Consider the following 57192-nt stretch of genomic DNA (forward strand, 5'->3'; position numbering starts at 1 on the left):
TTCAGCAATTCACAAAAAAGATGGTTACTCGTATGGATTTTCAAACTATTTTGACCAAGAAAGAATCATCCGTCAGAATCATTCGTCAGAATATTGAACGCGTTTTCTCGTTATGAATCAAGAGTTCTGGTTTCTGAGTATTGGTCTGAAGCCCCCGAATTTATTCGTGGAAAAAAAAGAAAGTTTTTCCATTCTTAAATCCCCCGGATTCCATCCGTGGGGATATTCTGAGTTCTGTGTTCTGTGTTCTGCATTCTTCTTAAGGCGATTGAAATCGCCTGCGCCTTACCCCCATGCATAAATGCAGGGGCTTCCACGGCGCGAGGAATTTGGTGAAAATAACCCGTTTTATGTTTATGGCGGAACGTGGAAAGCTCAGAAAAGGCATTGACCTAATAGATTTTTTGCAAAAGTCAATTATCTTTAAAACGCTCCCTGCTCAAGAGTTCTGGTTTCATGACTCTAATGCTCATAAATCTCAAGAGGTAGATGATCTGGGTCTTTAAAAAAAGTAAATTTCTTACCAGTAATTTCATCAATTCTAATATTTTCTACCTCGACTCCTTGCAATTTTAAATAACTAACACTTTGCTCTATATCATCAACTTCAAAAGCAAGATGTCTTAAACCACAAGCTTCTGGACTATTGACTCGTTGGGGAGGATTCGGAAAAGAAAATAACTCAATTTGGTGATTTTCCCCGACTTGCAAATCCAACTTATAAGAATTTCTCTGAGCGCGGTACGTCTCATTAATAATAGAAAAACCTAAAACCTCCACATAAAACTTTTTCGAGCGTTCGTAATCCGAACAAATAATCGCCACATGATGAATTCCAGTAGTTTTCATTCTCTTCTTTTCTCTTTTCTCTGCGTCCTCTGCGTTCTCTGCGGTTTATTTATAGCAATCCTCCACACATTTGTGTGAAAGTGCCTGCGCTAAGCCCATAAATTGACTACCTTTGAGCTCCCTGACTTCGCAAGAGTTGTCGGGGTTCTTGTTTTTCAAGAATCATTTAGGATTGGTATATCAATAAAACACTAATCACGAATCTAAAGGGCAGGCAAAAAGCCCGCCCGATAAATTAAGAATCCTGCAAAACAGTCTTGGAAACAATCCTGGTTTTCTTGCGATCGCTTTCGGATAAGTCTTCACCAGCTTGCAGCCGGGTTGCAGAAGTTTGCAACACCGTAGCTGCACTTTTATCTCCCATTTGCAAGGCAGTTTTGGCAGCAGTTTGTAGCATTGTTGCAGCACCAGCGCGATCGCCCTGTTGCAATTTTGCCTCTGCGAGCTGCGTTTGCCGATATTTGGCTAATGCTAAAATATGGTGCTGCACTTCGGGAGTAGGAGAAGATTGGTATATCCGGATGACATTTGCCTCCACTGGAATGCTTTCTGAAAGTAACCCTGTTTTATTTTGCGCTGGATCGTCGTAGCGGACTTGCAACTTAGCGATCGTTTGTCTACCTTCTGGTAACTGTCCCAAGTAGACATTTGCCAAAATCACCCGTTCCACATCCTTCATCAAATCGCCCAAGCGCACAGCAAAACGTCCATCAGCTTCTGGTTGCACTGGCAATTCAATTGTATCGGGGGCAACTTGAGCAATGGGTTTAAGTTCTGCTAGCCGCACATTGGGCATCAGGGAGAATAATAAATAAGCATTAGTCAATCCCACCGTTTGAATGCGGTTGAAAAGGCGACTAAACTCATCTACTGCTTGTTCTGGTTGCGCAATGTAAGACAAAGTGCCACCACCACCATCGGCGATTTTTTCAAGCACATCCTGGTTCCAATTGTCGCCAAATCCTAAAGTGTTCAAAGTCAAATTATAACCAGCAGCCAATTGGGCAAATTTCAAACAGCGGTTATTGTCACCGTGTTCATTTTCACCATCAGTTAAGAGAAAAGCTTGAGAAATTGTTTCTTTTTTTCCCTTTGCCAGTTCCTCAATACCCAAGCGCAAACCTTCATCAATAGCAGTTCCACCATCAGCAGAAAGGCGGTTAATTTGCTGTTTAATCCGCTCAGGGTTTTCGATAATTTGATTGGGGACTAAAACCTTGGCACGATGGTCAAAAACGACAATGCTCAGGCGATCCCCAGGATTAAGCCTATCAACAAGACGGCTTGCCGCTTTTTTGACAGTTTCTAAAGGTCGCCCACCCATTGAACCACTGTGGTCGAGAATTAGGCATAAATTCAGTGGGACGTTGCGATCGCGATTTTCTGCACTTGCAGAAATGGAAATTGCCAACTGACGTTGACTGTTAGATTGATTGGCATCTAAGTTGCCATCATTGAGAGCAGGCTGCAAGCTAACCTTCATAACCCCCCAAGGTTCGTACACAAGCTATACATATTTATAAATAACTTCAAAGGACAGCATGACTACTTCGGAAAAGTTATCTAACAAGAACTTTAAATCAAGTTCATAATAAAAAGTGTATGGCAATGGCGAAAGGGGAATACTTTTTGTCGCCCTTGTACCGATACACCGCTACACCTTAGAGAGAAATCCACACCTCCCTTGCAAGCAAGCATCGCGCTAGGATGTACTAGAGTTAACGGCATCAATTTAGGCAACAGTTGCTATGGAAAATTCCATCACCAAGGCTGTGCAAGCACCTTACGGTGGCGACAGCTTCTACCGATCACCACCGCCAGATTTACCTTCTTTATTGTTAAAGGAACGTATTATATACCTGGGACTGCCCCTAGTTTCACCTGATGAGTATAAACAACAACTAGGTGTAGACGTAACAGAACTCATTATTGCTCAGCTTCTGTACCTACAATACGAAGACCCAGACAAGCCGATTTCTATCTACATCAACTCCACAGGCACTTCTTGGTACACTGGTGATGCCATCGGCTCTGAAACAGAAGCTTTTGCTATCTGTGACACCCTAAGTTACATCAAGCCGCCAGTGCATACCATCTGTCTTGGTAACGCTATGGGTACAGCGGCAATGATTCTGTCTTCGGGAACCAAAGGCTGTCGCGCCAGTTTACCGAATGCGTCGATTGTTCTGCACCAGGCAAAACGTGGTACTGGCTACGCTCAAGCGACAGACATTCAAATCCAAGCACAAGAAGTGCTGAAAAATAAGCAAATGATCTTGAGTATTCTCTCGCGAAATACTGGGCAGCCTGCGGAGAGAATTGCCAAAGATTTAGATCGCAAATTATACATGACACCGCAACAAGCCAAAGAATACGGCTTGATTGACCGGGTTTTAGAAAGTTCCAAAGAACTTCCTCAAGCATTGGCTGCTGCTGTTCCTCGTTAAATCTGTTAAATCTTTTTTTTCGCTAAGAGTAAAAGAAACCTATGCCGATTGGTATTCCTAGAGTCCCTTTCCGCTTCCCTGGAGATCCTTACACCCAGTGGATTAACCTTTACGAACGCCTTGCTCTGGAACGAATCATTTTCCTGAGTGGAGAAGTGAGCGACGGCATGGCGAATGCCATTATTGCCAGACTGCTCTACATGGATTCTGAAGACCCAACCAAGGATATCAGTATCTACATCAACTCACCAGGTGGTTCGGTGACAGCAGGTCTTGCCATCTATGACACAATGATGCACATCAAAGCAAATGTGATCACCATCTGTGTGGGGATGGCAGCTTCAATGGGTTCGTTCCTGCTGGCAGCTGGCACCAAAGGCAAACGTCTTGCCTTGCCTAATTCCCGAATTCTCATTCACCAACCTCTTGGCGGCGCTCAAGGGCAAGCAACCGATATTGAAATTGAAGCTAAGGAGATCCTGAGAATGCGGCAGCAACTCAATGAAATGCTAGCTGCTCGCACAGGTCAACCTATAGAAAAAATTCAAAAAGACACAGACCGCGATTACTGGATGTCTGCTCAAGAGGCAAAAGAATACGGTTTGATTGACCGTGTGATTGACGAACGCTCCTAGGAGGGATGAGGGAGATGAGGAGGATGAGGGGGATGAGGAGGATGAGGAGGATGAGGAGGATGAGGAGGATGAGGAGGATATGACTCCTGTTAGTTCCCTCACTCCCTCATCTCCCTTATCTCCCTTATCTCCCTCATCTCCCTTGTCTCCCTCACTCCCTCTCTCCCTCCCTCCCTCCCTCACTCCCTGCTGTTCAAAACTGTGAAGTATGAACTTTCAAGGCGAATTGAAGTCTTTATGATTTAGACTTCAGCCTTTAAACTTAAAGCTGATAGCCGATACTCGCGATCGCTGATAACTCAAGATGGATCTTGGAGATTGCTACCGTTTATTAGGTTTAAGGTCAGGAGCCTGTTTCGCTGACATCAAAGCGTCTTACCGTCGGCTGGCGCAACAATATCATCCTGATATCAACCCAGGTGACAGTAAAGCAAAAGAAAAGTTTATTGCCGTGACTGAAGCATACAAGGTGCTGTTGCAGGTGATACCACAACAAGAGACAGCAGTGGCTTCAAACTCGCCAGTCGTTGGACATCAGCCTACAAAAGTAACGCGCAAAGAAACAGCAACCAAGGAAAAACCAAAAGAAAAACCAAAGCCAAAGCCGCCTAGTTTTTCAGAGATAGAACAGCGGTTAAAGTGGAATACTTACGAACATTTACAGCAGTTTTTGAAAGAAAGACGCTTCCCCCAAGCAATATCCTTGGCGGAAGCATTAGCACAGCGTTTACCAGCAGATGCAGAAGTGCGTCAGTGGCAAGCTATTTCCTATCAAATTTGGGGACGAGCGCTGATTGCACAAAAGCAGCCTTTCAAAGCTAAAATTTATCTTAAAAAAGCCCTCAAAACAGACCCTCATAATAAGTCTTTGTGCGATGAGGTACAGCGCGATTTCCAAATGTTAGAACAGATGTTTTGAGGTGTGACTAATTTTTTTACTAAGACAAAGCGGGAGTGTGAAAGCCCCTGCCTTTTAAGGAGGGGATGAAACACGACACGGCAAGTTTTAACTTGCCATTCTTATCTTACACGAGCGTGTAAGATAGGGTTATGATAGTCGCATGGCAGAACTATCAATCACTTTAAAACTTCCTTTTTATCGACTTAACCAAGGCAAAGCTAGTGAGTTTGAGCGACTAACCGTGCTCAATACTCAAGTGGCAAACGACTTGCTTAAGATAGATAAGGCAGAACGTAGAAAGATAACTAGTTCTGCCTTTAAGCATGTCGAAATTGGTTCAGCTTGGATTAATCAAACCATTCGGAATACCAACGCTAAAACAAAGGTAAAGTACTTTAACCGAATGTGGTTAGAAGTAAATAACCAAAACTTTGAAATATCCAAGCAGGGCAATTTCTACAATGTTGCGTTCAATCTGCTACGAGGTAGAAAAGGACGTATTCCTCTGTCTATTCACCAAGCTTCACATGCCGAAGTCCTGGACAAGATCATTGCTTCTGGAGTCAAGCTAGGCTCACTCAAGTTATGCAAATCCAAGAAAGGTATTTGGTATGCGCTAATATCTGTATCGATGGAAGTTCCCGATGCAATATCAGTTGAACATTGGATTGGAGTAGATAGAGGACAGAACAATATTGCTGTTGCTGCGCTTCCAAAAAGTTTTGGCAAGTTTTGGAAAGGCGGACGAGTGAAGGGATTGAGACGACAGTTTCAACGTACTCGCCGCAAACTCCAAAGCGCCAAACAACTTAAAGAAGTGAAACGACTAGTGAAACGACTAGAGCAACGTGAAAGACGCATCATGACCCATATCAACCACGTCATTTCCAAACAACTTGTGCAGTTTGCGCAGGACTTTGGAATGGGATTGCGGTTCGAGGATTTGTCTTTTTGTCGTCAAACTATGAAGCAAAAGAAAAAGACAAAATCTGATGCTGGCCACAATCGTGATGCTTGGGCATTTTATCAGCTAGAGTTATTCACTCGCTACAAAGCGATTCGCTATGGCGTACCTGTTCAATCAGTTCCTGCTCCATACACTAGCAAATCAGATCACCGTAACGGCGTGATTGGTAAGCGCAATGGAGATTGGTTCAAAGGATTTGATGGGTATCATTGCAATGCTGATTGGAATGCTTCTCAGAATATTGGTCAATGGCACGGTTTTTCATGCCCTCTAGATCTTCAGAAAACAGTAGTTGCAATGGCTGCTGCCGATGTAGAGGGTGGGGTCAATGACAGTCCCCCTAACTAGTGAAGCGTCTAAGGCGACGGCTTTAGCCTCGTCTTAGACAACCGCTAGAATCCCCGTGCATTTATGCCGGGAAGTGTCAAATAAAATTCAGTTACTTATAGCTCAATATGGTTCAGTTAGCAGTGTTCAATTCTGTTGATCCCCCCAACCCCCCTTCCCAAGGGGGGCTTAATTCCCTCCTTAAAAAGGAGGGTTAGGGAGGATCGAGTCTTAACTGAACTGTATTGATTTCTAGCTAGGGAAAGTTTAGCCATACTTATTTCCCTAGTATTACTTTTTTTGTAGAAAATAAGCATGAGTTACTTTGAGTTGAACTAATTGTGGTTTAGTGAGGTAAACGCTGTAAAAACGTAGATCGAGGGTGCAATGTTCGGGATAAATATTACTTGGGGCTGCGTCTTAGCCATTGCGGTTAGTGGTGCGTATAGTTTCAGTGCACATTCCGCTCTTGCTCAAATTACACCAGATGGTACTTTACCAAATAATTCCGTCATCAATATAAATGGGAAGATCTTCGATATCACTGGCGGAACCCAAGCGGGACGCAACCTGTTCCACAGCTTTCAAGAGTTTTCCGTGCTTAGAGGTAACGAAGCTCACTTTAATAATGCAGTTGACATTCAAAACATCATTAGCCGTGTGACAGGTTCGTCTATTTCTAATATTGATGGTTTAATCCAAGTCGTAGGGAATGCCAACCTGTTTTTCATCAATCCCAATGGGATTATCTTTGGACCGAATGCTAGGTTAGACATTGGCGGTTCGTTTATTGCAAGTACTGCCAGCAGTATAAATTTTGCTGATGGAACTCAATTCAGTGCCAAACCATCACAAAACCCACCCCTGTTGACGATAACTGCACCCCTGGGACTGAATATGGGCAGCAATCCGGGAAAGATTACAGTCCAAGGATCAGGACACGAAATTGACTATGGCGATTTTGTCAAGGAAGGACCTCGTGACCAAGTTGACACGGCGGCTTTTCCGCCGGGATTGAAAGTAAAACCGGAAAAAACCTTAGCACTCGTAGGAGGGGAGGTCTCCCTTGAGGGTGGCGTACTCACATCACCAGCAGGACGTATTGAAATCGGCAGTTTTGACAGCAATCAGGTTGTGAATCTCGTCCCAGTACAAGAAGGTTGGAAGCTGGGTTATGAAGGCACTCCTAATTTTAGAGACATCCAGTTTTTTGATCAAGCGTTAGTGAATACCACAGGAAATGGCAGTGGTTCTATTGCGATCAGAGGTAGCAATATCAATTTCACCTCGGAATCAATTCTATTAGCTGATACGCTTGGTGATAAAAATGGGGGAGAAATTAGCATCTTCGGTAAGGAGATAGTTTTCGATCGATCCGCCATCGGCTCTAACACCTTCAGTTCGGGGAACGCTGGACAAATTAAACTAGATGCCACCAACATCAATTTTAAGAATAGGTCTAGTGCGAGCATTCAGACAGCGAACAGCGGTAACGCAGGAAACATCAACATCACTGCAAATTCTTTGGGGATTGAAGGCGAATCAGCGCTCGTTAGCATAACGACAGAAAATAGCAAAGGTAAAGCCGGAGACATCAACATTGAGGTCGCCGACCGTATGGAGAGCAAAAATACTGGTATAACTACTGACTCCAAGGGTACGGGTGATGCAGGAACAATAAACATCAGTGCAAATTCTTTGTCGAGTCAAATTTCAGGGATAAAAAGCACTGTGAGTAACACAGGTGAACCTGGAGAAATCAACTTGAATGTCACAGGCTCTTTAGAGTTACGGAGAACCGGTGTAGAGACTAACACCTCTGGAGCGAGTGACGCTGGAAAAATCAACATTAATGCCAACTCTTTGCTAATTGAAAATTCGCAAGTCAATAGCCGTACCGAGGAAAAGAGCACAGGTAATGCTGGAGAAATTAGTGTTACTGCTGAATCTTTGAAAATCATTAATCTTGACAACAACCCTGATCTTGTTGGAATTTCTGCAACTTCTAGAACGGGTAACGGTGGAAATATTAACCTAAACATAGGAAAGTTACTTTTGTTGCGTGGTAAGAGTTCTATCTCCACCACTGCGGGTGCTCCTGGTTCAGGTGGTAATGGCGGTAACATCACTATCAATGTTCGCAATGGCTCTATTGTCACAGTTCCAAATGAAAACAGCGACATTACCGCTAATACTTATGGTGGCAGTGGTGGCAAAATCACAATCAATTCTTCGGGTATTTTTGGCATCAAACAGCCTACTCAAGAAGAGTTGGAGCGCTTGAGTACCAATGGTATTACCGAAATCAACCCGGGCAATTCGCGAACGAATGATATCACAGCAATTTCCCAAACAGACCCAAGTTTCAATGGTCAAGTAACGATTAACACACCTGGTTTTGAGCCGAGCAAAGGATTCGTCGAACTCCCCACAGTGTTAGTTGATACGTTCAGCTTGATAGACACTAGTTGTGGTACCTTTGCAGGAAAAGAGGGTAGCGAATTCACCATTACCGGACGCGGCGGCTTACCTCCTTCTCCTTACGAACCCCTCAGCACTGATGTTGTGTGGTCTGATACTCGCTTAGCAGCTATTACCGCGCAACAGCAACGTTCAGAGACTACGACTCCTAAACCACTTTCTAAACAACCAAACAGTATGCCAATTGTACCTGCTACTGGTTGGGTGTTCGACGGCAAAGGGCACGTTACCCTCATCTCTCATACGTCAAGTAGCAGTAGTTCGGGGTCTACTCCTGCTGCGTGCCCCAAACAGTAAAATTCCTGAAGAACCCCACCCCGCAATCATCTGCGCTTAGGCTCCCTGCCCCTAATCCCCAGAGGGGACCCCGAGTTCCCCGCTCGCGGGGAGGGGATAAAGGGGTGGGGTGCAGTCAACGTGGGAATCATAACTAATTAGCCGAAGATGATATGAAACTGGTATTACTGGTGGGAGTACGTCAAATATCATCTACATTTATCATCAATTTGTATCTCGATGTCTGGAATTACTGTCACCGTTAAATTATTTGCTGCTTACCAAGAAGCTTATCGAGTTCCAGAACTCCTACTGGAATTTCCTCAGAATACACCAGTTAAAGAGGTGCGCGATCGCCTGCTGAGCGAACATCCCCAACTCGCTCAATTGCGCGATATTACCCGCTTTGGAGTGAATTTGCAATTTGTTGAACCAGATACCATCCTGCAAGACGGCGATGAGGTGGTGTTAATTCCGCCAGTTAGTGGTGGGTAAGACTCTTGTGGATTTTGGGTTTGAGATTTCATCCAAAATCTCAAACCCAAATTAACCAGTTTGCGGAAGTCCCCACCCTCAACGTACTCGTAGGGTGGGGTAGTGATCGCGTGAAAAATCGAAATCGTTTTCAACCAACATTCGGCTTTGCCGAATGAGGGCAGAAAACATTTAGTTTCGCTCAGACTTGTCCGGAACAGTCTTACTATGAATGTATATAATAGTAAGAGGTCGATATTTGGATTCATTTACATGAGGCGACAAGCAGTAAAAGTCAGATTGTACCCCACCGATGAACAGGTTCAAATACTTGCACAGCACTTTGGTTGTGCGCGTTAGTGGTGGAACTATGGGTTGAATAAATGCATTGAAACCTATAAGGCAACTGGCAAGGGCTTGTCTCAATCTGGGCTAAATTCGTTGTTGCCAGCACTCAAAAAAGATAAAGAAACAGAATGGCTAAAAGATTGCTATTCGCAGGTTTTGCAGTCTGTGAGTCTCAATCTTAGCCCGTGCTTATCAAAACTTTTTTGAGGGTAGAGCACAATATCCTAAATTCAAATCAAGACATCATCGTCAGTCAATCCAGTATCCTCAGAGTGTAAAACAAGTTGGTGAATGTTTGAAATTTCCCGGTTTTTTGGGGAAAGTAAGGGCAAAGATACACCGACAACTTGATGGAACTATCAAAACTGTCACTGTTAGTAAATGCCCATCGGGTAAATACTACGCTTCTGTGTTGATGGAATATGAGGGTGACTATCCTGCATCTAATACAGACGGCAAGGTTATAGGAATTGACTTAGGTGTAAAGGATTTTGCCATTACCTATGACGGTGAAAAGACTTCCAAATATTCAAACCCAAAAACAAGCGCCAAATATGAAAAGAAGTTAGCCAAAAAACAACGTATTGCTGCGCGAAAAGTAAAGGGCAGTAATCGTCGTAGAAAGGCAATGAGAACTGTAGCTAGGGTATACGAGCAAGTTAGCAATGTCCGCCAAGACTACTTACACAAGCTATCTCGAAAGATAGTTGATAACAACCAAGTCGTAGTAGTCGAGAACCTGAATGTCAAGGGCATGGTTCGTAACCCTTACGGGTTCGCCACTTCCTACAACGGGGGGAACCCCCGCAACGGAGTGGCTCACCACAAACTCGCTCATGCTATATCTGATACTGGATGGGGTACTTTCGTCAACTTCTTGTCCTACAAGCTAGAACGCAGTGGTGGGAAGTTGGTAGAAATAAACAGATGGTTCCCTAGTTCCAAGCTTTGCTCTAATTGTCATTACCAAATCAACGAGTTGCCGCTAGATATAAGAACTTGGATTTGTCCAAGTTGCGGTACTTATCATGATAGAGACGGCAATGCTGCCATGAACATTAGAGCCGAAGGTATCAGAATGCTTGCATTGAGCGCAGTCGAAATGCTGTCCTCCTCTGGGACGGGGGAGGCTAACGCCAATGGAGAGGAAGTAAGACCAATTCGCGGGCGCAAGCCTAAGATGAGGCATTCCTCCGTGAAGTTGGAAGCCCAGCCTATGTCTTCGACACGGCAAAGCCGAACAGGCAAAGCCAAGGCTGGGTAGTTCACTTAGCTTAATTCACCTTATACAGAACCTATCTATAGGAATAAAGTTATATGTCAAACATACCCGACAATTTTTGTCGGGTATGTTTGACGAGTATTTTTGCTCGTGTTACTATCAATCGACAGTTGACGGACATCCAGGGAAAGCTGACTTATGACACAGGCGACAACCACCAACACCCAAGCGACCACTGCCACGTTTAAATCCTTGAAATGTAAGGAATGTGGCGCAGAATATGAACTCAAGCCTCTTCATGTATGCGAGTTCTGCTTTGGTCCATTGGAAGTAACCTACGACTATAGCGCCCTGCGCTCCACCGTCACCCGTGAAACAATTCAGGCGGGACCAAACTCAATCTGGCGCTATCGTAAGTTTTTGCCTGTAACCAGCGAAAACCCGATTGATGTGGGAACTGGTATGACTCCGTTGGTGCGATCGCACCGCTTGGCACGTCGCCTGGGTTTAAAGAAGCTATATATCAAGAATGATGCCGTCAACATGCCCACCCTCAGCTTCAAAGATAGGGTGGTGTCCGTTGCTCTCACCCGCGCACGCGAGTTGGGTTTCACCACTGTTTCTTGCGCTAGCACGGGTAACTTAGCAAATTCTACCGCTGCTATTGCGGCACACGCTGGTTTAGATTGTTGCGTGTTCATTCCCGCTGATTTGGAAGCAGGAAAAATTTTGGGGAGCCTGATTTACAGTCCCACGCTCATGGCTGTCAAGGGTAACTACGACCAAGTCAACCGCTTGTGTTCGGAAGTTGCGAATACACATGGATGGGGTTTTGTCAATATCAACCTGCGTCCTTACTACTCAGAAGGTTCCAAGACACTAGGCTTTGAAGTCGCAGAACAACTGGGTTGGGAACTGCCTGACCACATTGTTGCACCTTTGGCATCTGGTTCGCTGTACACGAAAATTTACAAAGGCTTCCAAGAATTCGTAGAAGTTGGTTTGGTGGAAGGCAAGAAAGTCAAGTTCTCAGGCGCACAAGCGGAAGGGTGTTCACCGATCGCTCAAGCTTATAAGGAAGAACGCGACTTTATCAAACCAGTGAAACCGAATACAATTGCCAAGTCGCTGGCGATCGGCAACCCAGCAGATGCTGTTTATGCTTTAGACGTAGCCAAGAAAACTGATGGTCATATTGAATCAGTCACCGATAGCGAAATTATCGAAGCCATCAAGCTGCTGGCAGAAACAGAAGGCATCTTCACAGAAACTGCAGGTGGTACAACTGTCGCTGTGCTGAAGAAGTTGGCAGAAGCTGGTAAGATTAACCCAGATGAAACCACAGTGGTGTACATTACCGGAAATGGCTTGAAAACCCAAGAAGCCATACAAGGTTACATTGGCGAACCTCTGACGATTGAGGCAAAACTCGATAGCTTTGAACGAGCGCTAGAGCGTTCCCGGACACTCGATCGCCTAGAATGGCAGCAAGTCCTGGTTTAGTCATTAGTCATTGGTCATTGGTCATTAGTCATTAGAAAGAACAAATGACTGATGACACACAACCCTTAACTTCCAACTTACGACTCTCCAAATCTATGTCTGTAAAAGTTTTAGTTCCCACTGCTCTGCAAAAATTCACCAACAACCAAGCCACCCTAGAAGGTAAAGGCAGCACGATCACTGAACTGTTGGACTCTTTGGAGCAAAGCTGTCCTGGTATTAAGTCACGCTTGTGCGATGAAAGCGGACAGCTAAGACGGTTTTTGAATTTGTACGTTAATAGTGAAGATATCCGATTTTTGGACGGACCAGCTACACCATTGAAAGATGGTGATGAAGTGAGTATTGTACCGGCTGTAGCTGGAGGCTGAAGTAAGAGGATGAAGATGAGGAGGATGAGGAGGATGAGGAGGATGAGGAAGCAAATGAACAATGGCTGCTCTCTCTCATCTCCCCCTGCTCCCTCATCTCCCCCTGCTCCCTAAGGCAAGGCTTTAGTCGCTGGAAAAAGTGGTCGTTGTTTGGAGACAGGCCTGGCTGTGTCAAAATGAAAATGACAAAGACCTCCAGGTGATCTCTCATAGCAAGACAAAGGATAGACCTGAGCAATGGCAGAAGAAACAAATCACAATGAAGCTGGGGAAGTTGCTCCCAGTACTGTAGACCAGCAGGCTCCCAGTGTCGCTGAAGAACACGCTCCCAGTACAGACTCACCCGAAGCGACAGACATTCCTACAGCAAACGCGCCAGATCCCAAAGCCGCAAACCCAGAAACTAACCCTAATGCGGCAAAAACAACGACTGCAGCACCCAAGCGTGAGAAGCCAGCAGGAGCCGCTAAAGCAGCCGCAGGGGATAAAGCAGCCGCAGGGGATAAAGCAGCCGCTAAAGCAGGAGCAAAAAAAGAGAAAGCACCAGCGCTAGAAGATAAGCCATTTGCAGATTTTATCCAGCAAGATTACTTGCCAGCTGTACAAAAAGCGATCGCCTCTCAAGGGGTGCAAGATTTACAGCTGAATTTTGCCAAGCAGAAAATTTCCGTCATTGGTTTTAACACAAATGAGGAATGCTGGCAAATCGCGGGTAGTTGGCAGAATGGTTTGCGCCAGTTTAACCTGTATTTTACCGAAGAAGATATTCAAGGGAAAAAGGCTTTTTCCTGTTACGAAGGCAAAAAGCCCAGCACTCTTGAGTCATTCTTAATCGATGAGCGCAAAGTCACGCTTGATTTACTGGTTTATGGACTGGTGCAGCGCTTGAACGGGCAAAAGTGGCTGGGGAGAAATTAGTTTAGCTCGTGGAAATGGTAGATTACGGCTCCGGTAACGGGGTCGTTATCTATCCTCGCATATCCTGATTTCAGCAAGTCCTTGAGAACACTTTCAACTTCAGTAAAGCTTGCTCCCGTATCCATAACTGCTTGAGTGACGGTAAGTTGACCGCCCCTTTTATCCGCAGCTTTGAGCAATTCCATCATCAGTTTTTCCTGTGGAGATCGGTAAACTTGGGTAGCAACAGCAGCTTGATTCAAAGGCACACCCAAAGGCGATAAACCTGCTTTGAGTCTGAGTTTCATTTGGTGTTCATCAACCATATTAGGGATAATAAACAAGTCTACAAATTGCCCTATACCAAGCACACCACCAGTCAACAGCCAGAACAAACCCGTCCCTATTTTGCCATTGTATAAACGGTGCAGTCCGCCCAAGCCAACAAACCAGGCTGCACTCAAAATGTAGGAGACAAGAAGACGTTCTTGATTGTCTTTATTATTATTATTATTAATATTATTTCTGTTGTTTTCTGCATTCATCTCGTTTCGATCCCCTCTAATTCACTATTTCCTAAGTACAGTTTTCCTACTCTGTTTTTTTTGGATCAGGATAAGCAGCCAAAGTTTTCAGAATTCCTATACCACCGCGATTGCGCGGAGCGCACTGCCCCTTTGGGGCAATCGCTCTTATTCCTAAGATAACCAGCTTAGATAAATTTTACTGAGTGAAATGTTACATTAATTACATATATAATCATGCTGCTATATCTTTCTAGTATGATTGGTTTGCGCTTACCCCACCTCACCCAGTGGATTCATCCGACTGAGTGATTTACAGCTATTTTCAGTTAATTGAACCACAGATTTTCGTGGGGGCACGGCACAGAACAGCCCCTACAGAGTGGTTTATTTACTTGAAAAGCGCTGTAAGTTAGTAGCATGGCTTCTACTACAGGCTACACATCCTCAATTGCGGATTTCCCAAAAAATTGAAGTGTTGTTGCAACTCTTAACGTTTTCTCCGCCTGTACTCACCCTGTACCTTGGTAGACTGAACTATAACAAATAAAATACTGTCGTCTATTGTGCCTTGTGAGGGTATTACTGTTGACTATCGCAGGCACTCAAGATAATAAGACATTCATGGCAATCAAGACATGGTAGATTCCCTAAAAAAACCAGGCTTTGAAGAAATGCGGTCCGGGATTAAAGTCCCAGCCAAAGAAACCCTACTGACACCCCGATTTTACACAACCGACTTCGATGAGATGGCAAAGATGGACATCTCGCCAAACGAAGACGAGTTACAAGCCATTTTGGAAGAGTTTCGTGCAGACTACAACCGCCATCACTTTGTTCGGGATGCCGAGTTTGAACAATCCTGGGATCATCTTGACGGGGAAACTCGCCGATTGTTCGTGGAATTTCTAGAGCGTTCCTGTACGGCAGAGTTTTCCGGCTTTTTGCTGTACAAAGAACTCGGTCGCCGCTTGAAGGATAAAAGCCCCGTCTTGGCAGAATGCTTCACTCTCATGTCTCGGGATGAAGCGCGTCATGCTGGCTTCTTGAACAAAGCGTTGTCCGACTTCAATCTGGCGTTGGATTTAGGGTTTTTGACCAAGAGCCGCAAATACACGTTCTTTAAGCCGAAATTCATCTTTTACGCAACTTATCTTTCAGAAAAGATAGGTTATTGGCGCTATATCACAATTTATCGCCACCTAGAGGCACATCCAGAAGACCGGATTTATCCGATTTTCCGCTGGTTTGAAAACTGGTGTCAGGATGAAAACCGCCACGGGGATTTCTTTGATGCCATCATGAAATCTCAGCCGCAAATGTTAAATGATTGGAAGGCGCGGTTGTGGAGTCGGTTCTTCCTGCTGTCGGTGTTCGCGACGATGTACCTCAACGACGTCCAGCGCAAAGACTTTTATGCGTCAATTGGTTTAGATGCACGCGAATATGATGTTTACGTGATTGAAAAGACCAATGAAACCGCAGGGCGAGTGTTCCCAATTACACTGGATGTTCAGCATCCGGAGTTTTATAAGCGGTTGGAAGTTTGTGTTAACAATAACGAGAAGCTAACAGCAATAGCTAACTCAAAAACTCCCAAATTCCTGCAATTCTTCCAAAAACTCCCCTACTACATCTCTAATGCTTGGCAGCTGTTGCGGTTGTACTTCATCAAACCACTTGATGCTGCTGCTACCCAAGGCGCTGCTCGCTAGATTATAAGGCTTTTGCTAAAACTTAAGTGGTTCTGCACAATGCAGAGCCACTTTTTTTTTACAAACCGCGCAGGACACAAAGGAATGAGAGGGTTAATCAATAGTGATTGATTTCCTTACAATTGCTAACAATTGCTCATCTTTAAGTACAAGGATTAGCATTTTTATTGCTCCGGTCTTTGTCGCTCCTGAACGCTTGCAGTATTGCTCAAGAATTTCGTGGTACTCATCAGGAAGTCGAATGTCTAATCGTTTACTCATAGTAATTGTACGTCAAGTGCTGTACAATGTTAGTATGCTACTAGGATTTAAGACAGAACTCAAAATTAACAAAGCGCAACGCTTGATACTGGCAAAACACGCTGGTGTAGCGCGTCACGCTTGGAATCAGGCACTTGCCTTGTGTCAGCAGGTGTTAGCACATAACCGTGCCAATCCTAACGACAAGATTAAGTTTCCTTCCTCGATTGACTTACACAAGTGGTTGGTGGCTTCAATCAAGCCTGAGAACCCGTGGTATTACGAAGTTAGTAAATGCTCTCCTCAGTATGCATTACGGCATTTGAGCGATGCATTTAAATCTTTTTTTAAAAAAGTCAAGGGCTTCCCAAAGTTCAAAAAGAAAGGGAGAAACGACTCCTTCACTCTTGACGGCTCAATTCATGTTGACCACAAACGCATCAAAGTTCCAGTCATAGGATGGTTAAAAACTTTTGAGCGGCTACCACAAGGTGTAGAGCCTAAATCGGTGACAATTAGTGCAAGAGCGGATAGATGGTTTATCTCGTTTAAAATTGATGTTTCTGTTGAGCAAACACCAAAAGTTTACGATATTGTCGGCGTCGATCTAGGCATCAAAACGCTGGCGACATTGTCCACAGGCGTTGTATTTGACGGTGTTAAATCATATCGTCAAGCAGAGCATAGATTGAAACGATTGCAACGCAATCTCAGTCGCAAGGTCAAAGGTTCTTTTAACCGCAAGAAAGCAGCGTTACTACTAGCTAAAGCACATAGACGGGTTGCCAACATTCGCAAAGATGTTCTTCATAAACTCACTACCTATTTAAGCAAAAACCACGCAGTGGTAGGGATTGAGGACTTGAACGTGTCTGGGATGATGGCTAATCGTTGTTTGGCTAAGGCAATAGGTGATATGGGTTTTTATGAATTCCGCCGTCAGTTGGAATACAAGTGTCAGCTATACGGTAGCAAACTGGTTGTTATTGACCGATTTGCACCCAGCAGTAAAACCTGTTCTTGCTGTGCCAACGTGAAAAATTCGCTTAGTCTTTCACAGCGAGTCTACCACTGTCATTCATGTGGTTTTGAAATTGACCGCGATTTGAACGCGGCAATAAACATATCGAAATACGCGGCGAGTTCCGTCGTGTCTGCCTGTGGACGAGGTGCTGCCGACAGTCTCGGTTGAAACAGGAAGTTTTTGCTCTTCAAATGTTAGTAAAAATGGAACGGCAGTTATCAGCTTTATGCTTTGGAGTGGGTATGAGTTTAGTTTTGATGGCTGCTCCTGGTTTGTGTGATACGCCTTCAAAAGACGCCCAGGATTTGAATTTAAGCCCGGAAATCATTAAGGGTAGTCCGGTTTTGCAACGTTGGCGGCGTCAAGTGCCAAATGTGTTAGAAGACATTAAGAATGATCCCAGCTTTCCCACCAAGGTACGGCTAGGCTATTCTTACTTTTCTTCTGAGCAAGTATTTGGAGTAAATGTGGGTGTCGAGGATGTATTTATTGGTCGTACTGGTTTAACGCTAAGTGGTGAGTATCAAACAACATTTAATGGTCAACGAGAGGCTTATGGTGCAGACGTGCATTATTATTTACGTCCTTTGGGTAGCTACATCAATATTGCACCAGTGGTAGGCTATCGCCACCTGGAAACAAACAGCTACTCAACAGATGGAGTGAATTTGGGTGCAAAACTGTTGTTAGTGTTGTCTCGCGGTGGTGCAGCAGATATTTCTTTGACACAGAGTTGGGTGGCTCCGGGTACTGGAGAAGAAGTTGGTTTAACAACGTTATCAGTAGGCTACGCCATCACTCGCCATCTGCGTATATCTACAGATATTCAGCAGCAAAATGCGAAACAGGATAAAGGCACTCGCTTAGGTGTGGTTTTAGAGTGGATACCTTGAAATGGTCTTACCTGCTCTTTGAAGAATAGGGCTTTTGTAGATTAACTAAACTTAAAGAAGCATTCAAAAGGAAATTGTGAGCCTTACTCTTCAAGTTCCGACTGTCAACGATAACCTAGATGACTTTGATTGCTTGTTTCAACTTTGGCAACAAGTCAACAAAGACTGCTCGGAAGTCATCTTTGACTTCTCTAAATGTTGGTTTCTACGACCCAACGCTGTAGCTTTTCTAGGGGGATTAATTCGTTTGATTCAATCGCGCTGCGGTAAAGTTATTTTTCAGGAACATACTATTCATAAGAAAGTCAAGAGAAATCTCCAACAAAATGGCTTCATGTATGCCTTTTGCCAGGATATGGCACCTTGGCAGGGAAACTCTATCCCCTATCGAGAAGATCCAAAGCAAAATAAAGATGAGTTGGTTCAATACCTAGCGGAACAATGGCTTGGTAGAGGCTGGGTTCATGTGAGTTCAAATTTGCAAAAGCTTATTGTTGCAACAGTTTTAGAAATTTATGCCAATGCTTTTGAACATGGACGGACGGAGATAGGGGTCTTTAGCTGCGGACAACATTATCCCGACCTCAAAGAACTTAAACTGACTGTGGTTGACTTTGGCGTAGGAATCCCCCAGAATGTGCGCGATTTCCAGAAAAACCCGAACTTACCAGCAGACCAAGCATTGCAATGGGCTTTTCAAAAGGGAACAACTACCAGGGGTGGACGAGTGACAGGTGGTATTGGTCTTGACTATTTAAAACAATTCGTTCATGTAAATAAGGGAAATCTTCAAATTCTAAGCCATGATGGATGTGCGACAATAGATGAAAAACAAGAAATTTACGAAAATAGACAAAGTTTCTTTGGAGGAACACTGGTAAACATTACACTCCTGTGCGACGAATCGTATTATGCCTTGGAGCTTGAACCAGATGATGAGCCGTTGTTTTAAGGGGGATGTGCGGGCTATGAAACACGAAATCCTAACCCTAATAGGCAAAAACTGTATTACACCTGGGGATGGTCAAAAGGTGTATGCTTTGGTTCATTCAGAATTGCAAGCAGACCGACCTGTAGAACTCGACTTTGCAGGAGTGGAAATATTTGCTTCTCCATTCTTCAACTTCGCTATTGGACAATTACTCAGAGATATCCAACCGGAAAACCTCAACCGCTTGTTGAAGGTTTCTAACCTCAACCCAGTTGGTAAGCAAATACTCAAGTTAGTGATCGAAAACTCAAAGCGGTATTACTCCGATCCTGATTTCCGTAGTAGATTAGACCAAGTAATCAGCGAACAGGCTAATACCCTTTAATGCCAGTTAACTACATAGTTCAGGCAGAGGTAGTTGATATCCGGTCTGACACTCCGAGAAAAGAAGACATCTTTTTAGTAGATACTAATGCTTGGTACTGGCATACTTACACTAATGCCAGTATTTACTCACTCAACTATCAAATTACAGAATATCCTTCCTACATAGCAAAAGCCATTTCTGCTAACTCATTGCTTTTATACTCCGGTCTTTCTTTAGCAGAATTAGCACACAACATCGAGCAAACAGAAAAACGAATATTTTCTTCTAATCCTAAATTTTCATCCAAGGAATACCGCCATAACTACCCAACAGAAAGAGCGAAAGTTGTAGCTGAAGTTCAAGCGGCTTGGAGTCAGGTGACATCGACTGCGATATGCACTGATATTTTGATTAGCGAAGAAACAAGCAATGCGGCGCTGACAAGATTTCAAACACAATTGCTTGATGGTTATGATTTGCTAATACTGGAGGCAATGGACAAAGCAGCAGTTATGCAGATAATTACCGATGATGGTGATTATGTTACTGTGCCAGGAATTAAAGTTTTTACGGCTAATGGTAGTGCGATGGCACGGAGTGCCCGCCTGCGGCGATCGCAGCAGCAAGAAGTCAAGGCAAACTATTGGTAAGGTAGAGGTGGGTAGACGCGCAGCAGTTTGTCGCTAGACATCACCTGAAAAATCTAAACAGACTTGTGATACGTTGATACGCATTCATGAGGACAGTACTGTAGGAGGGAAACCCTCCGCAGGTAACTGTCTGTCTCCATCGGTTCAAAGCAGCGTGTCCGTAAGGACTCAGGGTTTAGGACTTAGGCGTAGGCTTTACTGCTTTCAACTTTGTAATGTAGTTTCCTCCGCAGCAGGAGTTTCATTGACAATCGATACCTTTGTCAAATGAGGTCTAATAATTAGACTGACGCCAATTGCCCAGGCTATAGAAACCATCCAGCCTGCCAAAATATCACTGGGAAAGTGAACCCCTAAATAAAGTCGTGTCCAGGCAATAGCCAATACGAATAAGCTTCCAACAATCAGAATGACCCAGCACCAAACGCTACCCCATGTCAAAATGACTAGAGTTGCCACCAACGTCATACTCGTCATGGAATGACCACTGGGAAAAGAGAAGTCTAACTCTGGTGCTTGTGAATCCCACAGGTGGGGACGCACTCGATGCATGAATTCCTTTGCTGTGCGGTTGATGATCCCGCTTCCCACCACACTGGTGAGTAGATAGGTAAGCGATCGCCACCGTTTTTGAATTAACAACACCAGCCCTAGAACACTAACTACCGGAAACACAATCCGAAACGACCCAAACTTAGTCAGCGTTACGGCGATCACATCCAGTTGCGGTTGTGCTGTAGAGTGAATTGCTACGAGAACCGACATATCCCAAGGAAAACCACCTTCATGCTTCCAGACTTCTAGTGCCAGCAACCCAAAGATTTGTAAAGGTAAATAAATCCCTATCAGTAGCAACAATAAAGAACGCCAACGGGAAACGAGCAGTTTTTGAGAAAAGTTGAGGAACGACGGGATAAGCTTGCTTCCATTCGTATTAGACATTTTCAACAAAACCTAACAGAATTTCTACGACTAATATATGGACTTCACTGCCAGCCGCATCCCCCCAAAGCATCACAGAGGTGGCGAGAGGTTTTATTTGTCCCCTTTTTGTATCAAGTTTTGGGGATTATACAGCTTGGAACCGACGATTAATTTTTGGTAGCAAAAAAAAGATGCCCATATGTGCCATTACTCTGGACGTTTGACCACTTTTTAAGTTAAAGTACGGTAAGCCGATTGAGTTTTGGAATAAATACGCAACAGGGGATTGTATCTATGACGCTGAGTTTCACCTCAGAAATAAAACACCATCAAACCCTGGTACTAGAACAGCAGTATGAATTACTCATTACTACCCCTATTCAGCTTCTTCATTGGTATTATTGTAGGTTTAACAGGCATTGGCGGAGCATCTCTGATCACGCCAATGCTTATTTTTTTGTTCCAGGTTCCGCCTTCGATCGCTGTGAGTTCTGATGTTGTAGCTGCCACGTTGATGAAGTTTGTCGGCGGCTTCAAGCACTGGAAACAGCAAACTGTGGACGTGCAAGTGGTGAAATGGCTTGCCTTTGGCAGCGTTCCTGGATCGCTGTTTGGCGTAGGAATTTTGCACTTCGTTAAACGAACAGGAGATCATAACCTAGACCACATGATGCTGCAATTGGTTGGGATGATGATTCTGTTTGTCACCTTGTCAGCACTCGCACAACTGCTGCTATTGACATTTTTCCCCAATGTGAAATTACCAGAACTGCCAAAGTTTGACTTAAAAACAAAGTTAGGTCGTGCTTTAGCAATGAGTGTAGGAGCGGTTTTAGGCTGTTTAGTTGGTCTTACGAGTGTCTCCTCCGGTTCAATGTTTGCATTGGTGCTGATTGCCTTTTTCCAGCTAGATGCTCGTAAGTTAGTCGGTACAGATATCTCACAGGCAGCAATTTTATTATTTTTTACTGCCCTTGGACACCTCACCCTTGGGACAGTTGACTGGAGTTTGGTATTACCAATATGGTTAGGCTCTGTACCTGGGGTACTTGTTGGTGCTAAACTTTGCCAGCTTGCGCCTCAACGTCCACTGCGGTTTATCATTTACACACTCTTGCTTATGGTGAGTTATAAGTTAGTTTCCCCAGTGTGAGCGAAATAATAGGCTGAATGTTCCTCTTTCATACATGATCAAAAGACCCAAGGAAATCAACACAAAAGGAACAGCAGCTCTACCATAGCGGCTTAACATAGAAGCGATCGCACCTTGACGAGCTAATACATAAGCAATAGCACACCAAGCCGCTACCAGTAGAAAAAATACAATTAAAGTCACTCCCAAACTGGTAAAGCTCTTACCAGCAAATAAGGGTATGTAGATACTGATATTATCACCACCATTAGCAAGTGTTACCGCTGCGACTTTATAAGTTTGAGGATGTAAAAGACTCAAGAAAAAAGACACTATGGGGTGACTATATGAAGACTGCTGGAAATCAGTGGTTACTGTCTGAACTTCCGTAGTTTCTTCTTTTTGCACCAGTTGCTTGAAACCAATTGCTATAGGTAGTAATCCCAGAAATCCAATCCATTCTCGTGGGACTAGCAAGCCACCAAAGAACCCTGGTAAGCTGGCAATGATGATAGCTGCAAAACCAAAGTACTGACCAATGACAATATGCCGTCGTCGAAAATTGCCATCGACTTGTGAGAAAAATAGTAACAAGATAAGGATATCATCAATATTGGTGGCAACGAAGGCGATGACACTTTCAGTCAAAGCTGTCCAAAGTTGATTCATGGTCAATAATCATAAAATATGATGATATCAAATCATAAATTATTAAAATTTAAATTATGGTATATAGCAATCCTAAATTATTCGTGAATAATAAGATTCCCGACTTCTTGAAGAAGTCGGGAATCTTAGCGTTTTGATTTTCATAAATCAAATAGGATTGTTATAGATACATGAGTGAGTTAATTTCTGCAATTAGCACAGGGATAGTTGCCTTCACCGCCACTAACATCGATGATATTGTTATCCTTTTGCTCTTTTTTTCTCAGGTAAATTCTACCTTCACTCGTAGGCAAATTATTGCAGGTCAATATCTAGGGTTCACAGCACTTGTCATTGCCAGTCTCCCTGGTTTATTTGGTGGTTTAGTCTTACCGCCAAACTGGATTGGATTACTAGGTTTAATTCCTATTGCTATAGGTATCAGCAGTTTAATAAATCAAGAAGATTCTTCAGAGGAAGCTGCAGCAGAAACAGAACAATTAGAAGACAGGGCTTTTGCTAGTTTTCTTTCTCCCCAAACCTACAGTGTGGCAGCTATCACTATTGCTAACGGTAGCGATAATATTAGCGTTTACATACCGTTATTTGCAAGTACCGACTTAGGAAGTTTTTTGGTGATTCTAGCGGTCTTCTTTTTGCTTATAGGAGTTTGGTGCTATTCTGCATACAAATTAACTTATCAAACAGGAATAGCTGATATCCTAACTCAATACGCCAATTATGTTGTGCCTTTTGTTTTGATAGGATTAGGGACTTTTATTGTTTTAAAAAGTGACGCTCTGAACCCAATCAAACTCCTAGCTAGCTGTCTATGTTTGGGTATTCTTGTAAAAGATGATAACAATTTGTAATTCATAATTAACAACTTAATTACGAATTACGAATTACGAATTACAAATTACTTATATGTAGTACATCAGTTCTATCTGTCGTCGTTTCTCCCGTTGCTCACAAAGGTCGTGGAGCGTATACTTTTCCAGAACAGAGTAAGCTGCTTGACGCGCATCTTGCCACATCTCCTGAATGACTTCAGTTTCTACTGTTGTGGAAGTGGAATTTTGCTCACGCCCCACAGCGTCTAATCCTTCTATGCAACGGAAAGCATCTAGAAGAGTCATCTTGCGTGGATCTCGTGCCAGAATATATCCACCTTTGATGCCGCGTATACTCTTTATCAAACCTCCACGCCTTAATGTGGCAAGAATTTCTTCTAAATAGCGGTTTGGTATATTTTGTCGCGCTGCTATTTCACGGATCTGCAAAGATTCACCAGTAGCATAACAACCGGCTAGCGCTACGAGAGAGAGAACTGCATACTCAAATTTATTAGAGAGTTCCATATGCAAGAGAGAATAGACCCATTTTGTTATTTCCTGCAATGAGGCCGAATATCAGCCCAAACAATAGAATTTGGGTCACAATCAGGCAGGCAATGTATGGGAAACCTTATTTTGGCATGGCTCTTCTAGTATAAAGAAGAGCTTTCATAAAAGCAAATACTTTTGTTTGTCGTTTTGATAAAATAAAGTGATTGAAAAAGCAAAAAATTGAGTTTTGGTGTATTTTACTTTTCTGAGTAGACGCCTATACCATAGCGTATTGCGTCAAAATTTGTTCAAAAGCATTGGCAATTCGAGTCTGAAACCGCTGTCGGTGTTTGAGCTTCCAAACAGGTTGAACAATTTCTAGCTTTGTACCAGAACCTCTATCTACGATATGAATTGGGTGAAGTGTAGACAGCAGTAGTTCTTTTCTGACCATCAATTCAGGAATTGCAGCAGCACCAACACCGCTTTCCACGACTGCCTTTACCATTTCGCTACTGCTCAAGACGAAAACAACATCCAATTGTGCTGGGTCAATTCCCCAATTTTGCAACGCTTGCTCAAACATTTGTTGCGCTCCCGAACCTGACTCTCGCATCACCCAAGTGGTGTCATGCAGTTCCGGTGGGGAAATTTCTGTGCGATCAAACCAGGGGTGAGATGTGCCGACAACAATTTGTAGGCGATCGCTCCCCACAACTTCCTGTTCCAAAGAGTTCCTTAGTGAAGGTTTCACGTCTCCTGTGACTAAACCAAAATCAAAAAGCCCTGTCGCTGTCCCTTCGCAAATTTCTTCTGCATTACCGAGCCTACAATCGATGTGGATGCCGGGATATTGGCGCTTGAACTGGCTAATTTTGTCTGGTAACCAGTAGTTACCGATAGTTAGACTTGATCCCAGCTTTAACTCACCTCGTTGCAGATTGTTCAATTCTCGTAAGCCACGCTCCGTCAAAGAAACTTGGTCAAGAATTTTCTGCGCTTCCATTTGGAGCAACTTCCCAGCATCAGTAATTTCGATATGGCGACCAATCCTATGGAATAGTTTCACCCCATATTCTGCTTCCAGGCTTTGAATGGCTGCACTGACAGCGGGCTGAGTAATGTAAAGCGTTTCTGCGGCACGCGTAAAGTGCATGACTTCCGCAACTGCTAAAAAAATTCGCAACTGCTCAAGCGTCATTTTGGCTCTTTAAGACTTCTTGGGTGTTTTATTTTCGCCACTATCGGCTAATATATCGTATAGTATTGTACGGTAATTATAGAAAAATACCGTTGTTAAAATTCAAGTTTTGCTGACATAGTTGGCTTCAACTTCTCTACCTAAGCGTAGTTAAAAAGATAGAGCAAAGTAGTATCAGTTATCAGTGGTGACTTCATAAGTAGCTCCCTGTTTATTTACTGAGTTAGAAATAAAACTATTAAAAACTTTCATAAAACTTCGCGGGATGTGGGAAACGAGCGAGTATGCGCGACCTGAGAGGAAAACGACACGAGCGACTTTAGTCGCCTTACTCCATTACCGCCTTGGGGTTACTGGATTCGGTGTACTTTTGTAATGTACTTTCGAGCTTGACAATTACCATCTCAACTCGTTCACCCTGTACGCATAACGGTTTTGCTCCGTAGAGCCTTCCCTTACGGGAGTAAAGTTAGCTTCGACAATGTTATTGGTCGGCACTTATCAAAGACACTGGCTTAACCCAATAAACCTGTTTAATCCTCAATTTCTAGAGCTTGGAACTAGCTTCGCATTCCAAGGTAGGAACTTGAACACTTGCCAATAACGTAGTTCAGTTAAGAACTCAGTCTGGTCAACTATGGTCGAGTCTTAGGCTAGAAGCAAGCGTGTCTTTAGACCTGGGTTGTTGACAGTCAAACATACCACAAACGTTGCTGCCTCAAATTAAGGCTTAAGGTCAACCTCCTGCTTGTAACGTAAATGACAAATTATGAGCGTTATTTATTTTACAAAAGGTAGAACCATTCATAAATTTAATCTATGACTTTAACAAAAAACAATATTTGCTTCTACTGATGGGTAGCAATAAAGTGAAAACTGTATAACTTCATTGGGTGATCACGGCAAAGCAAGCAACTCCTTCAGTGGTGATTCGATTCGTTCATCGCTTGATGACGAAATCTAACATCAGCTTAGACAACGCAAGCAAAAGATAAGAACAAAGGACAAACAGAAATGAGCTTATACACAGCAATTCCCACAGGGCTGTCTGCCTTCGCTGCTACCAACCTCGACGACATTGTCATTCTCTCCCTGTTTTTCTCGCAGGTGAATGCAATGTTCCGTAGTCGTCACATAGTTACGGGTCAATACCTTGGTTTCGGTGCCTTGGTTATGGCTAGCTTACCCAGTTTCTTCGGTAGCCTCATCCTACCCGAACCTTGGATTGGATTACTAGGCATTGCTCCGATTATGATTGGCATCAGTCGTTGGCTAAACCAGGAAGATAACGATAATTCTGAAGTACAGGTAGAAAAAGAAGAGTCTGATAGATCTTGGTTAACTAGCTTTTTGTCTCCCCAAACTTATAGTGTTGCTGCTGTGACAGTTGCTAATGGAAGTGACAACATCGCTATTTACGCACCGTTATTTGCTAGCAGTACCTGGGAGAGTTTGGCAGTCATCCTGGGAGTATTTTTCTCACTCGTGGCAGTTTGGTGTTATACAGCATACCAGTTAACCCGCATACCTATGATGGTTGATGTCCTAACCCGCTACGGTAATCAACTTGTTCCCTTCGTTCTGATTGGGTTGGGAGTTTTGATTTTAGTGGACTGTCACACTTTGGAAAATCCTGCTTTGGCTGTACTCACTTTAGTAATAAGCTTTTTCTCCTTGCTGAGTGTAAGTAAGAACCTTTGGAAAACACCTGAAGTTGCATCTGAAGTTGAAAAAAATTGAAAAAAACTTAGAATTCAGAAATCAGAATGACCCCACAGAAAAATCCCTGAGATTTAGAAAGGAAAAAACGATTGGAAAGACGAAGAAATCTCAGGTTCTGTGACCTCGACTTTCCACTTCGTCTCAAAAAAGATCTCAACTTCAATTATGACAAATGATTGTAATACCAGTCTTCTTTAAAATTAACATAATAAAAGTCTTAAAATTTTATTAAGTTTGCTGTATAATACAAATAAAGTTTATTGCTTGTTCAAGAAATTAAAATAAACATTTTAATTCTTATTATTAAGCTTGGAATACTCTTAAAAAAATTTAGAAGAGCAAGATTAACTTTTATAAAAATAGATTTTGCTCAGTTTCATAGAAGAGATTAAAAGGTTGTGTCAATGCAGCTACCATTTAAATTTATGAAGGCTAATGGAGAAGCTTCAGAAAAAGAAAAGACAAAGAAACCGAGTTCGGATAGAGTGCGAGAGCATTTAGCAAACGAACGTACTTATCTAGCATGGATGAGGAGTGGAATTGCCCTGATGGGGTTTGGTGTTCTTATTGTCCGCTTGCGTATCCTCCGTCCTCCTCTGGCACCTCAAGCACCTGGTAATGGTTGGAAGTTAGGTTTAGCCTTTTCATTAGTTGGTTTGTTAACAGTACTGCTTTCAGGTCAGCATTACCTAACTGTTCGTCGCGACATCGACGAGGATACTTACGAACCAGCAGACCGATGGGTCATCCTCTCCAGCCTCGCTGTCATACTTCTGGGAATTGGGGTTGTCTATTACGTGTTTACAGTTCCTCTGGACTCGTTGAACACAGTCATAGTTGATTGACGCACCCACCCCTAGAAGGGGTGGGATTCACGCGAATATACCAATTTCGCGTTATCCCATAGACTCAGTTGTACTGAGTTTGGCGGGTTCCCAGGCACGCCGCGTTTGCCATTACTGGCACGGTGTCTCCTTTTAATCCCTGTTGATTCAGGGTTGGGCGTTTCAAACAGCGTTTATCTGTTTGGGTTTCGCAAAGTCCCTGCGTACCTTTTTAATTTTTTTGATAACCAGTTGGTTGCCTTTAATTGCTCTTGTTTTCACATTGAGAGCTGCTTGTTTGTCTGCATGTGCCTCATGACCACATGACGTACAAATAAACTTCTCTCCAAAGCGAGATAAGGCATCTATCACCCCGCACTTAGAACAAGTGCGACTTGTGTTTTTTGGGTCTACCTTGAAAAAACTTTTTCCCGACTTTGCAGCCGTGTACTGAATTTTTTCTATCAAAGTCCCCCACGAAGCATCTGAAATGGAACGGTTTAATCCGCGTTTAGCAGATTGACCATTTTTGAGGAAACGACCTTGTTTAACGTCATCAGGTTTGGGCTTACACTTTGCTTTCATCCCCTTGATGTTCAAGTCCTCTACGCTGATGGCATCTGCCTTCCTGACTACCTTGTTAGCGACAAACCATTGATAAGCAGTGCGTTTATCAGCATGTTTTTTGTGGAGCTTGCTGACTTCCTGTGCTTCCTTCTTACGGTTAGCACTACCTTTCTTCTTCCTAGATAAGCGTCGCTGCCTGATTTTTAAAGTACGCTTACTTTTCTTTGATGTGGCAGGACGGGGATTTGCAAAGTCAGACCCATCTGAACAATGAACAAGCTTTGTTAGTCCCATATCCAGCCCCACGAGAGTTTTGACCTCTTTTGGGGCTGGAAAGTCAGGAACTGAATCGTCCCTGATTAATATGCTTGTATACCATCCGTCTGCTTTTTTGCGCAGCGTCACACTACGAATTTGGAATCCTTGCGGGATAGGACGAGAATTATAGAAACGCATCCACCCAATAGATGGCAGATATATTTTGTTGCCATCAAGCTTAATATCACCTGGTTTGTACTGAAAAGAACGGAAGTTAGATTTGTTCTTGAATGAAGGAAAGCCGCGACTGTGCTTAAAGAACCCTTCCATTGCCGCGTCGAGACGCTTAACCAGCATCTGTAGCACGTTTGAATGAATTGTTTTGTACCACGGTCTAAGCTGCTTCATTTCTGCTAGATAAGCATCTTGCATCAAACTTGCAGAACGCTTTTTGGTTAACCCGTCTTTATCTGGCTTTTTCCAAGGATTGTGCAGGTTTGAATTTTTACTCAATGAGCAAGTCAGCGGACAGCGTTCAGTTTTTGTCCTGATATCGCAATACTCGCCCATGATAAAGGTTTGACAATAGCCGTCGATTCGGTCAGCTAAAAACCAGTTAAAGAGACTGCGTTGCATATCTAACCACGAATCCATGACTTTTGATTGACTTTGCTTCGGACGTAACTTGTACTGATAGCTAACTTGCATCTTGACTCCGAAACCTTTATCGACCTACCATTAGCTTAATGCATGGAGCTAAGTATGTCAAATCCTAGACCAAAAAGAAAAGCTCGGAGAGATGAGCCACTCTTCTATGAAGAAACGAAGATACAAAAGGGGATATGGATTACCCCTAGTACTTGGGACAAAATGAAACAGATGGCTGAATCTGAAGGTATCAGCATTAGTGAATTAGTCGAAAGATGGGGGCGGCACTTAAAAGTGCCGTCGCATTCCTCCCACCTCTAAAGGACGGGAGAAGTTGACTCAGGAAACTTGTCCCTGGTGGGCTTTCTGCTTTCAACACTGTGATGAAACTGGGCATAAACTGTAGGGTGGAGTGAGAAAAATAGTAGCATTTTTCGCCGCGCCCCAAAAGCCCCAGTCGCCTGCGGAAGGTTTCCCTCCCGCACTGCTGGCTCTCCTACACCCTGCGCTTTAATCGAATGAAATCTTTGATAAAAGTGGCTGCTTTGTGAGCGATGGCACCCAAGTGCCCGCATTCGGGCGATCGCCTCGACGCAATCACCTCCTAGTGTTAGGCAATCTCGTTCCAGCGAACTAGAGTTCGTCTGCCTAAGTGTGTAAAATCTTTTGCTATGGACATACGGTGACCCCGAAAGTGTCTAAATGTAATACATTGGACCCTGCTGCAAGCGAGCCTCTCTTTGCTGACACAAGTCTTGCAGTGTATAGCTGCGCAAAACCTCAACAGATGCGCTATTGGCTTGCTCCCAAATTTCATGAACCAAATTCCTTTCCAAAGTCGGAGTAACAGAGAATTCTCTCTCTTTGCGTTCGCCTTCCACCAAAGTGACAATTTCCAGCAAAGTAATTTGCCAAGGTTCACGAACTAAAACAAAGCCTCCTCTTGAGCCACGATGACTCTGTACAACACCTGCTCGCCGCAAACTGGTAAGAATTTGTTCCAGATATCGCTCCGGTATCGGTTGCTTAGCAGTGATTTCACTCATAGTTAGAGGGGCTCTCTTTCCCTTATTGCTAGCCAGTTCTAGAAGTGCCAGCAGCGCGTATTCTACTTTGGAAGACAGATCCAAAAGAGTGTAGTTTTGGCTATTCAAGTCCGTACTCAATATACTACTGTTAGTCGATGAACTTATCGTTATTTTATGAGAAATTAGTTCTTATGGAAGTGTTGGATGTTATCACATCCCAGAAACTGCCTATAAAAAACCATAATTTTATCGACTTACCGTAGATTGTCTAACACAATTTCCATAAATGAGTTCATTTATCGCACAACTTACGCACCCGGCTTATTTATTGAGACTAAGTCTAGGGGAGCCAGCACCTGTGGAGGTATGCACCAATTGTGCAATGAGCGTTGTGGAGTGTAGTACTGATACACATTATCACAGATAGCGTCCTGCCAGGATGATTCTCGGAACTGGCTATCCGAGTGCCGTACCTTATGAATTGCTTATGAGCTTCTCCAAATAGGAACAAAGTATGCTATTAACTGATTTGCAAACAATTTATGAGCGTGATCCAGCAGCCCGTAATTGGCTGGAAGTGTTGTTTTGCTACCCAGGTCTTCAAGCGATACTCTTCCATCGAGTAGCACACTGGCTTTATAAAATAGGGATTCCCTTCATACCTCGTTTTATTTCCCATATAAGTCGGTTTTTCACTGGGATTGAAATTCACCCCGGAGCAAACATTGGCAAGGGAGTTTTCATTGATCACGGTATGGGAGTAGTGATCGGCGAGACAGCAGTGGTGGGTGATTACAGCCTGATTTACCAAGGAGTTACCCTAGGTGGTACAGGAAAACAGACAGGAAAGCGCCATCCCACTTTAGGGAATCATGTCGTTGTGGGCGCAGGCGCTAAGGTATTGGGCAACATTCATGTTGGGGATCATGTCCGCATCGGAGCAGGTTCAGTACTACTGCGAGATGTGCCTAGCAACACTACTGTAGTCGGGGTTCCAGGGCGTGTTACCCGTCAGGACGAGGAAAGCACTGATTTTCTTCTTGCTCACAATAAACTGCGGGATGTGGAAGCAGAAGTGATTCGCGCCTTATTTGAACGCGTTAAAACTTTAGAGAAACAGATCCAAGAGTTAGAAGCGCAGTTATCAGACAAACAAGTCGAAAAGTTAGGGATGCACTCATCTTTATACGCAATGGAAGCCGGCGACGCACAAACGGACAATGGTAAGTGCAACAGTGATTTGGTGATTGAAGAGTTTTTGGATGGTGCGGGGATTTAGTACAATGAGCGGTTCTTGAATGCGTTGGACAACTTGATGCTCTTGCCGAATGGCTGCAAGATACGGGCGGCGATCGCCATAGCAACCATATTCACATATGACGGATATTTCTGATGTTCAAACTCTTGATGTCATCAACTGCAGTAGCATGGATGACTTTCAAGCTCAGGTTCCTGCAATCTATGAACATATTGAAAAAGATGGATTTGCAATCATTCAAGCCTGGGATGCATCGCAGAGTACCTTGAGAAAAATTTCTCTATTTTTTGGTTACATTAAAAATCATCCTAATGCTGATGATACCGGAATTAACAAACTGGTAACCGAGCATATGGTAACCGAGAATGCAAGTAACTCACATACCTTTCGCGAATATCACTATGGGTACACAGACGAGCTTGCGCTACACACAGATGCTTCTCACATCGATGGTGTTGCTGTTGTCAATGATAAAGTCGTAAGAATTGCTCCACCAAGTATTTTCCTACTTCTGTGTGTTCGACCAGCAGAACAAGGAGGAGCTAATTTCTTAGTCGATGGTCAAGAAATTTTGCAGCGGCTTTGGGATCAAGAACCAGAACACTTCAAAATTGTTACTCAACCGAGAGCTGTAAGTTATTGCAAATCCAAATACTTTTCAACCTACTCTCCTCTTTTCGAGCAGCTTTCATCTGGAAGATGGCGAGTTCGTTTTCGTCAAGATACGATGTACGTCGAGCCTTGGGCTTATTCTTCTGTGAAACATGTTATTGATAATTATTTCCTTAATCCTAAGTTCCAAAAGTACCATTTGCTAACCGAGGGGCAAATCATTATTGTAGATAATCACCGTATGCTGCATGGTCGTGACACAATTACTTTGCACGACATGAATCATCCTCGGACTCTCTATAAAGCTTGGATATGGGATGACTCAACAAATGACCTGTTGCGCCTTGTTGATGTACCTTCAGATATCAAACACTTCCAGGCATACAACGTGTATCTTCCTAAAAATGTAGAGCTAGGGCATAAGAGGCTTCGTCCTATTCAACTTGGTATCAAGCTTAAGTCCGAGCATACTGCATAAGGAGAGATTATGGTTTTCACTTCTTTCGCAAATCAAGTTTTAAGCGATGATATTGTGTTAAATTTTCAAGACTCTATCGATCTGATGGATGAAACCCTGCGTGAGGGTGCTGAAAGGTCGAGCATATCGCCTAGTTTGGATGATAAATGCAAACTAGGAAAAGCAATCTCAGAGATTGGTATCCGTTCGCTAGTCATCGGTTTTTTACCCCATGTACCTCACAGTATTGAACTTTTGAAGAGGTTGGTAGAATTACAGAAACAAGGAGAGATATCTCAAAAGACTCGGTTTATAGTTCTCTCTTACGTTGGAGAGGATCTGCGTCGGTCATTCCAAATTCTGAATGAAGAACTGGGAGAATCATTAAAAAATGTCTGGGTCATAGCCGTCCATACTACGTCCAATCAACAGATTAAGCATATTTTCTGGAAAATCCTTGCCAAGGAACCAGAGGCAGTGTGGAATAGCGAAAATTGGAGTACCTTGACTATAGAGGAGCAGAAACAAATACATATAAAATGGTTTGAGGATTTTCTGCCGACGCTCAAGCAGTACCAAGGCGGAGGTATTATTTTAGGTTTGTTGGATAGCTTCCGCGCAGATATTAACCACGTCAAGAAAGTTATCGATATTGGTGCCAAACACGGAATAAAACAGATCAGATTGGTCGATACAGCCGGTACCTGCTTGCCACAACAAATCGAGATTTACGTTTCCTCGTTGGTGAAAGCATATCCCAACATATCCTTCTGGGGGCACTTCCATAACGACTTTGGTCTAGCTACTGGCAATGCCATGTTGGGTTTGTCAGCCGGACTCAAAGGAGTTGATATCTCAGTGGGAGGTTTTGCTAGTCGCGCTGGACATCCACCCTTGGCTGAAGTTGCCTTGGCGTTGCACGATCTATATGGCATTACTTTGCCTGATTTTCACTACGACAAGCTTTATGAACTCAGCCGTTTGCTCGAGAAAACCTACGGGTTAATGGAGTGCCCTACCCAAGCTGTAACGGGGGTCATTACCCATAGCATATATAGCAGCAGTCGTAACGAAGTGCTTCAAAAAGCACCCACTATCTACGATGTCATTGATCCAAGTTTCATCGGTTCTAAATTAAATAAAGCATTCGGTGTTCGTAGTGGGCGAGACGGTATCCGTTGGTTTTTGAAGAACAATCAGGAAAAATTACAAACCCTTGGTATTGAGGTAAATCAGGACAAAGCCGACGAAATTTTCTTTCTGATGGTTAACGAATGGCAATCACGCAGCCAGAAGTTGCACATTGATATTCAGGATGTCATATCTCGCTATTACCAATTGTTGAATAGTGCCTTCTTTACCGAAGAACAAATGATACAATTTCTGGCTCAAAATTACCAATCAGGGGCTAACAATGAATTTTACAGCGTTAAAAACTGAGCAACCAGAAAAGATTCAAGCTTTTTTATTAGAGGATTTTCAAATAGTAAATTTACAGGCATCTGTGCAGGTATTAGAACAGTTTGCCCACCAAGCTTTCAAGAACAAAAATAGTACTGCTTGGCAAGAACTGCAGTACATGCTATTCAGGATGAATCAGCACTTGCTTCAAAATGGTCATGGACTAGGTACAACTCGTTCCTTGAAAGAATGGGTCATACGTGACACGATTGAACGGGTTGAGCAGCAATACTTGCCACAGCAACAGGTGCCCAAAGAAATCAATAACGCTGAAGTATTCTTACCATGGCTCAAGCAGCAGATTAAAAATCACCGAGTCAACTATCACCCTCTGTTCCTGTTGTTTGACAATGACGATTTGAGTGACGAGGAAATACGTTATTTTCTGGCAAATCACTGGGTATATACAGAAAATTTTCATCTGCACATTGCTGCTTACAGTCTTTCTGTGCCTTTTAAGATGCGCGAAGAACTGTTCAGGAACATCTATGATGAAATGGGCAGAGGTGATTTTTCGGAGGCGCACCCAAATTTATTCACACCACTATTGAATTACTTTGGTGGCTTACGCCCAGAGGATATTAACCCAGAAACCTGTCACTTCTTCAACACTCAGGTAAGCCTGTGTTGGTTTGCCGATGGTCTACACTACGGCGTTGGTGGGATGGGTGCTTTGGAACTGTCGGTACCGTTGCACCACAGCCGAGTTCTGGATCACCTATTGCGACGTGGATTAAGCGAAGAACTGGTGAAGTTTTTTGTTATCCATTGTGCAATTGATGGAGATCATGCAGACGGGTGGTTTGCCGCTGGGATGCCATATGTATGTAATTCTCAAGATTTGCAGAAAGTTTTTGCTGGTGCAATGCGGGTACTGGAAGCGCGCGTCCACTTGTATGACGGCATTCTGAAACAGATTCTCTCACGCCGCAGTTAAGCTTCTCAAGTCATGTAACGGAATTGTAGATAAAAAACGGCTTTTGTAAAAAAGGTTTCCTGAAAAGCGAATGGATGATTTGGAAGCTACAAAACAACGTCCAACAGCTTCTGACAAAGCTATGGCGATCGCCCACAAAGACGAACAGACATCTCAGGTCCTAGAGGGAGAAGCAAACACCACAGAAGTTTCGCTCTTGCAGCTTGTCGCTTTATTCGCCACCGTGGGAATGACAGCTTTCGGCGGAGGAGTACCCGTCCACATTTTGGATAGTTTTTCTAGGCGTGGCTGGTTAAACGAAAAGGAGTATTTGGAAGCCTTTAATTGGTGTCAGTGTTTGCCAGGACCCAATGGCACCAACCTCTCAACCTATCTAGGGTGGCGCTTCAAGGGACCTTGGGGTGCCCTGCTTTGCCCCATTGTTCTGTTGCTGCCTGGTGCAACTCTGGTGTTGGTAGTATCTGATCTGTTGGCAAAGATACCTCAACAGCCAGTGGTTCAAGGGGCACTTAACTCCGTGGCAGCGGCAGCAATTGGGCTGTTATTGGGGGCGATCTCGAGGCTAGCTCGCTCAGCGCTGAACGAGCGTATCCGCTTGCTAGTCGCAGTCGTTACATTTGTCCTGGTAGGTATTTTCAGAGTACCTGTTTACCTGGTTATCGTGTCTATGGGGCTTGTCCTTTATTGCTGGGACAACAGGGAGAACAGAGGCAAAATATGAACGTGCTGTTTGATCTATTCTTAACCTTTGCTTATCTGGCAACAATCAGCATTGGTGGTGCCGTGACGGGAATTCCAGAGATGGAGCGCTTGGTTGTTGCCCACGGTTGGATGAGTCATGCAGATTTTGTACAAGCCTTTGCACTGAGTCAGTTAGCCCCAGGTCCAAACTTGCACCTAATCTTTCTCATTGGCTATCGAGTAGCTGGTTTGTCAGGGGCGCTGGCTGCAGGACTTGGTCTGTTTGGTCCCTTTTCCTTAGTCCTAGCTGGCATAGCAATGCTGACAAGAAGGTCACGCCCTCCTGGCTGGATTAATCGCTTTCACGCTGCTTTGAACCCTGTGACCATTGGTTTGTTGGCGGCTGCTGCCTGGAACCTTGGGCAGGGCAAGGTGGAGGATATTTTCTGGCTTTGTGTTTGCGCAGCAGCTACATTATTAACCGCTAAGCGGTTGCTTGCTTCTGCTTGGGTAGTACTTTTGGCAGCATTTGTAGGCGCTCTTAAGGTCTTATTTTTAGGTTAAGGCGTCGCGCAACATCTTTTACAAAAGATTGGAGTTATTAGAATTGACAGAGGTCAAAAGAATGAGAAATACAAATTTAGATACCTACTCACAAGTAGCGGAACGCTCTCAATCAAATCAGCTAATTTTAGATAGCAAAGAAGTTTTAGAATCTTCTCAGTTTGATATAAGCAAGGTAACGTTGAAAATTAGTAAAGTAGCAGAAATGTCAGAACTAGAGCGGGAAAAGCTATTTGATATATTTAACTCGTTTAAGTTTGTGATACTTGATTGTGAACATTTGCCCAATCTCCAAGCAAATTTATTAGCTTTAAAGAGATTTTTTGGCTCAGTCAAGAGACACCATAAGAAATCAGATGAAGAGGGAATTTTACCAATATTAGATTTAGGTTCTTCTACTGATCTTACTAATAATAATCAACCACATCCAATACATACAGATGGTACGTTTTACATTGAACCGCCTAAAGTTGTTGCTTTGCAATGTGAGATACCCGCTAAAAATGGGGGAATTTCTCAAGTTGTTTACGCTGAATCTGTCTATAAATACTTCATGGAACACCACCCTCAAGAATTGCAAACATTGTTTACTCCAGGTTCACTCACCATAACAAAAGATAACCAAACGTCTAGACGAGCGATATTTACAGAAAAAGAAGGCAGAATTTCAGTACGTTTTAGATCTGATAAATTTGTCTCAACTGAAATCCTGCCTCAAGTAGAACAGGCTGTTAGTCTTTTCCAAAACTATATTAATGATCCAAATCATCAAATCATGTTCACGCTTAAGGCTAATCAAATTCTGTTATTGGAAAATACAGCCGTGTTACATGGAAGAACATCTTTTCCGAAAAACGATCCTCGCAAACTAAATAAATTGTGGTTTGAGGGAGACTCAGAATATGCTTGTGAAATGCAATTTGGTTTTCAACCTAAGTCTGTTACAGTTGTAGATACGGTAAGCTGTGAGCAGTTTTAGAAAGTGAAGGTAGTGCGGAGTGTACCTACGTAGATCGTGTCGTTGTTGTTGTTGTGCTCTGGATTGAAGATGACCAATACACCAGGGGTGATAATAATATTATCGTTAAGTCGCAGGCGGTAGAATGCTTCTAAGTGATAAGAGGTGTCAGGGTCTTCAATAACATCACTGTCAGTCACTTTAGGCGGTTGACCAAAGACAACACCAAGGACATTGCCTTTTGAGCCAAAGTCCCGCAGAGCTATAGAACCAGCCCAGTAGAAAATATCTGCATCAGAACCCTCAAATGGTCCAGCTTCGGCTTCTGCGGTTGTGTAACCAGCCCAACCTGAAATATCAAATTTCGAGCTAGGACGGAAGAGTGCTTCTATGCCGTAGTTGTTAGTCGTAGTCGCAAAGTTACCGAAAGGGCGATTGGCATTAAAACTACCTGTGGAACCAAGGAGGTTGACACCACTTTCGCTATTTTGATAACTACGTACGTAGGTCAAACCAATGTTGAAGGCATCACTAGGGCGGAACGCAATCTGACCAAGGGCTGCAAACGAGCCATTGGTAAGACCGCGACCCAAATCTGGGCTATTAGCTTGTGGCGCTAGAAAACCCACCGATGCGCTGATGGGTGAGTTAGGACCAAAGGTGAGTGTTACACCTGCAGAATTTTCAGCAGTCCGGTAGATAGGGCTGAATCGTCCGTAGCGGGAAATAGCACCAGTACCGCTGGATTGCAAGGTGGGGTTGAAGACGAAGATGCTATCGTTGAACTCAGTTTGAGCAGCAGCAATATTTACACGCAACGCATCGCCTAGGTTGAATTGATAGTACAGGTCGTCAATCAAAACATCGTTGCTTTCGTCCCCGTCAAACCCTAAACGGGTCATGTTGGTACCAGTTTGACCTACACCAAATGGGGTGATATTCCGAGCTTGCAAACGAACTCGCAAACGATCGCTTCCAAAGAAGCTGGCGTCAAAGTTCAGACGTACCCGGTCGGCAAAGACGGTGTTACCTGCTGAGTCTCTACTTAAGTTTGCAAAGTTGCCAGCACCGTAAGAGTTAAGCAACGCTTGCGCTTGTGCAGTATTAAAACCGGTCAAAGCAGCTATTCGGTTAACTGCTGCGGTCTGGTTTGCTAAATTGACGCCATTGAAGTCATCTGGTGAAAACCCATAAGGAAACGCTCTATCATCCCCAAAAACGTCAGCCACGTTGAAGATGGCTTCCCCAGTGAGCTTAGTGGTGGTGGAAAACTGATTTGCTTCCAGTTCGGCTGTGCGGGCTTCCAGGACATCTACACGACCGCGCAGGGTAGCCAGTTCAGCAGAGAATTCTTCTTGCAAGCGCTGCAAAGTCGCCAGGTCTTCTTTTCTTACTAAGTCAGCGGTAGCTGTGGCAACCAGTTCGTTCACCCGGTTTAAACAAGCATTCAAACCTGCTGCAAATTCATAACGAGTCAAAGCTCGGTTACCGCGATAGGTGCCATTGGGATAACCAGCAATACAACCATAGCGCTCAACAAGGGATTGCAATGCTTGGAATGCCCAGTCTGTGGGCTGCACGTCAGAAAATTGAGAAACGGATGTGACTTGACCGAGGCTCTGAGACTCTTGAGACATCTGAGCAACAGAAGTCACTGGTTGGTTGGCTTCGCTAGTTTCGGCGCTGTTGGCAGCGAAAAATGTAGCGGCGAAAACGATTGAACCCAGCTTGAGAAATTTCCGGGATAGTTTTGTCATGGTTTTTGTTTCACTCACACCTAAATTCGGATTTATGATTTTGGGGATTGCATATAGCGGTTCTTAATTGAATGCAGTACGATTCTGAACCTCACCCCCCAACCCCCTCTCCGCTATGCAGAGAGGGGGAGATATTTTCCCCTCCTCGCTTGCGCTTAGGGGTAAGGGGTGGGGTTGCTAGCGTATATGAGCCATGTGAGAAACCTTATATTTAACTTGATATCAAGCCTGTTCACGAGCGCTTGATATGACTTCGACAGAGCTTTGAAAGGCTGATTTTATCGTACTGCGCTGAAAGCTGTATCCCTGATTATTTCATTGGCAGACTGTTTTCGTTGAACTCGCGTTAAATAAAGAACAGTTCATGTTTAAGAGCGCAAGGGAATAAGCCCTGCCTTTTCAACAATCTGCTGACCTTCTTTCGACATTAACAGATTGACGTAGGCTTCCCCAGCTAGTTGATCGATTGTACTGTCTTGGCGAATCACAACAAACAGACGCCGGGTCATGGGGTAAGAGCTCTCCCTGATTGCGGCAGTATTAATCCGCTTACCATCTTCTATGAAAGGTTGCACATATTCTTGGGAATTAGCTTTAGCAATAGCAAGGGGGCGAATTGTTCGTTGACCGATAAGTGGTGCATTTCCTCCAAAGGAAATTCCCCCAGGGGTCGAGGCAACTTTACGAATAGCATCAGTGTAATCACGAATGAACTGCACCCTAGAACTGATTTGGCTAGCTTCTTGCCCAAGAAGGTCATTCAATAAAGTGGAAGACTTAGGGTCCCTGACCAAAGGTACGATCGCTAGATCTGGTCCTCCCACCTGCTTCCAGTTGGTTAGTTTACCTTTATATATGTCTTTGAGTTGCTCAACTGAAAGTCCTGGAATGGAGATATCTGGATGGGTAAAGAAGACAACCGCATCAATAGCCACTGGCACTTGCTTTAGCCCAAAGCCCCGTTGTTTAGCGTTGCTATAATCACTCTCCTTGAGAGCTCCTCCACTGTGAGCAAAGCTCAGTTTACCATCGAGCAGCATAGCTATACCTTGTCTGCCACCAGGTCGAGCGTCTTTCGGTTCGGTGTAGCGGAGGCGAAAATTGGGGTGAGCTGCACTAATGGCTTCGTTTAAGCCGTTGGCACTTAGAGTTGCAAAGAGGATAGCACCGCCGTAGTTAAATGTACCTTCCGGTACGTTCGGCACCTCTTTCATAGAATTATAGAGTTTGACCTGAGGAGCGGTGTTCTGATTGCTGTCACTGGAATTGTAAACTCCGACATCATTGGGCTTGCTCACACTGTTAACAGTTACGAACGCACAGTAGATTAACCAACTTACAAACAGAAACACCAAACCAGAGAGAAGCCGAATCATCCAAGGTGTTAACAGCCAATCTGCCAAAGTTTTCGGCTCAGGTTTAGCAACCTTGTTGCTGTTTAGCACAGTTAGATTCAAGGGTTTACCGCACTTCACACAGCGTTTAGCCGTGGAAGGATTTGTATCATAGCCACAATGGTTACATACTATAAACTTTTGATTATTCGATTTGTCAGGATTCATTTAATTCTCTCAAGGTATGTATTTGCAGTTACGGTATTGCACCCTGGAGATTTCTGTTATGTTGTAACAATATATCAGTAGATACGAAGTATATTTATCAGATTATGACCGTTTTTTGCAACACAATTGTAGGAAGTTAATAAAGTGCGATTGGGTAAACAACAGTGCCGCAAGCACAGAAAAGCGCTTTTCTGTGCGCCCCACAAGGCAATGCTCCCTTTGAGAGCCTTTGCAAGGTGCGATGGCGCAGAGCGCCCGCTTTCAGCGATCGCAAAGGTGCCAGTGCCCTGCATGGCGCGATCGCGTAGCGCGCCCTGTTGCCCAACTGCACTCCCTACGGTTGCCTCAAAACGGAGCTTTGAGCAAGCCTGTTGTGGAAGAACACGGCGGCGCAGAACGGGCGATTGCGCGGAGCGCAGTGCCCTCGTGCCCAATCGCGATTCGGGGCAGTGGCAAAGGCAATCGCACACCTAAATTCGATTTGATGATTTTGGGCGTTGCATATTTAACGTGAGTTCGACGGAGCTTTGGAAGGCTGGTTCTATCGTGCAGTGCTGCAAGCTGTATCGCTGATTATTTCGTTGGCAAGCTCTTTTCACTGCACCTTGGAACTTATAGCAGCAATTCAGTCGTCATTCGTCAGAAGTAAAAAGGGCTTAGTGTCTCGGCTTTTAGACAAGAGCATTGTACTTCATTTACTTGCAATGTGCTGTACTTGCCCAGTTTGTTTCCCAAGGGGCTGACTTGCATACTTGTCCCCATACGGGACTATAGAGAGTTTTATACAGTTTTTGTGCCACCTCTAACATCCCCACATAACCCGCATAAAGATGGTGATGTTCTTGGTTAATGTCTAGGAAAGGAATTCTGGCTTGGAGGGCAGTGTATTGATAGCGACCATCAGCAATTAATATATCTGCTTTATTTTCATTAATTATCTGTAGAATTTCCTTAGAACTCTCCTGTTCTAGAATGATGCTTCCCTCAGTACTTTTAAGAGTGCTGGTAGCGATAAGTTCCATTCCTAAGTGCTTAACCGCAGAGATGATAGACCAACTTTTGGTAACTTCAGGAGAAAGTACGGCACGTTTGCCTGTGAGTTGTTGGCGATAGGGAGCGAGTGCCTCATCCAAAGCAGCAGTTTCTTCTGCAATTAACTTTTCTGTACGCTCTTGCAAATTAGGATCAGCGAATTTTGCAGCAATGTTCCTGAGACATGTGTTCGTGTCCTGTACAGTATATAAAGACTCGTGAATATAGGGGATACCGTATAGCTCTTCCATCTTTCTTGCCATGTGCAAGAGCGCTTTTGAGCAAATGATCACGTTGAGTTTCGCCCGGTGAGCGTAGCAAATTTCTTGATAGCGAGCATCACCCGTAATTTTTCCTAGGACTCGGATACCTAATTTCTCCAACAACGGTACAACCTTCCAGATTGCACCGGCGATATTGTATTCACCAATTAGGTTAATATCATAAGGCGTGGTTAAATCTGGTTCAACTGTTCCAATAACGTGTTCTAGTAAAGCTTCACCAGCAACGCGGCTGCCTAGATTTTTGCTACCAGTAAATCCAGGAGAATTTACGGGGATAATAGGGGTTCCTGTTTTCTGTGCAGCGGCTTTGCAAACTCCATTAATATCGTCACCAATGAGAGCGGTGATGCAGGTGGAGTAGACAAACACCGCAGCAGGTTTGTAGCGTCTTTCCACTTCCAAAATTGCTTGGTACAGCTTTTTTGCTCCACCAAAAATGATATTGCTCTCGTCTATATCAGTGGTAAAGCCGATTTTGTACAGCATAGAACCAGAAGAGAGATTGCTGCGACTTCCCCAAGAGTTACCAGCACAACCGCTTGGTCCGTGGACTAAATGAGCAGCATCGGTGATTGGTACTAGGGTCATCATTGCACCATCAAAAGCACAGTTCCCTTGAGCGTCTCCAGGTTTGGAGAATTGTGTGCAAGGCTTGTCTTTCTTTGCTTTGTGCTGTTTTTGATTGTGTTCGCATCCTGCTTCACTAAGCGGATCGTTAATATTTCCGTAGGTCATTTTCATTTCTGTTGTGATAATGGGTAGAAGCTGTTAACGGAAACTAGGAATCTCTAGAAACATAGAGAGAAAAGGGAATGAGAAAGAGCTATTTCCCATTCCCTAAGACATAACCAACCAATAAAAAGAGAAAACAAAAAACTAAAGTAGTCGTTTTGCCGCGTAAACTTTGACAGATTTATGCTGACACGGAAAACCTAGGAACTACAGAACTATGCATTAGCCATCAGAGTAACTCCACATTCTTTCAACGTTTGGGGGGAAGGCGGGCTTTTTAAACCCACGCCTGTTGCTCACCCTGTCTTGTCCTCCTTAGTGCGCCAGAGCAAAAGCCTCACTTCTTGTCGCTTGCAGCAACGACTTCTATGTTTCCTTTTTTCACTGCTTCTAGTGCTTCGCCTTCAGCATCTTCTTGCTTCTTCTGGGAATCTGCTTGAGCTACGGCAGCGCCAGCCAGTTTTGCAGCATTTTCTTCGCTTTCGAGGATACCAAACTCAATCAACAACTCTTCAAGCTCGTCCATCTCGATGGGTGTAGGAACGGCAAGATTTTTATTGTTGATAATCTTGTCTGCTAATGTACGGTATTCGTTAGCTTGATTGCTATCAGGTGCATACTCGTTCACTGTCATCCTGCGTAACTCGGCGTGTTGCACGATGTTGTCACGTGGGACGAAGTGAATCATCTGGGTGCTTAATCGGGATGCTAGTGTGGTAATCAGTTCGTCTTCCCGATCAGTTTTCCGGCTGTTACAAATTAGACCACCTAAGCGCACGCCACCAGTGTGAGCGTACTTAAGAACACCGCGAGCAATGTTGTTGGCTGCGAACATCGCCATCATTTCACCGGAGGTGACGATGTAGATTTCTTGTGCTTTACCTTCACGGATAGGCATAGCGAAACCACCGCAGACAACGTCACCTAACACGTCGTAGCTGACAAAGTCTACGTTTTGATAAGCACCGTTTTCTTCCAAGAAGTTGATAGCGGTAATGATACCCCGACCGGCGCAACCAACACCGGGTTCAGGACCACCAGATTCCACACATCTAATACCCCGGAAGCCATCAATCACCACTTCTTCCAGTTCCAAATCTTCCACAGCGCCCCGTTCAGCAGCAAGGTGTAGTACGGTGGTTTGAGCTTTACAGTGCAGAATCAATCGGGTAGAGTCAGCTTTGGGGTCGCATCCCACAATCAGAATGCGTTGACCCACTTCTGCCATTGCAGCTAGGGTATTTTGAGAGGTGGTAGATTTACCGATACCGCCTTTACCGTAGAAAGCTATTTGTCTAATTTTGTCATCGGACATGATGATTTCTCCTGCAATTGTTTGATAAGTGGGTCTTTTGGTTGATGATGCGTTCACTTTTGGAGCGATCGCTTGTAGAACGTCCCTGGTAGCGTTAGCACAAAGTGCCAGATGGAGGCGAACGTTCTACAGCAAAAACATTCGGCATCTTGAACATAGGTATAGAACTGTTAATAAATTCCTCAATCGTCCTTTGTCATTTGTGAGCCAGCGCAGCCAAGTTGGTTTCCAACTGTCACGGCGACTGGCGTTCGTCGAAGACGTGCCGTTCGGCGATAGCCGTGGCGTTAGCCATAGGCATACCCGAAGGGTCCTTTTTTCCCAACTAATGACAAATGAGTAATGACCGATTTTGTGGCAAAACCTTTTTGCAGATATCAATCAAAAGTTGAATTGACTCTTAATATCAAGTCCGTCTAATTGCCAATAATAAAAACCTATTCGCCTTAGACTGTCTGCGTGTCGCAGGGTGATATAATGTTCGCTTAATTGCCCATAATAAAACTTATCTGTAGTAAAAACTTCAGTCCTTGCTTTGTTGGTAAAGAGGACTAAAGTCCTCACTACGAAACTACGAACTTATTAGGGGCGCGGGTACTTGGACTTGATGAACGGAGATTCACAGAACTACTACAGAACCCCAATTTGTTGCCTAAATTTTTAGGGTGGTTGGATTATGAGCAGGAGTGATGCAAAGTTTTTCCCACACAACCAACCAATAATGACAATCTACCCTAAATGTTCGCTACAACTTCCCCGATTTTGCTGGTGTCGTAACCACCAAGAACTTCTAATTGCGATTGGACTAGCCGATGTCCCAAGGTACTGAGTAACTGCTGTACTGGTGCTTCTTCCAAGAATTCCTTGAGAATCACTAAGTCGTAGCGTGACTGATGCAGGGGGATAAATTCTAGCCCGAAGGTGGCGGCTATAGATGCCGTGCTGATACCTGCGTCGGCAATCCCTGATACTACGGCTAGGGCAACTTCTTGGTGGCTTTTGGCGATATGGTTAAATCCTTTGACTGCATGGAAGGAAAGCTGCTCCTGTTGAAGTGTTCTCTCTAAAAGCATACGACTGCCAGAACCTAGTTCGCGGTTGATAATAGTTGCTCCCGTTTCCACCAAGTCGGTCACTGTTTTGATTCCTCGGGGGTTGCCAGACTGGACTAAAAGTCCTTCCTCCCAGACACCAAGGGTAATCACGACAGCTCTTCTTTGGGCTAGGACATCACGGACAAAAGGAATATTATGCTCCCCAGTTTGAGTATCGTACAGGTGCATCCCAGCGATGTGAACTTCACCTCGGCACAAACTATGCAATGCAGCCATGCTGTTGGCAAAGTTATAGTGGACTCGCAGTTGAGGATGCCAGCGTTCGGTGGCTCTTGCCCATAGGGAAATTACAGGTGTACAGCCAGCAATCACGACGGTATTGTGGAGTTTGTCCATATCGTCTAGCAGCCGAACCAAGACTTTATTTGTACCTGTCTCGCTTGCGCCTTCACCCTCTGAGTGTGGCACTTTGCTTATGCCGGGGAACCCTTTCGCCGCAACTGCCTCACCATCAGCCGGAATCATCTCTGTGCGAAAAGCATCATTCCCTATCAAAGGATGAGCTATCCATTGCCCGCCAACCCGCGCCAAACTAACGCGCACTTGCTGACCGCTAGGAACAGATTTGGCAAGAACTGCTTCAACTTCAGGCAAATCCTGCTCTAGCCAGAATAAATCTTCGACTTTACAGCCAAGTGCTTTAGCTAAGCGCAATGTAATGGCAACTGAGGGAGCATATTGTCCTGACTCCACACCACTAATGCTCTGACGGGTAACCCCTGCCAAGTTAGCCAAATCCTGCTGGCTCATGCCCAGACGGGTTCTGATTGACTTTAGGTTGTTACGAAGATTATCATCCTGCTTCATTGAGGTTTATCTGTGGGTTCCAAAAAGCTGAGCACGGATTTAAATGAATTTGGCAGAGTCTAAGGATTTTCTTCGAGTGTATCTCGTTTTTTGAAAGAAGAACTCTCGTGCTTTCGCTATTTTCATTCCCCTTTACAGCAAGCACAACTTACAAATTGCTAATTTACTTGCCTTTTTTTATTCCCCTACAGCAAGCATAGCATACAAGTCGCAATAATCCTTGCTAAATTTTCCTCTCCATGTCAAGGAAAGCTGACGTATTGCTAGAATGCTTGCTATAGAAGAAGTTATAGCGGTTTTGATTTGAGTCAAAGACAGTGAACGTGTGAGAATGTGGCAGCAACGAGTAAACTGTATGAATTCCTATCAAAGATTGAAATTTACCTTGCTGGGAAAAAGGTAAAAGCCCCTAGTCGCTACAAACCGGGGGCTTTTTGATTGGAGTAGAAGCGCTCGTCGCTAACAGTCAATTATATGAAGTTTCGTTAAGATGACAAAGAGTGTACATAGAGTATGTAGGGTTAACTTCAAATGCTCAACCAAGCTTTGTGCGATCGCCCGGTTAGCCAGTGGCTTGTTTTGAAGTCAACGCTTTCTCACTGGCTAATGACACCAATATTTGTTGTCTTGCCACTGTTGATTTTAGTTTTTTTACCTTGGATGATTCCACGCCTACGTTGGAAGCGTTTTTGGAGTGGTTTAGGAACTGTGTTACTCGTGATTTACTTTAGTGCCACTTTTCCACTAACCATAGCTGTAGCCAAAAAAGGATTAGTTACTTTTATTCCCCCCGATCCTGGTACAACTGTAGACGCAATTGTTGTACTGGGGCGGGGGGAACCATTTAGACATTCAAGAGTTGAAGTTGCGGCTGAACTTTGGAGAGATCGTCGTGCACCATTAATTTTTGCCAGTGGTGCAGGGGATGGTTCCGAAATTGTCAAACAACTAGAAGCAAAAGGCATTCCTGATACTGCATTGGGCGAAGAACACTGTTCTCAAACCACTAAGGAAAATGCACTATTTACCTCATCAGTGCTACAACCACGAGGAGTCAAGCAAATTCTGCTAGTCACAGATCCTCCACATATGCTGCGATCGCTACTCACTTTTCAAGGTATGGGGTTTGAAGTGATTCCGCACACAAGCGCCATACCAACTCAATTAACTTCAACTAGAAAAGCAATGCTTTTGTTTTATGAGTACATGGGGTTAGTCAGCTATGGCTTGCGAGGGGAATTTCTTGAACACAATTTGGCTCAACAGAAAAATCCACCTATAGCTAAAGTCAAGAATTTCGTAAATTTTGACGTGCAAAAACAGTAAATATTTCAAGGGTAACTAAAGGCATAAACCAAAAAATAAAATGGCAGGCAATATGCCTGCCATCCGGTCAATTGACCAATGATCTTGCCTTCAAGCTGCTACTTCTACAAGGGAAGCTTGATCGCTATTAATGAGCTGCGATCGCAACTCTTCCCAGCGAACGCCTTCTAAACTGGGTAATACAACGTCTGCCTTACCAACTCGTTCCGCAGGACCAAGCCCAATAGCTTGCATTCCCGCAGCAAGAGCAGCTTCTACACCTGCTCCTGCGTCTTCTACGACAACACATTGTGACGGTGAAAGACCAAGTTGTTGTGCAGCATATAGGAAAAGGTCTGGTGCTGGTTTTGGTTGGGATACGCTGTAGCCATCAGCAATAGCATCCAAATATTTAGCAATGCCTAAACGTTCGATGACAGTCTCGGCGTTTTTGCTGGATGAACCCAAAGCTACTTTAATTCCAGCAGCGCGTAGTTCTTGCAACAAATCTGCGACTCCTGGGAGCAGATCTGCTGGCGTCAGATTCTGAATCATTTCCACAAAGTAGCGATTCTTACGCTCCATCATGTGCTGAATTTGCTCTTCAGTTGCTGGGCGAGCTTCTTTCAGAAGAGCTTCGCTAACGCCTAAGATATGCAGCAAAGATTCTCGACGTGGCAGTCCTCGCATTGCTTCATTTGCTTCTCGGTCAAACTCTATGCCTTCTTCATCTGCCAGTTGCTTCCAAGCCAGATAATGTAACTCCGAGGAATCGGTTAAAACACCATCCAAGTCAAAGATGACGCCAGCAATTGCTGAGTCTGAAGTTGGCGCAATATCTGCAAAGGTTTGAATCTTTTCTGGTTGCAAGTCGAATTCATACCACTCGTTGCACCATTGCAGACGGAACTTCAAGCGCGTCCAGCCTGACGGTAGATTTGGACAAGCAACAGGACCAAATTGAGTCATGCGGATACCAGCAAACCCGAAGATTACAGCTTGCCAAACTCCACCAGCACTAGCAGCGTGAATTCCTTCAGCTGCGTTACGCCGCACATCTTCCAAATCTACCAACGCCGATCGCATGAAGTGAGTATACGCTTCTTGTGGATGATTCAGATCGCAAGCTAAGATAGCGTGAATTGCTGGACCGAGTGAGGAACCATAAGTATGGTCGGTGCGGGGGTTGTAATAATCCCAGTTGGTTTGTAGGGTTTTGCGGTCGTAGACATCACGTAGCAAGTAGAAAAGCATCAACACATCTGGCTGCTTGAGAATCTGCTTTTGACTTGTCGCCTCGACTCCCAAAAGTCCTTGCAGTGATGTGGTACGGGTTTCGTAATCAGCCCAGTTAATATCTTCGAGCTCAAAGAAGCCCTCAAACTGTTCCATCAACCCAGTTTCTAAGTCTTGGTTGACATAAATATTTTTGGCAATAGACGCCCAGGTTGCAAAGCGTTCGGTTCCTAAGTTGAGTTTTACCTCTAGCTGTTCTGCTGTGTCAGGGTAAGCCTGATGCAGCCAGTTCCACAGCATCAATGCCGACTGTAAGTGCCATTGCGCCATGAGATTGGTGAAGGCGTTATTGTCTACGCGATCGTGATTTTCATCAGGTCCAATCACATCACGGATATCATAACTGTTGCGCTGTGGGTTCCACTCAACCCGACTTTGCCAGAAAGCAGCGGTATCTAGGATAATTTCTGCACCATAATCGCGCATCCATTCATCATCACCTGTATGCCGCCAGTAGTTCCAAGCAGCATAAGCGACATCTGTGCTGATATGCACTTCAATGTCACCGCACCAGATGCGGATTTGCTCACCGTTTTTACCTGGTACCCACCGGGGAGTCACTTCATCACCAGTAGTGGCACTTTCCCAAGCATACATAGCTCCAGAGTATCCCGCTTCTTTGGCTTTGCGTCGCGCCCCATCTAAAGTGTGGTAGCGGTAGGTCAGCAGGTTACGTGCTAATGCTGGCTGAGTTAAGGTTAGGAAGGGCAAGATAAAAATTTCTGTATCCCAGAAGATGTGTCCGCTATAAGCAAAACCGGAGAGCGTTTTGGGAGGAATGCTGACTCGGTCATCATGACGTGGTGCAGCAGCAAGCACTTGGAAGATATTGTAGCGAATGCTCAACTGCGCTTTGCGATCGCCTTCAATAATTATGTCACTGTCTTGCCACACCTGCTCCCATGCAGCAATGTGAGCCGCAAACAGGGTGGAGTAGCTTGGTTCATCAGCTAGCCTATTTAAGGCTGCTGCCATTGGGGTTTCTGTATCCCGTGAAGTAAACAAGGTGACAATCTTGTCAACGGTCACTGTTTGTCCTGGTACGCATTGGAAGGTTTTTGTTAAGCTTGGGGAAGCATTCTGTTCGCTCAAAGGTGCAGCATCTTCACCCTCGACGACAAGCTTAGCTGCCATACCAAGTTCAATTCCAGAATGGAGAGTTTGGCTGTGCAACCAGACAAGATTTCCGGCGCTACCAGAGTTTAAAGTTTGCCAGTGTTTGACGCCTTGGGTATCCTGTTCGCGATTAAACTCAACTTCAACTGAGATGTCACCTTCAAAATCTTGGGATGTGATTTCACAACGGACAGCTAAAACGTGTTGATCCGCTAAAGAAGCGAAACGCTGAAAGTGAAAATCCACAGTATGACCTTGTGGGGAACGCCACCGCACTTCACGGTTCAATAAACCCAACCGCATATCGAGCCGACGCTCATAGTACAAAAGTTCGCCGGCGTCAAGACTGAAGCGTTCTTCTCCAACTTTCACAACCAAAGACAGCCAGCTGGGGCAGTTGACAAGTTGTGTGGTGGCGATCGCAACATCATCATAAACACCGTTAATGATTGTTGCTGCCGAATCATTAGGATATCCTTCCTCGAAAGTTCCCCGTGTTCCCAAGTACCCGTTCCCAAGGGTGAAGACGGTTTCTTTGTGGTGCAGCTGACTAGGATTGAACTCTGTTTCAATCACGTTCCAGCCAGTGGAGTCAAAAAGTTGCTGATTGTTTTGGGAAGTGTCAGTGGAGTAGTAGAGCATTACTTAATAAAACCTATATTTTGGTGTTTGTGTTGGTCAGGATGAAATAGCATTTTTAGGGGTTAGACTTAGTTATTGACTACAAACAGTTGAACGCCACTTACAGAAAACTTGGGGATTCCCTGTAACACTGTGGGTTTTCAGCACTGTCCTCCCCTACGCCCCTCTGTTTGGACTCATATAAATCCTTAACCGGGAAGAACGATGCTTTCTTGAAAGCAAAGGTTCCCATTTTCATCGCTCGTTTGATAGATTGTATTCAGTTTTGGCGTTAAAAATTGTAAATTGGAAGATACCAAATAATAACTTTTATAAATAATTTAATAAAGTTTGACAAAAAAGTTGATGGACAGTAGGTTGTCTCAAAGCGCTTTAGGAGAGGTATATTTGTTTGGAGTGCGTTGTTATGGCTATTATCTACCGCTAGATGAAAATAATTACCACAAGTTTTATACAACGTATTATTTATTAATCTTGTCTTTAGAATGACACATTATTATTAGCATAATTTTGTTTGAAGACCCTGGTATTAAAATAAGCAGGGAAAAAACTTTCATCCATAACGCCTCCTGTGAAAATGGACAACGGGATAAGGGGAGGAATATTCATGTACGGTGGCGGCGCGATCGCCATAACGCATAGATAAGAATATTGGCAATTTTAATGCGTTACAGCAATGTAAAGTTTAACCAAAATACCATCAGACCTTAACTTCGCCTTATGTATAAATATATTAAGAAGGAGCAACTATGTAGTACTAAATTTACTAAACGAATTTCCAATGAAACTTCTACACCGTGATGACTTATACGGATGGTCATCGTTTAATAAAGAACGCAATATAGATTTCAATAGTATTGCTTGGATTCGTCCAGACGGTAATATTCTCATCGATCCATTGTCTCTGTCATCCTACGACTACGAACACCTCAATTCCTTAGGTAGTGTTCGTTGGATTGTGATCACCAATTCAGATCACGTACGTGCTGCAAAGGAACTTGCATATGTGACTGGTGCCCAAATAGCAGGTCCTTTTGCTGAACGAAGTCACTTTCCTATTGAGTGCGATCGCTGGCTTCGTGATGGCGAAGAGTTAGTTCCAGGGTTGCAGGTGATTGAATTGCAAGGCTCGAAGACCCCAGGTGAGTTGGCACTGCTTTTGGATAAGACAACCCTGATCACAGGCGATTTGATCCGAGCACACAAAGCAGGGAGTCTAACGATTTTACCTGATGAGAAACTTTCCAATCGAGAGCAAGCAGTTGCCTCAGTTCAACGACTCGCCCAGATAAATGGCATAGAGGCTGTATTGGTGGGGGATGGGTGGTCAGTGTTTCGGGATGGAGGTTTGGTGTTGAAAGAACTTGCAGCTAGCCAGGTAGCCAAGTGCAGCTAGTGGTTGAGGGAGTACCAAGTCAGTACTGATAGCTACTTGGTGAACAAGCAGCAAAACGTTAACTATATACTTGTCTAGAATTGCTGAATTTGGGAGGGGCAATTGACTGACGTCGTAGTTGGCTTAGATTTGGGTACAGGAGGAGTGCGGGCGATCGCTGTTGATTTGCAAGGGCAAGTTATCGCTACTACGACCAGAAGCTATCCCCTGTTAACACCACAGCCCGGTTGGACGGAACAGAACCCATCGGATTGGGTCGAAGCGAGTTTGGATGCCCTGTTCGATGTAGCTCAACAGCTAGATGGACACCGAGCAATCGCCCTCGGTTTGTCTGGACAAATGCATGGTATGGTTCCTCTGGATGCAGAGGGCGGAGTGATCAGACCGGCAATTTTGTGGAATGACCAGCGCACTGGTCAAGCCGTTGATACAATTGAAGCCATGATTCCCCGTCAGGAGTTGATCCAGCGCACTGGAAATCCAGCAATTACGGGGTTTCAGCTTCCAAAGCTCGTGTGGTTACAAACTGAAGAACCGCAAGCGTATGCTCGGCTGTGGCAGATTCTTTTGCCAAAAGATTATCTGGGATATGTGCTAACTGGCTTCCTAGTGACAGAGCCGTCTGATGCCTCTGGTGTCGGGTGTCTGAACCTGGCGAATCGGCAATGGGATACGGATATTCTCAATGCTCTCAATATCAACCCAGCGTTGTTTCCTCCGGTAGTCGAGTCTACGGCGATCGCCGGACGGCTGAAATCAGAAATTGCCGCCCGCGTGGGATTGCCTGCCGGATTACCTGTGGTTGCAGGAGGAGGCGACAATGCGGCAGCGGCGATTGGTTTGGGTATTTCATCGAGCAACCTGAACCGGGGTAGTCTGAGTATTGGCACGTCGGGAGTGATCTTTGCACCGTGCGATCGCCCAATTCCCGATCCAGAAGGTCGGGTGCATTTGTTCTGTCATGTGGATGGTGGCTATCATCTGCTGGGAGTGACGCTGGCGGCAGGCGGTTCTCTGCGTTGGTATCGAGATACGTTTGCACCGAATATTCCCTACACCGATTTGATGGATATGGCAGAACGTTCTTTGCCTGCTGCTGGTGGTGTTCTATTTCTGCCCCACCTCTCAGGAGAACGCAGTCCCCACCTTGATCCAGATACTCGGGGTGCCTGGGTGAATCTGTCATTAGCTCATACACAAGCAGATATCATTCGTGCTGTTCTGGAAGGTGTAGCATTTAGCTTGCGGGAAGCGTTGGAGGTAATTAGTGCGATACGCGCAGCGTCAAGCCTCCGGCTTATCGCTCCCGTTCATCAACTCTTGGCAACAGGTGGAGGTGCGCGATCCAACATTTGGTTACGAATTTTGGCAGATGTTTTGCAAACAGAACTCATTGCTCCCAAAGCCGAAGAAGGAGCCGCTTACGGAGCAGCCATTCTGGCAATGGTGGGGGTTGGTGCATACCCGAATTTAGAAGCTGCACTTAAGATACTGCCGCAGGATAGCAATGTGGTAGAGCCGCAAGAAAATTCTGTGTATGAAGCAGGGTTTAAGCGATATAAGTTATTGTACGAAGCCCTTAAAGCTGTTCGTTGATAGAACATCATCGCCATAAGGAGGAGTAATCTACCTGCGCTATACTCACGCAACGCACATTACCGAAGGGATGCGATCGCAGTATGAGATAACCCCACAACTAAATCTGTGACAAAATAGTTTTGTTGTCCTATAGCCAATGCGATCGGCTACGACCTATGATTTCTACCATCAAGCGCCGCTACACTTTGGATGAATATCGCGCGCTCGAAGAAAAAGCGGAAGGACGCAGCGAATATCGAGATGGAGAAATTATACCCATGCCCGGAGGAACCCTCAAACACAGCCGCATCAGTGGTAATATTTTTGCCTTTCTCAAGTTTCTGCTGCGCGATACTCAATTCGAGCCAATTAACAGCGATTTGCGGCTGTGGATTCCTGAATATCGACGCGGAGTATATCCAGACGTGATGGTTTTTGATGGTGAACCGCAACTGAATGGCGAGCGCTTAGATGAAGTCTTGAATCCTATTTTAATTGTTGAAGTACTATCTCCTTCCACGGCAGATTACGACCGACAGAATAAATTTCGGATATATCGATCAATTCCTAGTTTTAGGGAATATTTATTAGTCGAGCAGGATGAAGCTTTTGTCGAACGCTATAGCAAGCAAACCCAAGGTTGGTTGTTCAATGAATTTAAAGGCTTGGAACAATCTATTTCCCTAGACTCAGTTGGGATGGAATTGCCAATGGCGGAAATTTATCGCGGCGTTGTTTTTGAGTAAAATAGTTCTGGCTGAAAGAGGCGAGCGATCGCGCTTGGCAACGGCAAGAATCGTACTTGCCCTTTTGCTTTGCGTCTTGCCAATAAGCGATTGCGCTCTGCGCAGTGCCCCTTGGGCAATCGCGTATTCCAACAGGGTTAAAACGTCTCTGGGCTTCTTGACGAACATCGCTCTTCAGGCGCTGACGTTCTAGAAGATATTCATCAACTTCGGTTTGATGTCTTAAGTAATAGCCAATCACAGAATAAATATCGGAAAGCTGAAGCGATGGGTACTGCTCCTTAATTTCTTCTGCTGTAGACCCTTCCAGAAAAGCTGTAACAACTGTATCTAAAGTTACGCGAGTTTTATTAATGCGAACAACGCCATTAGCATCAGTTACAAGCGGAATCGGCTCTGCCGTTGGGACAAGTAGCATTTTGAGACCAATATTCTTCTAGTCTTCCTTTTCTAGTATAAGCTGAAGCTCTAACCAGTTTTGAGGATTTGGAGTTATGTTTAAGCGATCGCTAGCTTCAAACTGAAACTTGCTGCAAGAGGGGCGATCGCTTTCTGTAACAGCCAGGACAGGTGTGTATTATTAAATTATGGAACGGAGATGGAAGATTCATCAATGCAGTTAGTCAGTCGGGAGCATATCGAGATCGCTTCTGATGTGCGGAGTGGGAAGCCCCGCATTGTCGGTACCCGCATTGCTGTAGAGGATGTGGCGGTGATGCATTTAAAGCTAGGGTATTCCTTGGTAGAGATTGCTGGTAAGTATGACCTGTCACTGGCATCTGTTTATGCAGCAATGGCTTATTACTTTGATCACCGAGACGAGATTGATCGCCGCATAGCAGAAGAAGATGAGTTAGTTGAGGTACTGAAGCAAAATCATCCCTCGCTTCTTCAAGAGAAACTCAGACAGTTGAGGAATGAGTGAACGAATTCGCTTTCATCTGGATGAAAATGTCGATCCTGCGATAGCGCTTGGCTTGCGCCGTTATGGAATTGATGTCACAACAACCAATGATGTGGAATTACGCACCCAAACCGATCTGTTTTAACCAAACAGGGGAAGAAATATTCCCGCGATCGCACATCCTCCTATCTGCGTTGATTCGGCGACTTGCGCCTGGAGACAGCAGGCTCACTTTTTTCCGTTTTACCAACTTTCGATGATTGGGGATCGGGTAAGGTATGAGCGTGCAGATATATGACGAAACTCGGCGCAACAAAGGTTAGCGTTACCGCCAGTATGCCAGATTTTTATAGTTTTACCAACATTCGGTTATAAGTTGGGTAAAAGCGTAGTCAGGCTAATGGTTCTAATCTAATTTAGAGAAAAACAGCGGTTGTCGTTGAAGTAGGTTGAAATCGGGAGCATTAACCTGACGAAAATAAGCCGTTGTAAGGCTGTGCTACACAAAAATGCCCTTATGTCGTCCCCAATATTTTCATGCAACAACAACAATGATGTTCTTGACCCACTTGACGCATCGTTGTTCAAAGATAAGTACGACTTGTTTAACGACGTAATCAAAGCTGATCACAAGTGTTAGGATGCACGGGTCGCTTACGAAATAGCAGTTCGCGACATTTAACTTGCTTGAAGCGATGCGGCAAGGCATCGTTGTGGAAACATAAACAATGTAAATTCCTTATCTGGTATGTGTTCCTCTCGTTGTGAACGAGATAATACCCCTTTCGTGTAATGCCGCATTACTTATAAGTTGAAAAGATAACTATAATCTTTTTACTTTGATTGCGGAATTTAGAACAGAAACTGTGTAGTAACCAGTAAATAGGATGCTGCTGTTTAGCCGCATAGGTCAACTTTGGTTTTACCTATAAGAATATGTAGAAGAGTTCTTTTGAACTCTTCTGCTACTCCATACTCTGTTTTCTTTGTCAATGCGTTAGTCCTAACTAGTATATTTTCCACGAATTAATTAAAACCGTGAAAAAAATATTGATATTATCAGCTAATCCAAAGAACACAGACAACCTGCGCCTAGACCAAGAAGTGCGGGAAATCCAAGCAGCGCTCAAACTCGCTAAAAATCGAGAGCAATTTGAAATTGTCACAGCCTGGGCGATACGAGTTGAAGACCTGCGCCGTGCGCTGTTGGAACACCAACCGACTATCGTTCACTTTTCTGGGCATGGTCATGGTACTGGCTTAGCCTTAGAGAATGATTCTGGGCTGGTGCAACTTGTGAGTACAGAATCCCTAGCACGCTTATTTGGGTTGTTTCAAAACAAGATTGAGTGTGTGTTACTCAATGCCTGTTATTCACAAGCCCAAGCTGAGGCAATTCACCAACATATTGATTATGTTGTGGGTATGAATCAGGCGATTGGGGATGTGGCTGCTATCGAGTTTGCTACTGGCTTCTATGATGCGCTGGGCGCTGGCAGACCCTACGAGGATTGTTTTGAAGTAGGTCGTGCTTCAATTAACCTACAGGGAATTCCAGAGTCAGAAACACCAATCCTCAAAGCAAGGCGGCGAGCGTCTTCTTCTACTGTTGAAAATACTCAACCAAAAACAAACACTCAACAAGAGCAGAACTCACAGCCCAAATTCACTGGTGGGATTTCCCAAAGCATTAGCGGTGGTCAAATGTACGGTGGGATGCAGGCAGTACGGGGTGACCAAAACCAGCAGACTATGACAACCAGCGTAACTGCGGTTACTAATGAAAAAAAGCTGACCCAACAAGAAGTCATTCAGTTGCTAGCACAGATTGAGCAATTGATTCAATCAGCTTCACAATTATCAAAAGCAACAAAAGAAAAATCACTCAAGTATTTGGGAGCAGCAGTTGAAGAAGCGCAATCAAATGAACCGGATAAACTGCTAGCTGCTGGAAACCTCAAACGGATGGCGGAAACATTAAAACTTACGAGTGAAACTGTAACAGCCACCGGGTGCCTTTGGAAAAATGTAAAACCGTTACTGATGCAGCTACCAAATTGGCTAGGAGTTGCTCAGAATTTCTTTGGTTTTTAGTAGGACTAGCCTATGAACCAACAAGACTATCCGGAGAATAATCCACCATTTACACCACAACCAAGTATTTGGCAGCAGGCTGATAGCTCCACAATAGGTGGTGGAATGCAAGCAGCAATCGGCGATGGTAATGTCCAAATTCACGGTGACAGTAACGTCCTCACTTTTAACAAGACGGAGATTTTGCAAATCTCTGGTGAACCGATTAAAAACCGTGAATTTATAAAAACCTCACCTTACAGAGGCTTAAAGAAATTCGAG

General features: G+C 44.3%; 56 protein-coding genes and 1 pseudogene (1 of these 57 only partly in view). 39 read left to right on the forward strand and 18 right to left on the reverse strand.

Annotation, left to right across the window (positions count from 1 at the left end):
- Positions 1-462: 462 nt before the first annotated feature.
- On the reverse strand, positions 463-849 hold the full coding sequence (locus tag ACM0OZ_RS27610; protein WP_414586032.1) for a VOC family protein: 387 nt from the start codon (positions 847-849) through the stop codon (positions 463-465).
- A 235-nt stretch (positions 850-1084) separates the two neighbouring features.
- Entirely contained in the window at positions 1085-2332 is a 1248-nt protein-coding gene (locus ACM0OZ_RS27615) for a vWA domain-containing protein (RefSeq protein ID WP_414586033.1), read from the reverse strand.
- A gap of 265 nt (positions 2333-2597) precedes the next feature.
- Between ACM0OZ_RS27615 and ACM0OZ_RS27620 the strand changes: the two genes are divergently transcribed.
- The 12 genes and pseudogenes from ACM0OZ_RS27620 to ACM0OZ_RS27675 all read left to right on the forward strand — a co-directional run bounded on the left by ACM0OZ_RS27620 (position 2598) and on the right by ACM0OZ_RS27675 (position 13719).
- A complete protein-coding gene (locus tag ACM0OZ_RS27620; protein ID WP_414586034.1) occupies positions 2598-3296 on the forward strand; it encodes an ATP-dependent Clp protease proteolytic subunit in 699 nt (232 codons plus the stop codon).
- 41 nt (positions 3297-3337) lie between these two features.
- Complete coding sequence (locus ACM0OZ_RS27625) at positions 3338-3931, forward strand: ATP-dependent Clp protease proteolytic subunit (RefSeq protein WP_414586035.1); 594 nt, start codon at positions 3338-3340, stop codon at positions 3929-3931.
- On the forward strand, positions 3915-4136 hold the full coding sequence (locus ACM0OZ_RS27630) for a hypothetical protein (protein WP_414586036.1): 222 nt from the start codon (positions 3915-3917) through the stop codon (positions 4134-4136). Before ACM0OZ_RS27625 ends, ACM0OZ_RS27630 begins: the two co-directional genes overlap by 17 nt.
- Before the next feature lie 99 nt (positions 4137-4235).
- Positions 4236-4850, forward strand: coding sequence for a DnaJ domain-containing protein (locus tag ACM0OZ_RS27635; protein WP_414586037.1), 615 nt, complete (start codon positions 4236-4238; stop codon positions 4848-4850).
- Between the two features lie 142 nt (positions 4851-4992).
- A complete protein-coding gene (locus ACM0OZ_RS27640; protein WP_414586038.1) occupies positions 4993-6147 on the forward strand; it encodes an RNA-guided endonuclease TnpB family protein in 1155 nt (384 codons plus the stop codon).
- 366 nt (positions 6148-6513) lie between these two features.
- Positions 6514-8904, forward strand: coding sequence for a filamentous hemagglutinin N-terminal domain-containing protein (locus tag ACM0OZ_RS27645; protein WP_414586039.1), 2391 nt, complete (start codon positions 6514-6516; stop codon positions 8902-8904).
- Between the two features lie 219 nt (positions 8905-9123).
- Positions 9124-9378 (forward strand): MoaD/ThiS family protein, encoded by a 255-nt coding sequence (locus tag ACM0OZ_RS27650; RefSeq protein ID WP_414586040.1) that lies wholly within the window; start codon positions 9124-9126, stop codon positions 9376-9378.
- Positions 9379-9383: 5 nt separating this feature from the next.
- Positions 9384-9536, forward strand: coding sequence for a hypothetical protein (locus ACM0OZ_RS27655; RefSeq protein ID WP_414586041.1), 153 nt, complete (start codon positions 9384-9386; stop codon positions 9534-9536).
- A 94-nt stretch (positions 9537-9630) separates the two neighbouring features.
- Positions 9631-10969 (forward strand): annotated as a pseudogene (locus ACM0OZ_RS27660) (RNA-guided endonuclease InsQ/TnpB family protein).
- Positions 10970-11125: 156 nt separating this feature from the next.
- Positions 11126-12430, forward strand: coding sequence for a threonine synthase (thrC, locus tag ACM0OZ_RS27665; protein ID WP_414586042.1), 1305 nt, complete (start codon positions 11126-11128; stop codon positions 12428-12430).
- A gap of 95 nt (positions 12431-12525) precedes the next feature.
- Positions 12526-12801 carry a MoaD/ThiS family protein gene (locus ACM0OZ_RS27670; protein ID WP_414586096.1) on the forward strand — a complete coding sequence of 92 codons (276 nt, stop codon included), beginning with the start codon at positions 12526-12528 and terminating at the stop codon, positions 12799-12801.
- Positions 12802-13038: 237 nt separating this feature from the next.
- On the forward strand, positions 13039-13719 hold the full coding sequence (locus ACM0OZ_RS27675) for a DUF2996 domain-containing protein (protein ID WP_414586044.1): 681 nt from the start codon (positions 13039-13041) through the stop codon (positions 13717-13719).
- Here ACM0OZ_RS27675 and ACM0OZ_RS27680 read toward each other — a convergent pair.
- Positions 13716-14243 carry a TM2 domain-containing protein gene (locus tag ACM0OZ_RS27680; protein WP_414586045.1) on the reverse strand — a complete coding sequence of 176 codons (528 nt, stop codon included), beginning with the start codon at positions 14241-14243 and terminating at the stop codon, positions 13716-13718. The two genes, ACM0OZ_RS27675 and ACM0OZ_RS27680, sit on opposite strands and share 4 nt — an antisense overlap.
- Positions 14244-14860: 617 nt before the next feature.
- Between ACM0OZ_RS27680 and acsF the strand changes: the two genes are divergently transcribed.
- Positions 14861-15937 carry a magnesium-protoporphyrin IX monomethyl ester (oxidative) cyclase gene (acsF, locus tag ACM0OZ_RS27685; RefSeq protein WP_414586046.1) on the forward strand — a complete coding sequence of 359 codons (1077 nt, stop codon included), beginning with the start codon at positions 14861-14863 and terminating at the stop codon, positions 15935-15937.
- 93 nt (positions 15938-16030) lie between these two features.
- Here the strand turns inward: acsF and ACM0OZ_RS27690 are convergent, their stop codons facing one another.
- On the reverse strand, positions 16031-16198 hold the full coding sequence (locus ACM0OZ_RS27690; protein WP_414586047.1) for a CopG family transcriptional regulator: 168 nt from the start codon (positions 16196-16198) through the stop codon (positions 16031-16033).
- A 34-nt stretch (positions 16199-16232) separates the two neighbouring features.
- Here ACM0OZ_RS27690 and ACM0OZ_RS27695 point away from each other — a divergent pair, with 34 nt between their 5' ends.
- From ACM0OZ_RS27695 to ACM0OZ_RS27715, 5 genes are all read left to right on the forward strand, one after another.
- A complete protein-coding gene (locus ACM0OZ_RS27695; protein ID WP_414586098.1) occupies positions 16233-17369 on the forward strand; it encodes an RNA-guided endonuclease InsQ/TnpB family protein in 1137 nt (378 codons plus the stop codon).
- 35 nt (positions 17370-17404) lie between these two features.
- Complete coding sequence (locus ACM0OZ_RS27700; RefSeq protein WP_414586099.1) at positions 17405-18094, forward strand: hypothetical protein; 690 nt, start codon at positions 17405-17407, stop codon at positions 18092-18094.
- Positions 18095-18170: 76 nt separating this feature from the next.
- On the forward strand, positions 18171-19046 hold the full coding sequence (locus ACM0OZ_RS27705) for a hypothetical protein (RefSeq protein WP_414586048.1): 876 nt from the start codon (positions 18171-18173) through the stop codon (positions 19044-19046).
- A gap of 16 nt (positions 19047-19062) precedes the next feature.
- Positions 19063-19410: an STAS-like domain-containing protein gene (locus ACM0OZ_RS27710; RefSeq protein WP_096570679.1), complete on the forward strand. Its 348-nt coding sequence runs from the start codon at positions 19063-19065 to the stop codon at positions 19408-19410.
- Positions 19410-20042: a hypothetical protein gene (locus ACM0OZ_RS27715; RefSeq protein WP_414586049.1), complete on the forward strand. Its 633-nt coding sequence runs from the start codon at positions 19410-19412 to the stop codon at positions 20040-20042. Before ACM0OZ_RS27710 ends, ACM0OZ_RS27715 begins: the two co-directional genes overlap by 1 nt.
- 204 nt (positions 20043-20246) lie before the next feature.
- On the opposite strand, the gene ACM0OZ_RS27720 is transcribed toward ACM0OZ_RS27715, so the two are convergent.
- The gene (locus tag ACM0OZ_RS27720; RefSeq protein WP_414586050.1) at positions 20247-20984 is read right to left on the reverse strand and encodes a phosphatase PAP2 family protein; all 738 of its coding nucleotides are present in this window, start codon (positions 20982-20984) and stop codon (positions 20247-20249) included.
- 337 nt (positions 20985-21321) lie between these two features.
- Between ACM0OZ_RS27720 and ACM0OZ_RS27725 the strand changes: the two genes are divergently transcribed.
- The gene (locus ACM0OZ_RS27725; protein ID WP_414586051.1) at positions 21322-22119 is read left to right on the forward strand and encodes a sulfite exporter TauE/SafE family protein; all 798 of its coding nucleotides are present in this window, start codon (positions 21322-21324) and stop codon (positions 22117-22119) included.
- Here ACM0OZ_RS27725 and ACM0OZ_RS27730 read toward each other — a convergent pair.
- The gene (locus ACM0OZ_RS27730; RefSeq protein ID WP_414586052.1) at positions 22102-22767 is read right to left on the reverse strand and encodes a cadmium resistance transporter; all 666 of its coding nucleotides are present in this window, start codon (positions 22765-22767) and stop codon (positions 22102-22104) included. The two genes, ACM0OZ_RS27725 and ACM0OZ_RS27730, sit on opposite strands and share 18 nt — an antisense overlap.
- Before the next feature lie 170 nt (positions 22768-22937).
- Here ACM0OZ_RS27730 and ACM0OZ_RS27735 point away from each other — a divergent pair, with 170 nt between their 5' ends.
- Positions 22938-23618, forward strand: a complete 681-nt coding sequence (locus ACM0OZ_RS27735; RefSeq protein ID WP_414586054.1) for a cadmium resistance transporter — start codon at positions 22938-22940, stop codon at positions 23616-23618.
- A gap of 51 nt (positions 23619-23669) precedes the next feature.
- On the opposite strand, the gene ACM0OZ_RS27740 is transcribed toward ACM0OZ_RS27735, so the two are convergent.
- Both ACM0OZ_RS27740 and ACM0OZ_RS27745 read right to left on the reverse strand, forming a co-directional pair.
- Complete coding sequence (locus ACM0OZ_RS27740) at positions 23670-24107, reverse strand: RrF2 family transcriptional regulator (RefSeq protein ID WP_414586055.1); 438 nt, start codon at positions 24105-24107, stop codon at positions 23670-23672.
- Positions 24108-24351: 244 nt separating this feature from the next.
- Positions 24352-25275: a LysR substrate-binding domain-containing protein gene (locus ACM0OZ_RS27745; RefSeq protein WP_414586056.1), complete on the reverse strand. Its 924-nt coding sequence runs from the start codon at positions 25273-25275 to the stop codon at positions 24352-24354.
- 1014 nt (positions 25276-26289) lie between these two features.
- Between ACM0OZ_RS27745 and ACM0OZ_RS27750 the strand changes: the two genes are divergently transcribed.
- Both ACM0OZ_RS27750 and ACM0OZ_RS27755 read left to right on the forward strand, forming a co-directional pair.
- Entirely contained in the window at positions 26290-27015 is a 726-nt protein-coding gene (locus ACM0OZ_RS27750) for a cadmium resistance transporter (RefSeq protein ID WP_414586057.1), read from the forward strand.
- A 386-nt stretch (positions 27016-27401) separates the two neighbouring features.
- A complete protein-coding gene (locus ACM0OZ_RS27755) occupies positions 27402-27842 on the forward strand; it encodes a YidH family protein (protein WP_414586058.1) in 441 nt (146 codons plus the stop codon).
- A 162-nt stretch (positions 27843-28004) separates the two neighbouring features.
- Here ACM0OZ_RS27755 and ACM0OZ_RS27760 read toward each other — a convergent pair whose 3' ends face one another.
- Positions 28005-29354: an RNA-guided endonuclease InsQ/TnpB family protein gene (locus ACM0OZ_RS27760; RefSeq protein WP_414586060.1), complete on the reverse strand. Its 1350-nt coding sequence runs from the start codon at positions 29352-29354 to the stop codon at positions 28005-28007.
- Between the two features lie 54 nt (positions 29355-29408).
- On the opposite strand from ACM0OZ_RS27760, the gene ACM0OZ_RS27765 reads away from it, so the two are divergent.
- A complete protein-coding gene (locus ACM0OZ_RS27765) occupies positions 29409-29615 on the forward strand; it encodes a hypothetical protein (RefSeq protein ID WP_414586061.1) in 207 nt (68 codons plus the stop codon).
- Here ACM0OZ_RS27765 and ACM0OZ_RS27770 read toward each other — a convergent pair.
- Positions 29612-29869: a hypothetical protein gene (locus ACM0OZ_RS27770; protein ID WP_414586062.1), complete on the reverse strand. Its 258-nt coding sequence runs from the start codon at positions 29867-29869 to the stop codon at positions 29612-29614. The genes ACM0OZ_RS27765 and ACM0OZ_RS27770 overlap by 4 nt on opposite strands.
- A gap of 123 nt (positions 29870-29992) precedes the next feature.
- Positions 29993-30448 (reverse strand): RrF2 family transcriptional regulator, encoded by a 456-nt coding sequence (locus tag ACM0OZ_RS27775; protein WP_414586063.1) that lies wholly within the window; start codon positions 30446-30448, stop codon positions 29993-29995.
- A gap of 388 nt (positions 30449-30836) precedes the next feature.
- Here ACM0OZ_RS27775 and cysE point away from each other — a divergent pair, with 388 nt between their 5' ends.
- The 7 genes from cysE to ACM0OZ_RS27810 all read left to right on the forward strand — a co-directional run bounded on the left by cysE (position 30837) and on the right by ACM0OZ_RS27810 (position 37271).
- Positions 30837-31601 (forward strand): serine O-acetyltransferase, encoded by a 765-nt coding sequence (cysE, locus tag ACM0OZ_RS27780; protein ID WP_414586064.1) that lies wholly within the window; start codon positions 30837-30839, stop codon positions 31599-31601.
- A 97-nt stretch (positions 31602-31698) separates the two neighbouring features.
- Positions 31699-32670, forward strand: a complete 972-nt coding sequence (locus ACM0OZ_RS27785) for a TauD/TfdA family dioxygenase (RefSeq protein WP_414586065.1) — start codon at positions 31699-31701, stop codon at positions 32668-32670.
- Between the two features lie 9 nt (positions 32671-32679).
- Positions 32680-34089: a homocitrate synthase gene (locus ACM0OZ_RS27790; protein WP_414586066.1), complete on the forward strand. Its 1410-nt coding sequence runs from the start codon at positions 32680-32682 to the stop codon at positions 34087-34089.
- Complete coding sequence (locus ACM0OZ_RS27795; RefSeq protein ID WP_414586067.1) at positions 34064-35047, forward strand: iron-containing redox enzyme family protein; 984 nt, start codon at positions 34064-34066, stop codon at positions 35045-35047. The genes ACM0OZ_RS27790 and ACM0OZ_RS27795 overlap by 26 nt, the downstream gene beginning before the upstream one ends.
- A 70-nt stretch (positions 35048-35117) precedes the next feature.
- On the forward strand, positions 35118-35768 hold the full coding sequence (locus ACM0OZ_RS27800) for a chromate transporter (protein ID WP_414586068.1): 651 nt from the start codon (positions 35118-35120) through the stop codon (positions 35766-35768).
- Complete coding sequence (locus tag ACM0OZ_RS27805) at positions 35765-36292, forward strand: chromate transporter (RefSeq protein WP_414586069.1); 528 nt, start codon at positions 35765-35767, stop codon at positions 36290-36292. Before ACM0OZ_RS27800 ends, ACM0OZ_RS27805 begins: the two co-directional genes overlap by 4 nt.
- Before the next feature lie 61 nt (positions 36293-36353).
- Positions 36354-37271: a TauD/TfdA family dioxygenase gene (locus ACM0OZ_RS27810; RefSeq protein WP_414586070.1), complete on the forward strand. Its 918-nt coding sequence runs from the start codon at positions 36354-36356 to the stop codon at positions 37269-37271.
- Here the strand turns inward: ACM0OZ_RS27810 and ACM0OZ_RS27815 are convergent.
- Positions 37268-39007, reverse strand: coding sequence for an iron uptake porin (locus ACM0OZ_RS27815; protein ID WP_414586071.1), 1740 nt, complete (start codon positions 39005-39007; stop codon positions 37268-37270). The genes ACM0OZ_RS27810 and ACM0OZ_RS27815 overlap by 4 nt on opposite strands.
- 368 nt (positions 39008-39375) lie before the next feature.
- Positions 39376-40569 (reverse strand): PstS family phosphate ABC transporter substrate-binding protein, encoded by a 1194-nt coding sequence (locus ACM0OZ_RS27820; protein ID WP_414586072.1) that lies wholly within the window; start codon positions 40567-40569, stop codon positions 39376-39378.
- Between the two features lie 241 nt (positions 40570-40810).
- On the opposite strand from ACM0OZ_RS27820, the gene ACM0OZ_RS27825 reads away from it, so the two are divergent.
- Positions 40811-41083: a hypothetical protein gene (locus ACM0OZ_RS27825; protein ID WP_414586073.1), complete on the forward strand. Its 273-nt coding sequence runs from the start codon at positions 40811-40813 to the stop codon at positions 41081-41083.
- 181 nt (positions 41084-41264) lie between these two features.
- Here ACM0OZ_RS27825 and nifE read toward each other — a convergent pair whose 3' ends face one another.
- The 3 genes from nifE to ACM0OZ_RS27840 all read right to left on the reverse strand — a co-directional run bounded on the left by nifE (position 41265) and on the right by ACM0OZ_RS27840 (position 45854).
- Entirely contained in the window at positions 41265-42626 is a 1362-nt protein-coding gene (gene nifE / locus ACM0OZ_RS27830) for a nitrogenase iron-molybdenum cofactor biosynthesis protein NifE (RefSeq protein WP_414586074.1), read from the reverse strand.
- 328 nt (positions 42627-42954) lie between these two features.
- Positions 42955-43932, reverse strand: a complete 978-nt coding sequence (gene nifH / locus ACM0OZ_RS27835) for a nitrogenase iron protein (RefSeq protein WP_414586075.1) — start codon at positions 43930-43932, stop codon at positions 42955-42957.
- Positions 43933-44666: 734 nt separating this feature from the next.
- Positions 44667-45854, reverse strand: a complete 1188-nt coding sequence (locus tag ACM0OZ_RS27840; RefSeq protein ID WP_414586077.1) for a substrate-binding domain-containing protein — start codon at positions 45852-45854, stop codon at positions 44667-44669.
- Positions 45855-46385: 531 nt separating this feature from the next.
- On the opposite strand from ACM0OZ_RS27840, the gene ACM0OZ_RS27845 reads away from it, so the two are divergent.
- Positions 46386-47180, forward strand: coding sequence for a YdcF family protein (locus ACM0OZ_RS27845; protein WP_414586078.1), 795 nt, complete (start codon positions 46386-46388; stop codon positions 47178-47180).
- Positions 47181-47270: 90 nt separating this feature from the next.
- Here ACM0OZ_RS27845 and pgmB read toward each other — a convergent pair whose 3' ends face one another.
- Positions 47271-50213 carry a beta-phosphoglucomutase gene (gene pgmB / locus ACM0OZ_RS27850; protein ID WP_414586079.1) on the reverse strand — a complete coding sequence of 981 codons (2943 nt, stop codon included), beginning with the start codon at positions 50211-50213 and terminating at the stop codon, positions 47271-47273.
- 781 nt (positions 50214-50994) lie between these two features.
- Between pgmB and ACM0OZ_RS27855 the strand changes: the two genes are divergently transcribed.
- The 3 genes from ACM0OZ_RS27855 (at position 50995) to ACM0OZ_RS27865 (ending at position 53933) form a co-directional block, all read left to right on the forward strand.
- Positions 50995-51609 (forward strand): MBL fold metallo-hydrolase, encoded by a 615-nt coding sequence (locus tag ACM0OZ_RS27855; protein ID WP_414586080.1) that lies wholly within the window; start codon positions 50995-50997, stop codon positions 51607-51609.
- 102 nt (positions 51610-51711) lie between these two features.
- Complete coding sequence (gene xylB / locus ACM0OZ_RS27860; protein WP_414586081.1) at positions 51712-53205, forward strand: xylulokinase; 1494 nt, start codon at positions 51712-51714, stop codon at positions 53203-53205.
- A 158-nt stretch (positions 53206-53363) separates the two neighbouring features.
- A complete protein-coding gene (locus ACM0OZ_RS27865) occupies positions 53364-53933 on the forward strand; it encodes a Uma2 family endonuclease (protein WP_414586082.1) in 570 nt (189 codons plus the stop codon).
- Here ACM0OZ_RS27865 and ACM0OZ_RS27870 read toward each other — a convergent pair.
- Positions 53863-54351 carry a DUF433 domain-containing protein gene (locus ACM0OZ_RS27870; protein ID WP_414586083.1) on the reverse strand — a complete coding sequence of 163 codons (489 nt, stop codon included), beginning with the start codon at positions 54349-54351 and terminating at the stop codon, positions 53863-53865. The genes ACM0OZ_RS27865 and ACM0OZ_RS27870 overlap by 71 nt on opposite strands.
- A 180-nt stretch (positions 54352-54531) precedes the next feature.
- Between ACM0OZ_RS27870 and ACM0OZ_RS27875 the strand changes: the two genes are divergently transcribed.
- From ACM0OZ_RS27875 to ACM0OZ_RS27890, 4 genes are all read left to right on the forward strand, one after another.
- Positions 54532-54858 (forward strand): DUF433 domain-containing protein, encoded by a 327-nt coding sequence (locus ACM0OZ_RS27875; RefSeq protein ID WP_414586084.1) that lies wholly within the window; start codon positions 54532-54534, stop codon positions 54856-54858.
- Complete coding sequence (locus tag ACM0OZ_RS27880; protein WP_414586085.1) at positions 54851-54982, forward strand: hypothetical protein; 132 nt, start codon at positions 54851-54853, stop codon at positions 54980-54982. Before ACM0OZ_RS27875 ends, ACM0OZ_RS27880 begins: the two co-directional genes overlap by 8 nt.
- Positions 54983-55875: 893 nt before the next feature.
- Complete coding sequence (locus tag ACM0OZ_RS27885) at positions 55876-56931, forward strand: CHAT domain-containing protein (RefSeq protein WP_414586086.1); 1056 nt, start codon at positions 55876-55878, stop codon at positions 56929-56931.
- Positions 56932-56943: 12 nt separating this feature from the next.
- Positions 56944-57192, forward strand: the 5' portion of a protein-coding gene (locus tag ACM0OZ_RS27890; protein ID WP_414586087.1) for an eIF2A-related protein. It continues 3519 nt past the right edge of the window; only the first 249 of its 3768 coding nucleotides appear in the window; its start codon is at positions 56944-56946; its stop codon lies beyond the right edge, outside the window.

Origin of the sequence: Scytonema sp. PCC 10023, from assembly GCF_963920835.1 — a bacterium.
Taxonomy (GTDB): Bacteria; Cyanobacteriota; Cyanobacteriia; order Cyanobacteriales; family Nostocaceae; genus Kalymmatonema.

Bases quoted from the DNA above. Each gene is read 5' to 3' on its own strand.
- pgmB (WP_414586079.1), bottom strand. From the start codon at position 50,213: ATGCTCTACTACTCCACTGACACTTCCCAAAACAATCAGCAACTTTTT.
- nifE (WP_414586074.1), bottom strand. From the start codon at position 42,626: ATGAAAATGACCTACGGAAATATTAACGATCCGCTTAGTGAAGCAGGA.
- ACM0OZ_RS27865 (WP_414586082.1), top strand. From the start codon at position 53,364: ATGATTTCTACCATCAAGCGCCGCTACACTTTGGATGAATATCGCGCG.
- nifH (WP_414586075.1), bottom strand. From the start codon at position 43,932: ATGTCCGATGACAAAATTAGACAAATAGCTTTCTACGGTAAAGGCGGT.
- ACM0OZ_RS27785 (WP_414586065.1), top strand. From the start codon at position 31,699: ATGACGGATATTTCTGATGTTCAAACTCTTGATGTCATCAACTGCAGT.
- ACM0OZ_RS27715 (WP_414586049.1), top strand. From the start codon at position 19,410: ATGCCAGTTAACTACATAGTTCAGGCAGAGGTAGTTGATATCCGGTCT.
- ACM0OZ_RS27755 (WP_414586058.1), top strand. From the start codon at position 27,402: ATGCAGCTACCATTTAAATTTATGAAGGCTAATGGAGAAGCTTCAGAA.
- ACM0OZ_RS27870 (WP_414586083.1), bottom strand. From the start codon at position 54,351: ATGCTACTTGTCCCAACGGCAGAGCCGATTCCGCTTGTAACTGATGCT.
- ACM0OZ_RS27635 (WP_414586037.1), top strand. From the start codon at position 4,236: ATGGATCTTGGAGATTGCTACCGTTTATTAGGTTTAAGGTCAGGAGCC.
- ACM0OZ_RS27695 (WP_414586098.1), top strand. From the start codon at position 16,233: ATGCTACTAGGATTTAAGACAGAACTCAAAATTAACAAAGCGCAACGC.
- ACM0OZ_RS27790 (WP_414586066.1), top strand. From the start codon at position 32,680: ATGGTTTTCACTTCTTTCGCAAATCAAGTTTTAAGCGATGATATTGTG.
- ACM0OZ_RS27670 (WP_414586096.1), top strand. From the start codon at position 12,526: ATGTCTGTAAAAGTTTTAGTTCCCACTGCTCTGCAAAAATTCACCAAC.
- ACM0OZ_RS27690 (WP_414586047.1), bottom strand. From the start codon at position 16,198: ATGAGTAAACGATTAGACATTCGACTTCCTGATGAGTACCACGAAATT.
- ACM0OZ_RS27765 (WP_414586061.1), top strand. From the start codon at position 29,409: ATGTCAAATCCTAGACCAAAAAGAAAAGCTCGGAGAGATGAGCCACTC.
- ACM0OZ_RS27620 (WP_414586034.1), top strand. From the start codon at position 2,598: ATGGAAAATTCCATCACCAAGGCTGTGCAAGCACCTTACGGTGGCGAC.
- thrC (WP_414586042.1), top strand. From the start codon at position 11,126: ATGACACAGGCGACAACCACCAACACCCAAGCGACCACTGCCACGTTT.
- cysE (WP_414586064.1), top strand. From the start codon at position 30,837: ATGCTATTAACTGATTTGCAAACAATTTATGAGCGTGATCCAGCAGCC.
- ACM0OZ_RS27735 (WP_414586054.1), top strand. From the start codon at position 22,938: ATGAGTGAGTTAATTTCTGCAATTAGCACAGGGATAGTTGCCTTCACC.
- ACM0OZ_RS27725 (WP_414586051.1), top strand. From the start codon at position 21,322: ATGAATTACTCATTACTACCCCTATTCAGCTTCTTCATTGGTATTATT.
- ACM0OZ_RS27680 (WP_414586045.1), bottom strand. From the start codon at position 14,243: ATGAATGCAGAAAACAACAGAAATAATATTAATAATAATAATAATAAA.
- ACM0OZ_RS27800 (WP_414586068.1), top strand. From the start codon at position 35,118: ATGGATGATTTGGAAGCTACAAAACAACGTCCAACAGCTTCTGACAAA.
- ACM0OZ_RS27615 (WP_414586033.1), bottom strand. From the start codon at position 2,332: ATGAAGGTTAGCTTGCAGCCTGCTCTCAATGATGGCAACTTAGATGCC.
- ACM0OZ_RS27805 (WP_414586069.1), top strand. From the start codon at position 35,765: ATGAACGTGCTGTTTGATCTATTCTTAACCTTTGCTTATCTGGCAACA.
- ACM0OZ_RS27730 (WP_414586052.1), bottom strand. From the start codon at position 22,767: ATGAATCAACTTTGGACAGCTTTGACTGAAAGTGTCATCGCCTTCGTT.
- ACM0OZ_RS27675 (WP_414586044.1), top strand. From the start codon at position 13,039: ATGGCAGAAGAAACAAATCACAATGAAGCTGGGGAAGTTGCTCCCAGT.
- ACM0OZ_RS27610 (WP_414586032.1), bottom strand. From the start codon at position 849: ATGAAAACTACTGGAATTCATCATGTGGCGATTATTTGTTCGGATTAC.
- ACM0OZ_RS27820 (WP_414586072.1), bottom strand. From the start codon at position 40,569: ATGAATCCTGACAAATCGAATAATCAAAAGTTTATAGTATGTAACCAT.
- ACM0OZ_RS27760 (WP_414586060.1), bottom strand. From the start codon at position 29,354: ATGCAAGTTAGCTATCAGTACAAGTTACGTCCGAAGCAAAGTCAATCA.
- ACM0OZ_RS27750 (WP_414586057.1), top strand. From the start codon at position 26,290: ATGAGCTTATACACAGCAATTCCCACAGGGCTGTCTGCCTTCGCTGCT.
- ACM0OZ_RS27855 (WP_414586080.1), top strand. From the start codon at position 50,995: ATGAAACTTCTACACCGTGATGACTTATACGGATGGTCATCGTTTAAT.
- ACM0OZ_RS27650 (WP_414586040.1), top strand. From the start codon at position 9,124: ATGTCTGGAATTACTGTCACCGTTAAATTATTTGCTGCTTACCAAGAA.
- ACM0OZ_RS27875 (WP_414586084.1), top strand. From the start codon at position 54,532: ATGGAAGATTCATCAATGCAGTTAGTCAGTCGGGAGCATATCGAGATC.
- ACM0OZ_RS27720 (WP_414586050.1), bottom strand. From the start codon at position 20,984: ATGTCTAATACGAATGGAAGCAAGCTTATCCCGTCGTTCCTCAACTTT.
- ACM0OZ_RS27845 (WP_414586078.1), top strand. From the start codon at position 46,386: ATGCTCAACCAAGCTTTGTGCGATCGCCCGGTTAGCCAGTGGCTTGTT.
- ACM0OZ_RS27640 (WP_414586038.1), top strand. From the start codon at position 4,993: ATGGCAGAACTATCAATCACTTTAAAACTTCCTTTTTATCGACTTAAC.
- ACM0OZ_RS27815 (WP_414586071.1), bottom strand. From the start codon at position 39,007: ATGACAAAACTATCCCGGAAATTTCTCAAGCTGGGTTCAATCGTTTTC.
- ACM0OZ_RS27740 (WP_414586055.1), bottom strand. From the start codon at position 24,107: ATGGAACTCTCTAATAAATTTGAGTATGCAGTTCTCTCTCTCGTAGCG.
- ACM0OZ_RS27840 (WP_414586077.1), bottom strand. From the start codon at position 45,854: ATGAAGCAGGATGATAATCTTCGTAACAACCTAAAGTCAATCAGAACC.
- ACM0OZ_RS27745 (WP_414586056.1), bottom strand. From the start codon at position 25,275: ATGACGCTTGAGCAGTTGCGAATTTTTTTAGCAGTTGCGGAAGTCATG.
- ACM0OZ_RS27880 (WP_414586085.1), top strand. From the start codon at position 54,851: ATGAGTGAACGAATTCGCTTTCATCTGGATGAAAATGTCGATCCTGCG.
- ACM0OZ_RS27825 (WP_414586073.1), top strand. From the start codon at position 40,811: ATGGCGCAGAGCGCCCGCTTTCAGCGATCGCAAAGGTGCCAGTGCCCT.
- ACM0OZ_RS27625 (WP_414586035.1), top strand. From the start codon at position 3,338: ATGCCGATTGGTATTCCTAGAGTCCCTTTCCGCTTCCCTGGAGATCCT.
- ACM0OZ_RS27710 (WP_096570679.1), top strand. From the start codon at position 19,063: ATGAAACACGAAATCCTAACCCTAATAGGCAAAAACTGTATTACACCT.
- ACM0OZ_RS27700 (WP_414586099.1), top strand. From the start codon at position 17,405: ATGGAACGGCAGTTATCAGCTTTATGCTTTGGAGTGGGTATGAGTTTA.
- ACM0OZ_RS27770 (WP_414586062.1), bottom strand. From the start codon at position 29,869: ATGCGGGCACTTGGGTGCCATCGCTCACAAAGCAGCCACTTTTATCAA.
- ACM0OZ_RS27810 (WP_414586070.1), top strand. From the start codon at position 36,354: ATGAGAAATACAAATTTAGATACCTACTCACAAGTAGCGGAACGCTCT.
- ACM0OZ_RS27795 (WP_414586067.1), top strand. From the start codon at position 34,064: ATGAATTTTACAGCGTTAAAAACTGAGCAACCAGAAAAGATTCAAGCT.
- acsF (WP_414586046.1), top strand. From the start codon at position 14,861: ATGGTAGATTCCCTAAAAAAACCAGGCTTTGAAGAAATGCGGTCCGGG.
- ACM0OZ_RS27645 (WP_414586039.1), top strand. From the start codon at position 6,514: ATGTTCGGGATAAATATTACTTGGGGCTGCGTCTTAGCCATTGCGGTT.